Origin of the sequence: Muricaecibacterium torontonense, from assembly GCF_004793925.1 — a bacterium.
In the GTDB taxonomy this organism is placed as follows: Bacteria; Actinomycetota; Coriobacteriia; order Coriobacteriales; family Atopobiaceae; genus Leptogranulimonas; species Leptogranulimonas caecicola.
In genome coordinates this window covers 58,834-116,504 of the sequence record NZ_SRYE01000001.1, presented here as the reverse complement: position 1 = coordinate 116,504, position 57,671 = coordinate 58,834, and the positions used below count along the sequence as shown (strand labels likewise).

49 protein-coding genes, 1 tRNA gene and 1 riboswitch (1 of these 51 running past the window's edge) are annotated in these 57,671 nt (G+C 60.2%); of the genes, 33 read left to right on the top strand and 17 right to left on the bottom strand.

Annotated elements, in window-relative coordinates; translation table 11 throughout:
* Positions 1–166: 166 nt before the first annotated feature.
* From E5334_RS00535 to E5334_RS00505, 7 genes are all read left to right on the top strand, one after another.
* Positions 167–2,467, top strand: coding sequence for a formate C-acetyltransferase/glycerol dehydratase family glycyl radical enzyme (locus tag E5334_RS00535; RefSeq protein WP_136011668.1), 2,301 nt, complete (start codon positions 167–169; stop codon positions 2,465–2,467).
* Positions 2,457–3,419, top strand: coding sequence for a 4Fe-4S cluster-binding domain-containing protein (locus tag E5334_RS00530; RefSeq protein ID WP_275438856.1), 963 nt, complete (start codon positions 2,457–2,459; stop codon positions 3,417–3,419). The genes E5334_RS00535 and E5334_RS00530 overlap by 11 nt, the downstream gene beginning before the upstream one ends.
* 149 nt (positions 3,420–3,568) lie before the next feature.
* Positions 3,569–4,243 carry a fructose-6-phosphate aldolase gene (locus E5334_RS00525; protein WP_136011667.1) on the top strand — a complete coding sequence of 225 codons (675 nt, stop codon included), beginning with the start codon at positions 3,569–3,571 and terminating at the stop codon, positions 4,241–4,243.
* Positions 4,244–4,439: 196 nt separating this feature from the next.
* Positions 4,440–5,759, top strand: coding sequence for an MBG domain-containing protein (locus E5334_RS00520; RefSeq protein WP_136011666.1), 1,320 nt, complete (start codon positions 4,440–4,442; stop codon positions 5,757–5,759).
* Between the two features lie 24 nt (positions 5,760–5,783).
* Entirely contained in the window at positions 5,784–6,206 is a 423-nt protein-coding gene (locus tag E5334_RS00515) for a hypothetical protein (protein WP_136011665.1), read from the top strand.
* A gap of 715 nt (positions 6,207–6,921) precedes the next feature.
* Positions 6,922–7,587 carry a transaldolase family protein gene (locus tag E5334_RS00510; RefSeq protein WP_136011664.1) on the top strand — a complete coding sequence of 222 codons (666 nt, stop codon included), beginning with the start codon at positions 6,922–6,924 and terminating at the stop codon, positions 7,585–7,587.
* Between the two features lie 1,159 nt (positions 7,588–8,746).
* Positions 8,747–9,166 carry a hypothetical protein gene (locus tag E5334_RS00505; protein WP_136011663.1) on the top strand — a complete coding sequence of 140 codons (420 nt, stop codon included), beginning with the start codon at positions 8,747–8,749 and terminating at the stop codon, positions 9,164–9,166.
* A gap of 247 nt (positions 9,167–9,413) precedes the next feature.
* On the opposite strand, the gene E5334_RS00500 is transcribed toward E5334_RS00505, so the two are convergent.
* Positions 9,414–10,388 (bottom strand): homoserine O-succinyltransferase, encoded by a 975-nt coding sequence (locus E5334_RS00500; RefSeq protein ID WP_136011662.1) that lies wholly within the window; start codon positions 10,386–10,388, stop codon positions 9,414–9,416.
* A 290-nt stretch (positions 10,389–10,678) separates the two neighbouring features.
* Here E5334_RS00500 and E5334_RS00495 point away from each other — a divergent pair, with 290 nt between their 5' ends.
* From E5334_RS00495 to E5334_RS00475, 5 genes are all read left to right on the top strand, one after another.
* A complete protein-coding gene (locus E5334_RS00495) occupies positions 10,679–11,185 on the top strand; it encodes a hypothetical protein (protein ID WP_167604235.1) in 507 nt (168 codons plus the stop codon).
* A gap of 593 nt (positions 11,186–11,778) precedes the next feature.
* A complete protein-coding gene (locus tag E5334_RS00490) occupies positions 11,779–13,314 on the top strand; it encodes a DEAD/DEAH box helicase (protein WP_136011660.1) in 1,536 nt (511 codons plus the stop codon).
* 68 nt (positions 13,315–13,382) lie between these two features.
* On the top strand, positions 13,383–14,681 hold the full coding sequence (locus tag E5334_RS00485) for a class I SAM-dependent rRNA methyltransferase (RefSeq protein ID WP_136011659.1): 1,299 nt from the start codon (positions 13,383–13,385) through the stop codon (positions 14,679–14,681).
* A 439-nt stretch (positions 14,682–15,120) separates the two neighbouring features.
* Positions 15,121–15,337, top strand: a riboswitch (cobalamin riboswitch).
* Positions 15,338–15,480: 143 nt separating this feature from the next.
* Positions 15,481–17,622: a PQQ-binding-like beta-propeller repeat protein gene (locus tag E5334_RS00480; protein WP_136011658.1), complete on the top strand. Its 2,142-nt coding sequence runs from the start codon at positions 15,481–15,483 to the stop codon at positions 17,620–17,622.
* Positions 17,623–17,682: 60 nt separating this feature from the next.
* Complete coding sequence (locus E5334_RS00475; RefSeq protein WP_167604234.1) at positions 17,683–18,594, top strand: DUF4430 domain-containing protein; 912 nt, start codon at positions 17,683–17,685, stop codon at positions 18,592–18,594.
* A 43-nt stretch (positions 18,595–18,637) separates the two neighbouring features.
* Here the strand turns inward: E5334_RS00475 and tadA are convergent, their stop codons facing one another.
* Entirely contained in the window at positions 18,638–19,324 is a 687-nt protein-coding gene (gene tadA / locus E5334_RS00470; protein WP_338041721.1) for a tRNA adenosine(34) deaminase TadA, read from the bottom strand.
* 52 nt (positions 19,325–19,376) lie between these two features.
* Here tadA and E5334_RS00465 point away from each other — a divergent pair.
* Positions 19,377–19,466 (top strand) — tRNA-Ser (locus tag E5334_RS00465).
* A 156-nt stretch (positions 19,467–19,622) separates the two neighbouring features.
* The gene (locus E5334_RS00460; protein ID WP_136011656.1) at positions 19,623–20,183 is read left to right on the top strand and encodes a LemA family protein; all 561 of its coding nucleotides are present in this window, start codon (positions 19,623–19,625) and stop codon (positions 20,181–20,183) included.
* 474 nt (positions 20,184–20,657) lie between these two features.
* Here E5334_RS00460 and yfcE read toward each other — a convergent pair whose 3' ends face one another.
* Positions 20,658–21,185, bottom strand: coding sequence for a phosphodiesterase (yfcE, locus tag E5334_RS00455; RefSeq protein ID WP_136011655.1), 528 nt, complete (start codon positions 21,183–21,185; stop codon positions 20,658–20,660).
* A gap of 161 nt (positions 21,186–21,346) precedes the next feature.
* Positions 21,347–21,889 carry a hypothetical protein gene (locus tag E5334_RS00450; RefSeq protein WP_136011654.1) on the bottom strand — a complete coding sequence of 181 codons (543 nt, stop codon included), beginning with the start codon at positions 21,887–21,889 and terminating at the stop codon, positions 21,347–21,349.
* Between the two features lie 757 nt (positions 21,890–22,646).
* Between E5334_RS00450 and asnS the strand changes: the two genes are divergently transcribed.
* Both asnS and E5334_RS00440 read left to right on the top strand, forming a co-directional pair.
* Entirely contained in the window at positions 22,647–24,050 is a 1,404-nt protein-coding gene (gene asnS, locus E5334_RS00445; protein WP_136011653.1) for an asparagine--tRNA ligase, read from the top strand.
* A gap of 187 nt (positions 24,051–24,237) precedes the next feature.
* Complete coding sequence (locus E5334_RS00440; protein WP_136011652.1) at positions 24,238–24,897, top strand: hypothetical protein; 660 nt, start codon at positions 24,238–24,240, stop codon at positions 24,895–24,897.
* A gap of 91 nt (positions 24,898–24,988) precedes the next feature.
* Here the strand turns inward: E5334_RS00440 and E5334_RS00435 are convergent, their stop codons facing one another.
* On the bottom strand, positions 24,989–26,605 hold the full coding sequence (locus E5334_RS00435; protein ID WP_136011651.1) for an Ltp family lipoprotein: 1,617 nt from the start codon (positions 26,603–26,605) through the stop codon (positions 24,989–24,991).
* 385 nt (positions 26,606–26,990) lie between these two features.
* On the opposite strand from E5334_RS00435, the gene E5334_RS00430 reads away from it, so the two are divergent.
* The 3 genes from E5334_RS00430 (at position 26,991) to E5334_RS00420 (ending at position 31,769) form a co-directional block, all read left to right on the top strand.
* Positions 26,991–27,194: a nucleic acid-binding protein gene (locus E5334_RS00430; RefSeq protein WP_136011650.1), complete on the top strand. Its 204-nt coding sequence runs from the start codon at positions 26,991–26,993 to the stop codon at positions 27,192–27,194.
* Between the two features lie 856 nt (positions 27,195–28,050).
* The gene (locus E5334_RS00425) at positions 28,051–29,874 is read left to right on the top strand and encodes an NAD(P)-binding protein (RefSeq protein WP_136011649.1); all 1,824 of its coding nucleotides are present in this window, start codon (positions 28,051–28,053) and stop codon (positions 29,872–29,874) included.
* Positions 29,868–31,769: a [FeFe] hydrogenase, group A gene (locus E5334_RS00420; RefSeq protein WP_275438855.1), complete on the top strand. Its 1,902-nt coding sequence runs from the start codon at positions 29,868–29,870 to the stop codon at positions 31,767–31,769. Before E5334_RS00425 ends, E5334_RS00420 begins: the two co-directional genes overlap by 7 nt.
* A gap of 446 nt (positions 31,770–32,215) precedes the next feature.
* Here the strand turns inward: E5334_RS00420 and E5334_RS00415 are convergent, their stop codons facing one another.
* Together E5334_RS00415 and E5334_RS00410 are read right to left on the bottom strand one after the other, a co-directional pair.
* Positions 32,216–33,454 (bottom strand): serine/threonine protein kinase, encoded by a 1,239-nt coding sequence (locus E5334_RS00415; RefSeq protein ID WP_136011648.1) that lies wholly within the window; start codon positions 33,452–33,454, stop codon positions 32,216–32,218.
* 90 nt (positions 33,455–33,544) lie between these two features.
* Positions 33,545–33,982: an XRE family transcriptional regulator gene (locus E5334_RS00410; RefSeq protein ID WP_136011647.1), complete on the bottom strand. Its 438-nt coding sequence runs from the start codon at positions 33,980–33,982 to the stop codon at positions 33,545–33,547.
* 182 nt (positions 33,983–34,164) lie between these two features.
* On the opposite strand from E5334_RS00410, the gene E5334_RS00405 reads away from it, so the two are divergent.
* The 4 genes from E5334_RS00405 (at position 34,165) to E5334_RS00390 (ending at position 36,634) form a co-directional block, all read left to right on the top strand.
* Positions 34,165–34,470 (top strand): helix-turn-helix domain-containing protein, encoded by a 306-nt coding sequence (locus E5334_RS00405; protein WP_136011646.1) that lies wholly within the window; start codon positions 34,165–34,167, stop codon positions 34,468–34,470.
* Between the two features lie 11 nt (positions 34,471–34,481).
* The gene (locus tag E5334_RS00400; protein ID WP_136011645.1) at positions 34,482–35,045 is read left to right on the top strand and encodes an ImmA/IrrE family metallo-endopeptidase; all 564 of its coding nucleotides are present in this window, start codon (positions 34,482–34,484) and stop codon (positions 35,043–35,045) included.
* 180 nt (positions 35,046–35,225) lie between these two features.
* On the top strand, positions 35,226–35,933 hold the full coding sequence (locus E5334_RS00395; protein WP_136011644.1) for a DUF4417 domain-containing protein: 708 nt from the start codon (positions 35,226–35,228) through the stop codon (positions 35,931–35,933).
* A gap of 350 nt (positions 35,934–36,283) precedes the next feature.
* Positions 36,284–36,634 (top strand): hypothetical protein, encoded by a 351-nt coding sequence (locus tag E5334_RS00390; RefSeq protein WP_136011643.1) that lies wholly within the window; start codon positions 36,284–36,286, stop codon positions 36,632–36,634.
* A 127-nt stretch (positions 36,635–36,761) separates the two neighbouring features.
* Here E5334_RS00390 and E5334_RS00385 read toward each other — a convergent pair whose 3' ends face one another.
* Complete coding sequence (locus E5334_RS00385; protein WP_136011642.1) at positions 36,762–37,130, bottom strand: hypothetical protein; 369 nt, start codon at positions 37,128–37,130, stop codon at positions 36,762–36,764.
* A gap of 181 nt (positions 37,131–37,311) precedes the next feature.
* Positions 37,312–38,064, bottom strand: a complete 753-nt coding sequence (locus E5334_RS00380) for an EcsC family protein (protein WP_136011641.1) — start codon at positions 38,062–38,064, stop codon at positions 37,312–37,314.
* Positions 38,065–38,505: 441 nt separating this feature from the next.
* Here E5334_RS00380 and E5334_RS00375 point away from each other — a divergent pair, with 441 nt between their 5' ends.
* Together E5334_RS00375 and E5334_RS00370 are read left to right on the top strand one after the other, a co-directional pair.
* On the top strand, positions 38,506–39,018 hold the full coding sequence (locus E5334_RS00375) for a DUF5067 domain-containing protein (RefSeq protein WP_167604233.1): 513 nt from the start codon (positions 38,506–38,508) through the stop codon (positions 39,016–39,018).
* 410 nt (positions 39,019–39,428) lie between these two features.
* Positions 39,429–40,700 (top strand): O-acetylhomoserine aminocarboxypropyltransferase/cysteine synthase family protein, encoded by a 1,272-nt coding sequence (locus tag E5334_RS00370; protein ID WP_136011639.1) that lies wholly within the window; start codon positions 39,429–39,431, stop codon positions 40,698–40,700.
* A gap of 172 nt (positions 40,701–40,872) precedes the next feature.
* Here the strand turns inward: E5334_RS00370 and E5334_RS00365 are convergent, their stop codons facing one another.
* Complete coding sequence (locus tag E5334_RS00365) at positions 40,873–41,061, bottom strand: ATP-binding protein (RefSeq protein WP_136011638.1); 189 nt, start codon at positions 41,059–41,061, stop codon at positions 40,873–40,875.
* Between the two features lie 717 nt (positions 41,062–41,778).
* Here E5334_RS00365 and dnaK point away from each other — a divergent pair.
* From dnaK to E5334_RS00330, 7 genes are all read left to right on the top strand, one after another.
* Positions 41,779–43,671, top strand: a complete 1,893-nt coding sequence (gene dnaK / locus E5334_RS00360) for a molecular chaperone DnaK (RefSeq protein WP_136011637.1) — start codon at positions 41,779–41,781, stop codon at positions 43,669–43,671.
* 72 nt (positions 43,672–43,743) lie between these two features.
* A complete protein-coding gene (locus E5334_RS00355) occupies positions 43,744–44,403 on the top strand; it encodes a nucleotide exchange factor GrpE (protein ID WP_136011636.1) in 660 nt (219 codons plus the stop codon).
* Positions 44,404–44,553: 150 nt separating this feature from the next.
* Positions 44,554–45,513, top strand: a complete 960-nt coding sequence (locus E5334_RS00350) for a DnaJ C-terminal domain-containing protein (protein ID WP_136011635.1) — start codon at positions 44,554–44,556, stop codon at positions 45,511–45,513.
* A gap of 23 nt (positions 45,514–45,536) precedes the next feature.
* Entirely contained in the window at positions 45,537–45,971 is a 435-nt protein-coding gene (locus E5334_RS00345) for a heat shock protein transcriptional repressor HspR (protein WP_136011634.1), read from the top strand.
* A gap of 64 nt (positions 45,972–46,035) precedes the next feature.
* A complete protein-coding gene (gene clpB / locus E5334_RS00340; protein ID WP_136011633.1) occupies positions 46,036–48,699 on the top strand; it encodes an ATP-dependent chaperone ClpB in 2,664 nt (887 codons plus the stop codon).
* A gap of 322 nt (positions 48,700–49,021) precedes the next feature.
* Complete coding sequence (locus E5334_RS00335) at positions 49,022–50,896, top strand: PASTA domain-containing protein (protein ID WP_167604232.1); 1,875 nt, start codon at positions 49,022–49,024, stop codon at positions 50,894–50,896.
* Positions 50,897–50,898: 2 nt separating this feature from the next.
* On the top strand, positions 50,899–51,102 hold the full coding sequence (locus E5334_RS00330; protein ID WP_136011631.1) for a hypothetical protein: 204 nt from the start codon (positions 50,899–50,901) through the stop codon (positions 51,100–51,102).
* A gap of 64 nt (positions 51,103–51,166) precedes the next feature.
* On the opposite strand, the gene E5334_RS00325 is transcribed toward E5334_RS00330, so the two are convergent.
* A complete protein-coding gene (locus tag E5334_RS00325; protein WP_136011630.1) occupies positions 51,167–51,808 on the bottom strand; it encodes a hypothetical protein in 642 nt (213 codons plus the stop codon).
* A 196-nt stretch (positions 51,809–52,004) separates the two neighbouring features.
* On the bottom strand, positions 52,005–52,730 hold the full coding sequence (locus E5334_RS00320; RefSeq protein WP_136011629.1) for a GntR family transcriptional regulator: 726 nt from the start codon (positions 52,728–52,730) through the stop codon (positions 52,005–52,007).
* Between the two features lie 330 nt (positions 52,731–53,060).
* Here E5334_RS00320 and E5334_RS00315 point away from each other — a divergent pair, with 330 nt between their 5' ends.
* A complete protein-coding gene (locus E5334_RS00315; protein ID WP_136011628.1) occupies positions 53,061–53,660 on the top strand; it encodes a hypothetical protein in 600 nt (199 codons plus the stop codon).
* 44 nt (positions 53,661–53,704) lie between these two features.
* Here the strand turns inward: E5334_RS00315 and E5334_RS00310 are convergent, their stop codons facing one another.
* The 5 genes from E5334_RS00310 to E5334_RS00290 form a co-directional block, all read right to left on the bottom strand.
* Entirely contained in the window at positions 53,705–54,523 is an 819-nt protein-coding gene (locus tag E5334_RS00310) for a GntR family transcriptional regulator (protein WP_136011627.1), read from the bottom strand.
* 148 nt (positions 54,524–54,671) lie between these two features.
* Positions 54,672–55,337, bottom strand: a complete 666-nt coding sequence (locus tag E5334_RS00305; RefSeq protein WP_136011626.1) for a ribulose-phosphate 3-epimerase — start codon at positions 55,335–55,337, stop codon at positions 54,672–54,674.
* Between the two features lie 14 nt (positions 55,338–55,351).
* A complete protein-coding gene (locus E5334_RS00300; RefSeq protein WP_136011625.1) occupies positions 55,352–56,281 on the bottom strand; it encodes a type I phosphomannose isomerase catalytic subunit in 930 nt (309 codons plus the stop codon).
* 142 nt (positions 56,282–56,423) lie between these two features.
* On the bottom strand, positions 56,424–57,269 hold the full coding sequence (locus E5334_RS00295) for a PTS system mannose/fructose/sorbose family transporter subunit IID (RefSeq protein WP_265591851.1): 846 nt from the start codon (positions 57,267–57,269) through the stop codon (positions 56,424–56,426).
* Positions 57,270–57,289: 20 nt separating this feature from the next.
* Positions 57,290–57,671 carry the end of a PTS sugar transporter subunit IIC gene (locus E5334_RS00290; protein WP_136011624.1) on the bottom strand. It continues 443 nt past the right edge of the window, so the window shows 382 of its 825 coding nt (coding positions 444–825); its start codon lies beyond the right edge, outside the window; its stop codon occupies positions 57,290–57,292.

Below are 57,671 nucleotides of genomic sequence, written 5' to 3'. Positions count from 1 at the left end.
CTCGCCGCATCGGCATATTTCCGCACCGGACCCCCAGCGGTCCCGCCGCTTAGGCACCTCACAGGCTCACCGCGCCGGACCGCCATAGGTGTCCGCCGCGAGAGCGGCGCGCCCTGCGGCCCTGCTGCAAAACCCAAGGTACATCCCAACGCAACTCGGAGGCGCCATGCTCACCCCGCGCACGCAAGCCATCAAAGACAGCCTATTTGCCAAGCCTCGCGTCATCGACCTGGAGCGCGCCCTGCTCTATCAGGAGAGCTATGAGCAGACCCAGGGCGAGCCGGCCATTCTGTGCCGTGCAAAAGCGCTGGTGCATCTGCTGGAGAACCACGAGATCGTCATCGACGAGCACGACCTGTTCGCAGGCAACCGCACCCGCGAGCCCCGCGCCGGCGTGCTGTCGCCCGAGATGAGCCCCTACTGGATCCTGGACGAGCTGGATCAGCTCCCCGTGCGCCCGCAGGACCGCTTCGAGATGTCTGAAGCCGATAAAACCCTCTATCGCGACCAGGTCTATCCCTTCTGGGCCGGGCAGAGCTTGAACGATTGGTATCGCGCGCACTTGGACCCCCAGGTGGCAGAGGCGCAGACCACCAAGGTGTTCGCGGTGGCCCAAACCGACAAGGGCCAAGGCCATATCATCCCCAACTTCCCAGTGCTCATGGAGCGCGGTTGGGCGGCGCTGCTGGAGGATGCAAGGCAGCAGCTGGCATCCCAGCCTGACAACCTGTTCTACCAGGCAGCGGTCATCGTCCTTGAGGGCACCATCGCCTACATCCGCCGCTACGAGTCCATCTGTCGCGACAAAGCCCAAGACCCTGCCACCTCGCCGGAGCGCGCACAAGAGCTGCAAGAGATGGCCGATATTCTCGGTAACTTGGCGCAGCGTGCCCCCCAAGACTTCCGTGAGGGCCTCCAGCAGCTCTGGCTGGCCGAGCTGGTCTGCGAGCACGAGTCCAACGCAAGCTCCATCTCGCTGGGCCGGGTGGACCAGTACCTCTGGCCGCTCTATCAGGCCTCCAAAGCCGCGGGCACAAGCGACGAGACCATCCGCGAGTGGCTCCAGGACTTCTACCTCAAGTGCAACACCATCGTGTTCGCCCGTTCCACGGAGAGCGCCAAGTTCTTCGCCGGATTCCCCTCGGGCCTCAACATCGTGGTGGGCGGCGTGGACGCCATGGGCCAGGATGCCACCAACGAGCTCTCCAGCCTGCTGTTAGACGTGCAAAACGACACCCGCCTGCCCCAGCCCAACCTCTCGCTGCGCATGCATGCCCAAACGCCGGCGTCGCTGCTTCATGAGGCGGCCCAGGTCATCCGCCTGGGCGACGGCATGCCCCAGGTCTTCAACGACGAGGTCAACATCCTGTCCTTCGTGAACCGCGGCATCTCGCTGGAGGACGCCCGCGACTACGGCGTGGTGGGGTGCGTAGAACTCTCCATCCCTGGCGCCATGTACGGCCTGCACGACATCTCCATGTTCAATATGGTGCGCTGCCTGGAGATCGCCCTGCACGAGAACCCCCAGGGCTTCGCCACCTTCGACGAGCTCATCGACGCTACCGAGAAGGTCATCGACCGCTACGTGGGGCTCATGGTTCGCGGGTGCAACACCTGCGACGAGGCTCACGCCGCCACCTCTCCCACGCCGCTGCTCTCCTGCCTCATCAACGACTGCATGGAAAACGGGCAAGACCTCACTGCCGGCGGCGCGCGCTACAACCCCTCCGGCGTCCAGGGCGTGGGCACCGCCAACCTGGCAGACTCTTTGGAGGTCATCCGCCAGGCGGTCTTCGAGGAGCAGCTGCTCACCTTGCCCCAGCTCGTCGCCATGCTGGACCGCGACTGGACCGGCGAGGGCGACGAGGTCTGGCGCCAGCGCTTCATCAACCGCTATCCCAAGTACGGCAACGACGTGGACCAGGTAGACGAGCTGGGCGCCCGCCTGCTCTCCCACTACGGCCACGAGGTGGCCGGCTACACCAATCCCCGCGGCGGCCACTTCCAGCCGGGTTCCTACACCGTGAGCGCCCACATCCCGCTGGGCGAGGCCTGCGGCGCCACCCCCGACGGCCGCCATGCCCACGAGCAGCTGGCCGACGGCGGCCTTTCCCCCATGGTGGGCCGCGACACCAACGGCCCCACGGCAAGCCTGCGCTCGGTGTCCAAGCTGGACAACGCGCTGGATTCCAACGGGTCCCTGCTCAACGTCAAGTTCTCCCCGGCCACTCTAGCCGGCGAGGAGGGCCTGGCCAAGATGGCCGCCTACCTCAAGGCCTTCTCGCGCTACAAGATCCAGCACATCCAGTTCAACGTGGTTGACCGCGCCACCCTCCTGGACGCCCAGAAGCATCCCGAGAACCACAAAGACCTGGTGGTGCGCGTCGCCGGCTACTCCGCCATGTTCGTGGAGCTGGCCCGCGGCATCCAGGACGACATCATCAACCGGAGCGAGCATGTGCTCTAAGCCTGCGCCCGCAACCCCCGCCGCGCCCCGCAGCTCGCAGGCAGATCCCAACATTCCCCCAGCCCCCGCACCCTCTGTGCCCCAAGCTGCCGAGAAACCCGCCTGCCTCACTGCCCCCGTCACCAATGTGCAGCGCTACTCCCTGCACGACGGCGGCGGCATCCGCACCACGGTCTTTTTGAAGGGCTGCCCCTTCAAGTGCCCCTGGTGCTGCAACCCCGAGAACCTCTCGAGCACGCCCGAGGTCTCCTTCAAGGAGTCCCTCTGCATGGGATGCACCCCCAAAGCCCCAGGCGAAAGGCTCTGCTCCACCCCGCCCGATCTCTGTCCCACCGGCGCCAAGACGCTCTTGGGCGTGCCGCGCACACCGGAGGACATGGCTCAGGAGGTGCTGCGCGACGCCGTGCTCTTCGAGGAGTCCAACGGCGGCGTCACTGCCTCCGGCGGAGAGGCGCTGCTCTGGGCAGACTGGCTTGTCGCCTTCTTTGGCCGCATCAAAAAGGCGGCCATGAAGACGGCCCTGGAGACCACGCTGGCGGTCAAGGCGCCACGCCTCCAAGACCTCGCGAGCGTCTGCGACCTCTGGCTGGTGGACTTCAAGATCGCAGACCAACAGCGCTCCCTGGACCTCATTGGCGTCGATCCTCAGATCCGTGACGCCCAGCTCCAGGAGCTTTTGGCAAGCGGGGCGCGGGTGGTGGCGCGCATGCCCATCATCCCAAGGTTCACCGACGACCCCGCCAATGTGACCGCCAACCTGGACCGTATTCGCGAGCTGGGCATCGGCCGAGTGGACATCCTGCCCTTCCATCAGCTGGGCAGCGGCAAGTACGACGCCGTAGGGCGCTCCTATGGCCTGGGAGACCTGGCCGCCCTCACAGACGACCAGGTGGCCTGGATTGTGGAGGAAGCGTCTAAAAGTGGGCTCAACGCGACGCTCCACGGCGAATAAGCGCCTGTTACTGATATCCCTGATTCCCCTAAAACCCCGATCGCCAGAGCATGGCCCAGTGCCGCTAGACTGGATTCAAAGAGTTTTCAACCGGTGTACACGCGTGTTGCCGCAGAGGAGAGCGCGCATAAACAATGAAAGGATTTACCATGGAACTCATTCTGGACACCGCCGATCTCGAGGCTATCCGCGAGCTCAACGACCTCTACGCTGTCGACGGCGTGACCACCAACCCCACCATCATCACCAAGAGCGGTAAGTCCTTCGAGGAGATTCGCGACGGCCTGATGGAGATCCTCTCCCCCGAGCAGAAGCTCTTCATCCAGGTGGTAGCCACCGACTTCGGCGGTATCATGGCCGAGGCCCGCTACATCTGCTCCCTGCGCCCTGAGAACACCTACGTCAAGATCCCCGTCACCCGTGACGGCATGCGCGCCATCAAGGCCTGCAAGGCCGAGGGCATGGGCGTCCTGGCCACCGCCATCTACTCTGCCAGCCAGGGCTTCATGGCTGCCAAGAACGGCGCCGACTACCTGGCTCCCTACGTCAACCGCATGTGCAACCTGGGCGACGGCGTAGGCGAGGTCGTGCGTCTGCAGGCCATGCTCGAGCAGGCCAAGCTCCCCACCAAGATCCTGGCCGCTTCCTTCAAGAACGTGGAGCAGGTCAACGAGCTTCTGGAGAACGGCATCGAGGCCGTGACCATTCCCGTGGACGTGGCCTTCAACATGCTGGACATCCCCTCCACTCCCATGGCCGTGGATGACTTCACCCGCAACTGGGAGGCTGCCTACGGCCGCACCACTCTGCTGCCCGCCGAGTAACCCTTCCACCGGCCCTATTCGCAGCGCGCGGGCATAGCTCTGGCTTCCTTACCGAGAATAGCCCCGCCTAGGCGTGCGGCTTTCTCCTGCCGTCCTGAGCCGCTGTTAAATCGCAACTATATATAAGTTTGCGCAAGAGTCCCGACGCCCTATGGCGTGGGACTCTTTTTCATGCCCAAAGTCACGCTGCAAGTCGATGTCAGGCGCCGCTATAGCTGCTATATTCGCCGTCACCGGCGAGGTGGGCCCTGGCGTGGGTGGGCCGGTGGAGAACACCTACTCCATCAAGTGGGACGGCACTGCCAAAGAGACCAACTACACCGTCTCTGAGAATCTGGGCACCCTCCAGATCACTAGACGCCCAGTTGTCATAACCGCTAATGATGCAGGCAAGATCTATGGTGATCAGGACCCAGAGCTCACCGCTACCCCAGGTGCTGCCGAAGGTAATGAGAACTCTGGTCTTGTAGGCAACGAGACGGTCGAGTTTACAGTCTCTCGTGAGACTGGCGAGAATGCCGGTAGCTATGTAATTACGGCTTCCGGTGCAGAGAACCAGGGAAACTATGTGTTGACCTACGTGCCCGGCACCTTCACCATCGTCAACTCCGGCGACAACGTTATCACCGGCGTGAATCTGGCAGATGCTGACGGCACCACCAAGATGTACGACGGCACGGCCTCGACGATTACTGCCACTGCGGCAGTACCTGGCTCCACCTTCGAGTACTCCCTCGACGGAACTTCCTGGACCTCCGAGGCGCCCTCCTTCACCAATGCCGGTACTTATCCGGTATGGGTGCGTGCCAACGCGGCTAACTACGACACCACTCCTGCAGTGCGTGCCACGGTTACCATCACTCCGGCTCCTGTGACCATCACGGTTGCAAATGCGACCAAAGTGGCGGGACAGGCAGACCCCGTCTTCCTAGGCGCGGTATCCGGTCTCGTCAATGAGAGCGATCTAGGCATCGTGCGTTACTACCGCACCAACGATGCCGAGGCAGTAGGCACGTATCCCAACGTCCTCTCCGCTACCTTCACTGCTAACCCCAACTATGTGGTAAGCGTCCAGACCGGCACCTTCACCATCACGGCGCTTCCCGCACCGGTCTTCCCGGCTCCCACTACGCCTGCGACCTCAGGCATCACGCCTGCTGGCCCAGCAGCTCCCGCTGGTCCTGCCGCCCCTAGTGGCGGTCCCGCTGCTGTGGTAGCCATCGATGATGCCCCGACTCCGCTTGTGGAGACACTTGCGGCAGAGCCTGAGGAGACCACCATCGCCGATGACGCAGTGCCTATGGCTCCCGGCGTCCAAGAGGATGAGGCGGAGTGCTGGGTCCACATGGTGATGATCGCCGGCATCGTGCTCACCCTCATCTATGCTGCTGCAGTGGCTGTGCGTCGCATGAGCTTCACCAGCAAGCTCAAGAAGCGCGAGGATGACTTCACTGGTGAAGGCGCCGATGCCGAGGATTACCCTGAGACCTCCGGCATGACCCCCACCATCGGGTAATAGAGAAGGAGAAGGAATAGGCTCATGAAAAAGAGTAACATCGTTGTCCTCACTATCGCCGCAGTGGTGTCGGTGTTCCTGCTGGGACTCTGGTTCTTCCTGGGCTTCAACCAGATCGACTCGCCTCTCGACCTGGTGGTCTCTGTCATCTGGTGGGTTGCCATCGTTGTCTCGGTACTTGCCATCGGCAAGGTAGAGAGCAACCGTCGCGAGAAGATTCGCTCCGTCTATGTGGGCGACGGCCAGCTGTTCAACAGCGAGAGCGGCCTTGTGGCCGCTGCCCCTGGCATGTCTCTCATGGACAGTGTCCAGAACATCGTCGAGAACTTGGACTATGGCTTCGAGATGCAGGACTTCCCTGAGAAAAGCGAGTTCATCCCTCGCTTGCTGGTCCGTACTACTCAGTACAAGAGCCAAAAGCAAGAGGACTCACGCAAGACCAGGTGACCTGGGAGGGGGAGGTGCTCTTCCCCAACTCCTCCAGGGCACGCAAGTTCACCTCTCCAGAGGAGCTGCAGTCTTTGCTGAGCATCGTGTAGAGACTGCGGTACCTGCGCTCGCTGGCATTAACTAGACCCCCGTTGCTAGGGCGGCTCACGATTGTGCGTGAGCCGCCCTCTTTTAAAGGAGTACAATAGATCAAACAGTAAAGGAGCTATGAAGATGACCTAATAGCACCGTTAGACGGATCGCCCATAGGCGCGTTTGAGGCGCGTCTAGGTTTGTCATCTGGGTACCGCGGTTGACCTGCGATGGAGGAGCCATGAACTTCTCGGCACCGGTAAGAAACTTGCTATTGCTGTCCAGTGTGGCTCTTGCGATGGGTTTGCTTATTCAGGCTCCGTGGCCGTCTCCTCTGTTAGTTGTTTTGGGACTTGGTGCGTGGGTAGCGGCCATGGATGTGAGTGCGCGGAAGACGCCCATTGGGTCGGGGCGAATCCTCGCTCGGGTGATAGAGGGTATCGCGCTGGCGCTGCTGGTGGGATGGCTGGGGTTTATCGGTAGCCTATTGGGGTCTTGAGCTTGGCAGAGGCCAAAAACGGTAGCTTTTGGGCGGACATATATCGATAGAGGTACATAATAGGGGAGCATGTTGAAGAGAGGTGGGCGCGCTCGATCATCTGCGGGAGGATCGGCGTGCGCATGGGAAAGGGGAGCGGCTATGGAGCTGATTCTGGATACTGCAGACATTGATGAGATTAAGAAGCTGGGAGCGATGCTTTCGGTGGACGGCGTGACCACCAACCCCACCATCATCGCCCAGAGCGGCAAGACCTTTGACGAGGTGCGAGATTCGCTCTTTGCGCTGCTCGAGCCGGAGCAAAAGGTGTTCTTCCAGGTGATCTCCACCGACTACGAGGGCATCATGGAAGAGGCGCGCTATATCGCGTCGCTGCGCGAGGACAATATCTTTGCCAAGATCCCGGCCACCCATGAGGGGCTGCGCGCAGTGAAGGACTGCGTGGCCGAGGGGATTCATGTGCTGTGTACGGCCATTAGCTCGGCAAGCCAGGGCTTTATGGCCGCCAAGAACGGTGCCGATTACCTGGCGATCTATATTAACCGCATGTCCAATCAGGGCGACGGCATTGAGGAGACAGTGCTTTTGCAAACCATGTTGGACACCGCAGAGCTGTCCACCAAAGTCATGGGCGCATCCCTCAAAAACGCCTGGCAGATCAACCAGCTCATCGCCCACGGCATCGATGCCGTGACGCTGCCGGTGCCGCTGGTCTACTCGATGATCGACCAGCCGGGCACCATAGCCGCACGCGACGTGTTCAACGACAACTGGGAGCACGCCTTTGGCAGGCGCTCTCTGCGCTAGGGCTATTTGACCTTTGTGAGGATGCAGATACCACCTATCTCTAAGGCTGGGGAAGTCGTAACTTTAGAGGTAGGGGTATTATTTGTCTGGGAACCCCTAGATTTGATTTGTGTCTGCCTGAGGGGCATGGGCTTCTCGGCTGCTACGGGTTTTTCGGCCACTAGAGTGCGTGAGGCCTTGGTAAGATTTGTGCGAGCGGAGCTAGTTCGGCAGCTGATGGCTTACGTAGATGGTTTACGTAGAAGATTGTTGTAAGGCTGTGGTCGCTTCAGTGAGTGGGCGTTGGTGCTTCAGTGAGTAGAATTGCGCGCACTGAAGTTCGTTGAGTGCCAAAACTGCTCACTGAAAGCTGCATGACCGCTCACTGAGCACGCTAATCAGTAAAGCACGTGTCTAATTAGCAAAGCACGTGTCCATTGAAGGATTCACGGGCGCTCATTGGATCCGTGAATACAGATTCTCTCTCGCCTTCGGCGTTGGATGGGGCGAGGGTGTGTTTTAGACGCGTATTTAAGTCGTGCGTCTTGGGAAGAGCTGCGTTTCTTCCAGGCACTTCTTCGGGAAAGGAGGATCTATGATTCTTTGCGGTCTCTATGCTCGGCTCATCTATTTGTCGCGGGCTCCCCTCTCCCGCATTGCCGAAAGCGCTGAGTGTACGGAGCTTCTGCGTAACGCCAAAGCACCTTCCCGCGAGATATATCGCGTGCTCCACGATCGCGAGTTGACTGGATTGCGCAGTGCGTATCCACAGGCACCATCGGCAGTTCAGGCTCTTGTGGGGCGCCGAGAACATCGTCATGAGGTGAAAGGCGGATCCATGCGTCTCTGGTCTGCGGCACTTCCTGGTGGCACGATTTGTCGGGTGGAAGAGGGGCCCGGTGCCGGTCTGCATGTGGTTTCGCCTGAGCTTTACTTGCTCCTTCGAGCTGCAGAGCTATCCCGCTGGGAACTCGTGCTTCTTGCCATGGAGTTCTGGGGTCGTTTTGACTCGCGTGATGACCGAGAGAGCGGTGTCGAGGCCAGGCCTTATCCCCTTGCTTCCCAGAACTCTGTCGAGAGAGTAATGTTAGCTATAGAGGGTCGCGTCCCCGGTATGGCGTTGATGCGCTTCGCGCTTGCTCGAGGACTGCCGGGCTCTCGGTCTCCTCGAGAATCCGCCTTGGCGCTCTTTCTTTCACTTCCTCGCAAGCTTGGGGGACTGGGGCTCGATCCACCAGAACTGAACACCTCTGTGGGTCTTTCGGCTCGCGGGAAGCAGATCTTTGGAGCGCCACAGGCCATGCCGGACCTGCTCTTTCCTGCGTCGTCGATCGATGTTGAGTATGACTCTTCCGCTCATCATCTGGGTGCCGACGAAGTGCTTCATGACAAGTTGCGCCAGCTTGCATTGGAAGCCTCCGGGATCACGGTGATGCCGATCACCGGGCCGGTAGTAAGGGAATACGGTCAGCTAGTTGCGGCCGCCGATGCCATTGCAGCGGCGGTCAACGGTCGGGATCCTTCCCCGCTTTCGGAACGGCTGGAGGAGCGGCGTCGCGAGCTGTATCGGCAGCTGTTTCGCCTGCGCAGCCTATGGTGAGAGTTGGGCTGGCTTGGCGAACTGGCCCATTGGGTCGCTGGTGGCTGGTCGCTGGCGGCTTCAGCCTGTTGGGTCGCTGGTGGCTGGTCGCTGGCGGCTTCAGTGAGTGCGCTCATGCCCCTCAGTGAGCGGAATTCTGCTCACTGAAGCTCAGTGAGCACCTAATACGCTCACTGAAGGCACTTTGGCTGCTCACTGAGCAAGCTAATCATTGGAGTGCCGGTGGCCGAGGTAGGTTCCTTTGCAGCTAGAACTTGTTGGGGGTGCCGTCGGTGTCGGGGATTTGGGCGGCCAGCTGCGCTTTGACTTGCGGGATTTGTGCGGGGTCGTAGGGCGTCATCTGGTAGACGTAGTTGAGCCAGTTGCGCCAGAGGAGGTTGGCGTGGGCGCGCCAGGTGAAGAGGGGCTGGCGCTCGGGGTCGTCGTTGGGGAAGTAGTTTTCCGGCAGCTGGATGGGCAGGCCGGCTTTGAAGTCGCGCCAGTATTCGCCGGCCAGGGTGTCGCGACCGTACTCGAAGTGGCCCTGGACGTAGACCTCGAAGAAGTGACGTGTGGCCACCAGTGCGGGGCCGGAGGTGAAGCCGCGGGAGAGGACCTGGAGCGACGGGTCGGCCTCGATGGCGTTGGGGTCGCTCGCGGCGTGGCGCGAGTGGGGCATGTTGTGCACCTCGTCGAAGCCGTTGGTTAAGAAGTTGTACTCATCGCAAAGACGCTGAGGGAAGACGCCAAAGAGCTTGGACCCCAGCAGGCGCTTGGGGATGTGGTGCAGGTGATAGAGGCCCGCCATGGCCCCCCAGCAGAGATACATGGTGGAAAACACATGGGTTTGGGCCCAGTCCATGATGTCGCAGAGCTCGTCCCAGTAGTCCACCTCTTCGAAGGGCATCTGCTCCACCGGGGCGCCGGTGATCACCAACCCGTCGTAGTATTGATCGCGAAAACTTTCGAACGGTTCGTAGAATTTCACCAGATGGTCCCGGCTCACGTGGGTGGACTCGTGGCTGGAGACGCGCATGAAGTCCACGTCCACCTGCAGCGGGCTCTTGGAGATGAGGCGCAGGATCTGAGTCTCGGTCTCGATCTTGGTGGGCATGAGGTTGAGAATGACCACCCTCAGCGGACGGATGTCCTGCTTTGCTGCAGCCTCTTCTTCGAGGGCGAAGATGCGTTCTTGATGCAATATCTCCTTGGCGGGAAGGCCGTCGGCGACTTTGATGGGCATGGGGTGCGTCCTTGGCTTGGTTTTCTAAGACTTCGTATGTGCTTCATTTTAGCAATGAGAAGAAATGGATAGCTGTTGGATGCGCTGAGGAGCAGTGCAATTGATTGCAACATTAGTAGGATGCTATTGTATATCTATGAATGGTAATATATAACTATAATAGAATATGATATGCAAAAAATAAAAAGTAACGCTTACCAAATAAGATGATACGTTCAAAAGGTATTTAAGATAGTGTAGTGAATATGCGCAATAATATGAATTACTGAAATTAGCGGAGGAAGGAGGATTTGAACGGTGCTCTGTTGGAATACATCGAGAAAGGCGCAGATGATGAAGAAAATATAACACAGCATTTTAATACGATGCTATTCTTCGGCGTGCTGATTTTCTTCGTTGCTTTGGGCACTGCGGCTTGGGCAGCTCCTTCCTTTATCCCGGCCACCAACTCGCCAGCCAACGAGTTCACCGGAGGCTTTGCCCAACACAAGGGCCGTGTAACCCAGGCGGGCTACGGGCGCATCGTGCTGGAGGATCCTAATGTGCTTACCCGCCAGCAGCTTCCCGAGGGCGCCAAGGCATTCGAGGTCTTTCTGGTGGATGAGAACACCCAGATCACCGATGCGCGCGGAATCCCTGTTGCACTCGAAAGCCTTGAGCCTCTGAGTTGGGCATTAGTAGAGGTCGACTACTACGATGACCGCAACGATGAGCCCTACCCTGCAGCTACGCGCATCTGCGCCATAGATCTTCAGACCCATCTGGATGCAATGGAGCCTCCTCAGTTTCTGGAGTAATGGGCGTTTGGATGCTGATATTTTGTAGGGACAATGATCTTTTGAATCGAATGCGGCGGGCATGAGGGTTCGCTAGGGTATGGAAAAGTGGATTGAGAAGCCACTAGGGGCATGGATTTGGGCGAATCCATGCCCTACGGCTTTTATCTGGCAGGATTTCCAGATCCTACCGACGCTTCGTGCCAAACGAACATGATTATCATTTAGTGTATCGGTTGGCACGAGAGCCTAATTTCCGGCAGATCCATTTTTCCGTTGGCATGAGGGCTGCCTTTCCGGCAGCGTTTCTGACACAAGCGAGCAGAAACGAGCAGATCCAGTCCTAAATCTGCTCGTTCAGCACGTTTCGTTGCAGGATCTCTGCTCGCTAGCGGCCTCTCGTGCCGAGGCTAAAACCATCGCTTAGTGAGTCTTTCTGCCAAACGTGTTCTGTCTTTCAAAGCCAGTGGCTAGTCGATTCGAGTGTCAAAGTACGCCACCTGAAGCCAAAACGCTCTGCACAACCTGTGCGCATCAGCCAACCAAGGCTCCCACTGTGCATCGCGCCGCGTCATGGGGGATACTTGCACGTAGCCACAAAGAAAAGAGTTCCCATGACAGACACCCCACGCCCTGCGGCACATTCTCACTCCGTCCCGGTCGCACCCGTCTCGACCGCCCAAGCGGCATCTTCCCGCGCCGCATCCGCCACACATGAAGCCGCGACTCGCGGCACCCAGGCGCCCCAGCCCGCAGACCCCCAGCCTGCCGATACCGCATCCTTCGACCAGCTGGGCCTCACGCCTCAGCTGCTGGTCGCTGTGGACGCCCTGGGCTTCACGGCCCCCACGCCCGTCCAGGCCGACGCCATCCCCCAAGTCCTCGCCGGCCACGACGTGCTGGCCTCCGCCCAGACGGGCACCGGAAAGACCTGCGCTTTTGTGCTTCCTGTCCTCCAACGCCTCCAGGAGCTAGGGCTTAAAGGCGATGCCGAGAAACCCCTCCGCCGCACTCGCACCCCCAAGGGTGGCAAGGGATATACGCGGGGCGGCAAGGGTTCCAGCAAAGCGGCGGCCGCTAAGGCAGCTGGCGCAACTCCGGGCTCTGGCACCATCAAGCCGCCGGCGCTCATCGTCACTCCCACTCGCGAGCTGGCTCAGCAGATCGAGAAGGTCACCAGCGCGGTGTGCGACCACACCGGTCAGCGCACCGTGGTGGTGATGGGCGGCGCGCGCTTTGACGCCCAGCTCAAAGCGCTCTCTCGCGGATGCGAGCTGCTGGTGGCCACCCCTGGGCGCCTGCTGGATCTCATGGAGCGCAAGCTGATGTCGCTCTCCCAGGTGCGCATTTTGGTGCTCGACGAGGCCGACCGCATGCTCGACATGGGCTTTTGGCCCTCGGTCAAGCGCATCTTGGCAGCCACGCCGTCCAACAAGCAGACGTTGCTTTTCTCGGCAACGATTCCTCAATCCATGGAGTCCACCGTCGCGTCGCTGTTGCACGACCCGGCAGTGATCGAGATTGCGCGTGTAGGCGAGACGGCAAAGACCGTGGAAGAGGCCCTCATGCCGGTGGTGCAGGGGCAAAAGACAGAACTGTTGGAAGCCTTGGTAAAGCGCGACAACTATGAGCGTGTGCTGGTGTTTTGCCGCACCAAAGCCCGGGCCGACGCGGTGATGCAGTCACTGAAGGCTGCGGGCTTCTCGGTAGATGTGATGCATGCCGACCGGCCGCAAAAGGCCAGGCAACGGGCGCTGGAGAAGTTTCGGGCGGGAAAGATCCGGCTGCTGGTGGCCACCGACGTCATGAGTCGCGGCATCGATGTGTCGGGCATCGACGCGGTGGTGAACTACGACGTGCCCGCCGATCCGGAAGATTACGTGCATCGCATTGGGCGCACGGGCCGCGCCGGAGCCGCAGGTCATGCCTACACCTTTGTGGCGCCGGACGAGATCAGCCCGCTGCGCGAGATCGAGTACTTTATGCATAAACTGGTGCCCGTGCAGGATCTTGAGGGATTCTCCTATGCCGCCGGTCGCATCGTGCCCAACGACCGCCGAAGCACCCAAAAGCCCAAGCGCACCATGTTCTCCGGCTCGCGAGTCCGCGGCCGCGGCCCTGCCGGCGGGCGCTTTGGCCGCCACTCCTAGGGCGAGCGGCGGCAGGCCTGCCAAGAGGACCAAAATCAAACTAGCAACTATATCAGGAGAGGCACCTCATGAAGCAGCAGCGTCCCTATGCGCGCGCCATCGTCACCAAGAAAGCCGCCCGAGCGCTGGCTGCCGGCCACCCCTGGGTGTTTGCCGGCGAGGTGCTGGCCGTGGAGCCGGGACTGGACGGGTCGCCCGTGGAGAACGGATGCCTGGTTGACGTCCTTGAGAAGAATGGCACCTACCAGGGAACGGGGCTCTTATCGGCAGAATCGAAGATCCGAGTGCGCCTGATCTCGCGCAACGCCAACGACCGCTTCGACGGCGCCTTTTGGCACCGCAAGGCCGCCTGGGCCTGGGAGTACCGTAAGACGACCATGGGTCATCGCGCGCTTCCGGGCTGCGAGCCGGATACCTGCTGCTGCCGAGTGGTCTTCTCGGAAGCCGACGGCTTTCCCGGCCTGGTGGTCGACCGCTACGAGGACGTGCTGGTGAGCCAGGTGGGCACCGTGGGCATGGAGCGGCTGCGTCTGCAGGTATACGGTGCGCTGTTGGATGTGCTCCGCGCTGACGGCGCCGACATCCGCGCCATCTTCGAGCGCAACGACGGCAAGACTCGCAGACTGGAGGGCCTGCCCAGCTACCAGGGCTTTTGGGACGGCGGTGGCTGGGACGGCCAGGTGAGCGTGCCCGATTCGCCCCAGGTCGCCGCCCACGAGAACGGCATCGCCTACGCGCTGGATCTGGCCCATTCGCAAAAAACAGGCTTCTTCCTGGATCAAAAGTACAATCGCCGAGCCGTCCGCGACCTGGCCGCCGGCAAGCGCGTCCTGGACTGCTTCAGCCACGTGGGGCCCTTTGGCCTCAACGCTGCAGCAGGTGGCGCGGCCTTCACCAGGTGCGTCGACATCTCCCAGACGGCCTGCGACCTGGCCGCTGCCAATGCGCGTCTCAACGGGCTCGACGGTTCCATGGCGTTTACCTGCGCCAATGTGTTCGAGTACTTGGACGCCCTCCTTGCCGATAAGCGCTTCCTCAAAGACCAGGGTGGCCCCTTTGACCTCATTGTGCTGGATCCGCCGGCCTTCACCAAGAGCCGGAGTACGCGGGGAAGCGCGGCCCGAGGCTATCGGGAGATCAACAATCAAGCCATGCGCCTGCTGCCTCGGGGTGGCTACTTGGCCACCTGCAGCTGCTCCCATTTCATGGACGCTGAGCACCTCAAGGCCGCCATCGCCCAAGCCGCCCACGACGCCCATGTGCAGCTGCGGCAGGTGGAGGAGCGCCAGCAGGCCCCGGACCATCCCATTGTCTGGGGCATCCCCGAGACCCACTACCTGGACTTTTTCATCTTCCAGGTGGTGTAGGGGTGCCGGCTTGTGGCGGTGTGCTGCGAGCGGCATGCGGATTGCGGTGCCGAGGGCGCGGGTTTCTCGGCAGCCGGGGCGTGCGCATTGAGTGACAACTTGATGCGTGGCAGAAGCGCCTGTCATCCTAGCGTGCCTGGCAGAAAGAACTGCCAAACTGGGGCTACTGGCAGGAATTTGGGGCTGCGAGTCTGCCAATCTACCTTCTTTGTTCTCGGAGTTTAGCTGCGCCCAGCGCCACAAAGCACAGGTTGGCAGGACTTTACCTCTGGCCGCCTGCCATCCTAGCGTGCCTGGCAGAAAGAACTGCCAAACTGGGGCTACTGGCAGGGCTTCCATCTGATCAGTGTAGTGGGCGGAATGAGTTGGCTTAGAATCTGCGACCAACACACACAGATGTAAGCACCCAAAATGAGGTACCCTTGTGCCAACTGCATATCATCGCAACCCGAGGGCACGGTTCGAACAGCTGCTTGCTTAGTAGATTAATAAGGAACCCGGTTAGAGTCCGGGGCAGCCGCCACTACTGTGTTCGGGCAAAGGCGCGGGCGCATTCCCATTGGGCGCAAGCTCGAGAAGGGGTCCGCACTGGCGGTGCGTACCTGCGTAGGCCGCCACCCGTGAGTCAGGAGACTTGCCTGTCCTCGATAGGTTCGACCGTCCCGGGCGTGTGGGTCGTGGTGCCGGTGCTGTGATGCTTGGCTCCCGCTTTCGCGCCCGTTTTGTTGGCTCGATCCAGGGCCCTCATCCTTGCCGCCCATCTGCCTGAGAAGGTGAAGGCACAGGCAAGGAGTTACCGATGAAAACTACAACCAGTCCCCGTAGGCGCCCCGGTGCCAGCATGCGCATCGCGGCCTGGGCGCTTTCGGCGCTGTTGGTCTGGGGCCAGCTGCCCGTGGCGGCCGTCGCCCAAGCGGCCCAGCAGCCCGCCGCTTTCGCGCAGGAGGCGGCCGATGGGCAGACCGCCGATCCCGCTGGCCAGGTAACGCTCGCCCTGCGGGTCATCGGCCCCGAGGGCGTGCTTTGGCTCCCTCGCACCCGGGCCTCCTTCGCTCGCGGAACCACGCTGGAAGAGGCCGTCAAGCAGATGCTGGACGGCGCAGGCATCGGCTACGACGCCTCGCTGCTCACCCTCACCCGCGACGGCCAGAGCTATGGCTGGGACGGCAGCAACTATCGGCAGTTCTTTGTGGCCGATAAGTCCCTGGACGTTATGCCCGGCGACTATGAGCTCACCGAACCGGTCACCGATGCCGCTCTCTACTACTCGCCCTGGGGCGCCAGTCTGCCGACGGCCCCGGTGGAGTGCGATCCCGATGCCCCTCACCCGGATGTGGAGGCTTTCTGGCCCGCCTGGCGGGGCCCTGCTTCTACGGGCGCCATCGCCAGGGACGCCACTCCTACCGGGGCCGGCACTTTAGCCTGGTCGCTTCGCCTGCGAGAGGCCGATGACTGGGCTACCAACGTCTCGGATCCGGTGTTTGTGGGCGGCTCGCTCTGGGTGGCCGCGGGTTCCCAGCTCCTGTACGTCGATCCTGCTTCTGGTACGGTCGCGGCTCGCCTGCCTCTGGCCGCCCCCATCGACTCCACCTGCCGGATCACTTACGCCCAAGGCCTCCTTTTGGTACCGCTTTCCGGAGGTCGGCTCCAGGCGATCTCGGCCAGCGCCCACAAGACCCTCTGGGTCACCGACGCCCTGCCTGCCGACGGCACCGTTCCCCAGCAGTCGCTCTCCAGCCTCACGGTGGCAGAGGATGCGGTCTATTGGGCCACCTGCACTCCCGACGGCGTGGGCGGCTCCACAGGCGGCTACCTCTGCGCGGCCAACCTGGCCACCGGAGCCTTGCTCTCCGGCTACCCCCGGGCCAATCCCCGCGGCGCCGGCGTCTACTGGAGCGGCCCTGTGCAGGTGACTGGCCGCTCCGGCCTTATGGCCTGCGGTGACGATGTCGGAACCCTGGAGATCTACGACGCTGCCACAGGTACTCCCAAAGGCTCCCTCAACTTGGGCGCCCCGGTACGCACGACCCCCGTGTCCCTGGGCGACGGCACCCTCGCAGTGGTTACCTCCAACGGCGTGGCCCATCGCATCTCCGTTGCGCAAGACGGCACCCCTACCCAGGCCGCCGCGTGCTCCTTTGCCACATCTTCCACCAGCACGCCGGCTTTGGCGGGCGACACGCTGGTGGTGGGCGGTGCGGTCGCCGACGCCACCGGGTACCATGGACGCCTTGCGCTCATCGACGTCGCGAGCTTCTCGGTAACCCGCACCGTGGACGCCACTGCTGCCGGGCCCCTTCCCGGAGCCGTCCAGGGCGCGCCGCTGGTCAGCGAGACTGCCAACGGCACCTGGGCTTACTTCACCTGCAACGCGCTGCCCGGAGCGCTCTGCGGCTACAAGCTGGGCGACGAGCAGGCGGCCCAAATCTACCTGCCTGCCCCCGCTGACCAGCAGTATTGCCTGGCCAGCGTCATCCCTGGCCCCGACGGCGCGCTCTATTACTCCAACGACTCCGGGCTGCTCTTCAAGATCCTTGCCGATAAAACCGTCCCTCAGCAGCCGGACGGCTCCCAGGGTCCCGGCGCCTCCCAGAAGCCCGATGGTTCGCAGGGGGCTGGCGGCTCTGGGCAGCCTGGCGGAACGTCGCAGCCTGACAGCTCGGCGGCGCGTCCTGCTTCTGGCTCGACGGCAGCTGCGACGACTGCCAAGGGCGTCGGGGATGCGGGCGCTCGGAACAGCGCAAAGGCAGCTGGCGCTGACGCCGGTGCCGATGCTGCGACTGCCGAGGTTGTCGATGCGGAAGCCCTCCTTGCCGACGGCGCTGCCGCTGCGAATGCCCCGCTGCCCTGGTGGCCCATCGCGACTATGGCGCTAGGCGCCGCGGCGCTGGTGGCGTTGGCGATGTGGAACCTGGTCGCTTCCAAGAGAAAGGCCTCTTAAATGAGTGAAAAGCCTAGGGGTGGCTCCCAAAGGGGTCATCTAAGCCATGGGTCTGCCAACATGTCCGCCAAAGCTAGCGAGGAATCCCAAGGTATGGAGGGTGCGGAGAAGCCCCAAACCGTCGATGCTGCCACGAGCGTCCGGCGCACCCGCGACAGCGCCGTGGCTCGCGCCAATACGGCTTCCGGCGCCGCGACGCCAAAGGATCCCGCACCGGGCGCTCATGCTGCGACCCGCCGGCACCGTATTACTGCCTTCCTCGCGGTGCTGGCGATTGCGGCGGCGGGGTTCTCGGTCTGGTCGATGGGGGAGTATGTGGCAGGCCGCGACCCGCTGGCGATCTTTGCGGTTGCCCAGGAGACAGCGGCGCCTTCCTGGGATGATGCAGCTTCTGATGTTGCTGGAGCTTCCGGCGACGGTGCGGCGACAGAGCCTGTCGATGTCTCGGGAGACGCTGCGGCTGCGGGATCTGACACGGCTGAAGCGCCGGCTGCCTCGGTGGAGGACGTCTCTGCCGGGCAGGCCGGCGGCTCTGGCGACTCAGAGCCGCCGGCTTCTGGGGGTACGTCCTCCTTGGCATCCGGCAGCGCCGGCGCGGGCGCGGCTGTCGGCGGGTCCTCTGGTGGATCCAGTGGTGCTGCGGGAAGTGCGGGCTCTGGCGGCAGCTCCGGCTCATCCCAGCCTGGCGACGCCTCCACCATCGCGGTCACCCAGGTAGTGGATGGTGCGTCGCAGCGGGTCACGGTGGCGGCGGGATCCTCGGTCTACGACGTGCTGGCGGCTTCTGGCGTTCCCTTTAGCGCCAGCGGCGGGGCTTTTGGCGCCTACGTCACCGCCATCAACGGGCAGGCGGCAGGGCCCAATACGGGCTGGACCTACACGGTCAACGGGGCCCAGCCCAACGTGAGCTGCAGCTCCTATGAGGTCTCGATCGGCGACGCCATAGTGTGGGAGTTCGTGACGGTGGGCTAGGGCGGCGAGGGTTGCCAGCTACATAGTTTGGCCGCCCCACCGCTTATCCGTGGGTGTGTGCTCCGGCGTCTCCGCCGCTCGCGCGCTTGGCGGCCTTGCGCTCCTGGCGGCGGCGTCGGAAAAAGTCGCGCAGGAGGCGGGCGCTTTTCTCGGCAAGGACGCCTGAGGTCACTGTGAACTCATGGTTGAGGCGCGGGTCGCAGCTCACGTCGTAGAGGGTGCCCAGTGCGCCGCCCTTGGGGTCGGGGGCGCCAAATACACAGCGATCGATGCGACTGTTGACCATGAGGCCGGCGCACATCAGGCAGGGCTCCAGTGTCACATAGACAGTGCAACCGCTGAGCCGCCAACGATCTAGGGCGCGCGAAGCTTCTAGCAGGGCGGAAAATTCGGCGTGGGCAGAAGGATCGCGATCGGTCTCGCGTCTATTGTGCGCTGACGCCACCACCTGCCCGTCGCATACCACCACGGCGCCGATAGGCACCTCGCCCATCTGTGCCGCCGCCTGGGCTTGGGCGATGGCCAGCTCCATGAAGCGCTCGTCGTCGGCGCGCTGGGGATCCGCCGCCGCGTGCGAGCCGCCGGCGGGTTGGGCGGGGAGTTGGGGGCCTGCGGCGGGCTGCAAGGCGCCCGCGGCCTTAGGTCCGCCTGCGGGCTGCGATGCGCAGGCGCCCGGGGCGCTCAGAGAGCTTGAAATGTTTTCGGTGTCGGGGAGATGTGGTTGGGTCACGGCGCTCCTTGATAAAAACGAGCCATGTTTTGGGGTAGGATAACAATCCTGAGGGGAGATGGCAGAGCGGCCGAATGCGGCGGTCTTGAAAACCGTTGGGCGCTTGCGCGTCCCGAGGGTTCGAATCCCTCTCTCCCCGCCAGTTGTGTCCTCGTCTGCTGCGGTGTCCCAAGGATGCCGCAGCAGCTTTATTGGCCGAGGCGTTTCTCGGCAAAGAGGGCGCGTTGCACCTGGGTTCTCGTGCCCTGTGCCGCGTCTTCGTGCCGTGCGCCCAGGCCAGCGCTCCCAAGGAGGGAACATGGGTCCGTTTGGTATCGCTTTGATCTTTATTGTAATTGCCGTGGTGGTTGTGGTGGCCTGCATCATGCTTTACAACGGCATTGTGCAAAAGCGCAACCGCGTGGATAACGCCTGGCAAAACATCGACGCCAACCTGCAGCGCCGCAACGACCTCATCCCCAACCTGGTGGAGACCGTCAAGGGCTACACCTCCCATGAGTCCAGCACGCTCCAGGCCGTCACCGAGGCCCGCGCCGCCGTCTCTGCAGCTCAAACCCCGCAGCAAACCATGGAAGCCTCCGATCAGCTCTCCGGCGCCCTCCGCCAGCTGTTCGCCGTGGCCGAGGCCTATCCCGACCTCAAGGCTTCCGCCAACTTCGAGGAGCTTCAGCAGCAGCTCGCCGACACCGAGAACCGCATCGTCTACGCCCGCCAGTCCTACAACGACTGCGTCTATATCTACAACAACGCCATCCAGACCTTCCCCGGCAACCTGCTGGCCGGCATGGGCAACTTTAGTGCCATGGACGGCTTCGAGGCTTCAAACGACGCCCGCACTGCCCCTAAGGTGAAGTTCTAGCCCATCTCGCCGCGTCGCCACCTCGCGCGTATCACGATCTCGCTGCGCCTCGCAACTCTGCCACGCCGCACGGCACTCTTGCCGAGAAACCCGCCGGCCTCCCCGCGTCTTGCGACGCGGGGAGGCCGGCTTTTTGGTGAGCTGGGGTATGAGGGGTGGCTCGCAGCTGCGGGGCGTTGGGTTTCTCGGCAGCCCCTTGGCCACACCCCTTGGCGCGAAGCCCGATTCCACACCCCTTGGCGCGAAGCCCGATTTCGCTTGAACTGTCTTGGCTCGCCATTTGGACGCAATGTCCGGAGCCATCCAGCTTCACTACGTGAATTCACGTAGTGAACGGCTCCTGCAACCTGGGGTTTTATTATTTGCTACGTGAATTCACGGAGCAAACGGCCGATTTTGGCCCCAAAATCCACGTAGTGAATTTTGGGATGGGCGCTGCGGCTCGGGCGCCATGCCAACGGGCGTCGCGTCTCGCTACTCGCTCTCCTCCAGCAGCTCGAAGCGGAACTGACCGTCCTCGTAGATGCCATAGGAGTGGGAGCCGTCCTTGGGGATGGAGACGCTGCCGGGGTTGAAGAGGGTGATGCCCTCGGGGGTCTCGGCCAGCTGCTTGACGTGGGTGTGGCCGTAGAGGAAGGCGGAGCCGGGGGCGAGAGGCGGAAGCAAGTCGGGGTTCCACAGGTGCCCGTGGGTGAGCCAGAGGGTGCGGCCGGACTCGTCGACGAGCTGGGAATAGTCGCCCATGCAGGGAAAATCCAGCACCATTTGGTCCACCTCGGCCTCGCAGTTGCCGCGCACGCAGGTGATGGAAGAAGCCAGCCCGTTGAGCATGGGGATGACCTGCTTGGGAGCATAGCCGCGAGGCAGGTCGTTGCGGGGGCCGTGGTAGAGGAGATCGCCCAGGAGGATGATCTTGTCGGGCTGTTGGGCGTCGACAGCCTCCATAAGGCGCTCGCACCAATAGGCAGATCCATGGATGTCGCTAGCAATGAGATACTTCATAAGAAAAGCCACCCTTCCCGAGGACCTTTGGCCTGGCGGCAAGACCGCGCGTGTAGCAGCGAGTCTGCTCGTGTAGTGGCGAGTCTGCGCGCCAGGGCCTGTGCTTTTGAAAGGTAGCTTACTGGTTTTAGCGATGATATGCCGGGCGAATCGCCCGATGCTTACTCCTGGTAGTCGCTGGGATCCGAGATATCGGCCTCCTCCACCTTGGCTTCCTGGGCCCTTTTGGCAGCGGCTTCGTCGGCCTGATCGGCCATACGCGCCATCTCTTGGTTGGGGGCGTCTTCTGTAGCGGCGGCCACTTTGTCTTCAACGGCCTGGTCTTCCAGCTTCTCCTGGAACTTCACATAGCGGCGCATGCGCAGCCAGCCGGCGAAAGAAAGGAGGCAAGGAACGATCAGGAAACCCCAGTAGCCAGGGAAGAACACGATGGCCAGCAAGTAGGCCACGCCGGCGACCAAATCCCAGCCAGCGCGCTTTTGGGCCAATGCCAGCGCCGAGAACACGATGCCCACAGCCAGTGCCAAGAAATGCGGGGTCAAAAGCCCCAGCGCCATGCCTACCAGGGCGTCGCCGGTGGCAGCCAGCCCTCCCCAGTAGACGATGCAGTAGATGGCATAGACTGCGGCGCACGCCAGCGCGATGATGGTAAGCAGCCAGCGATAGCACATATCATTGATGCGAGCGCGTTTTTTGTTGTCCATAGTGGGTCCCTTCCTCACGAAGCTGAGCAAAAGCCACAGGCGGTAGGTATCAGCTGGCATCCGTGCCCAATCCGGCTACCTACGGGCTTCGCCCATCGACGAGTTTTCCCATACCCAATTCTCATACCCATAAAGATCTTGGGGAGGAAGGGTGGCGTTTCTGGCCAGGGCTGTCATACGAGTGGCTTATTGCGGACTGTCACTCCCAGCGAGCGTGAAGGGAGATGACGCACCCCGGTACGCCCGGTGCCGTTATCATGGCGAGGCGCTCATGGGGGGAGTACCGACAGCGCGACTGTGCTCGCTGAAAGCGACTCCCAGGTTGAGGGCTCGGTCCCTCAGGAAAGATGCTACATTAGTAACATTAAAACGCATCTAATAAAGCAAATGACTACTTACTCTGCAAAATAATGAAGCTAAAGTAGATAGTTTTCAGAGGGATAAATATCCTTCTCAGGGCAGCAAAACACCCTTTTCAGAGAGGCAAGCACCCTTCAATCTCCCGGCCAACCCCTTGATCTCTCGGATGCGTTGCCTTGGTAACTCCTCCATCGCCCGGGTGCCTCTAGTCTCCTGTCGTCCATCGCACCGGCATCCTTCATGCCGTGAACACCCGCACAACTCCGCAAGCGCCTACAATAAACGCCGAGAAGCCCTTACCGCCGCTACCTGAATGCGTGTCTTGGGCGCCAGGCTCGTCCAGCTGCCCAGCAGGCGCACGCCTGGCATGCCCGCAACCAGAAAGGTGTTCCTAACCATGAAGAGAACCACGATCGCCCAGCTCAATGCCAACCCTGCTGCGTTCGCAGACAAAGACGTGGTGGTGTGCGGATGGACGCGCTCGGTGCGCGATATGAAGAACTTTGGCTTCGTGACTCTCAACGACGGCAGCTGTTTCGCCGACCTCCAGGTGGTCATGAACGTGGGCGAGGTGGACAACTACGCCCAGGTGGCAGCGTTGGGCACAGGATCGGCGGTGTGCGTGCACGGCGTCGTCGCGCTCACTCCGGAGCGTCCGCAGCCCTTCGAACTTAAGGCCGCCAAGATCGTCATTCTGGGCGAGAGCGCCCCCGACTACCCCATGCAAAAGAAGCGCGCCACCCGCGAGTTCTTGCGCACGCAGCAGCATTTGCGCAGCCGCACCAACCTGTTCCGCGCGGTGTTCCGCGTGCGGTCGGTGGCGGCCTTCGCCATCCATCAGTTCTTCCAGGAGCGGGGCTTCGTCTATGTGACTACGCCCATCATCACCGCCTCAGATGCCGAGGGCGCCGGCGAGATGTTCCGCGTCACCACCCTGGACGTGGACAACCCGCCCCGCACCCCTGACGGCGCAGTGGATTGGAGCCAGGACTTCTTTGGCAAGGCCACCAACCTCACGGTGTCCGGCCAGCTCCAAGCCGAGAACTTCGCCATGAGCTTTGGCGACGTCTACACCTTTGGGCCCACCTTCCGCGCCGAGAACTCCAACACCCGCCGCCACGCCGCCGAGTTCTGGATGATCGAGCCCGAGATGGCCTTCTGCGACCTGGAGGGCGACATGGACGTGGCTGAGGCCATGCTCAAGCACGTCATCCGCCGCGTCATGGACGCCTGTCCCGACGAGATGGCCATGTTCAACAAGTTCGTGGACAAGGGCCTTGCCGAGCGCCTGGAGCACGTGGCCAGCTCCGACTTTGCCAGGTGTACCTACACCCAGGCCATCGAGATCCTTACGGCCGCGCAAGCCGCCGGCCACAAGTTCGAGTATCCGGTCTCCTGGGGCATCGACCTTCAAACCGAGCACGAGCGTTTCCTTACCGAGAAACACTTCCAACGCCCGGTGTTCGTCACCGATTATCCCCGCGAGATCAAGGCCTTCTACATGCGCGCCAACGACGATGGCAAGACCGTTGCCGCCGTGGACTGCCTGGTGCCGGGCATCGGCGAGATCATCGGTGGCTCCCAGCGCGAGGAGCGCCTGGACCTGCTGGAGGCCCGCATCCACGAGCTGGGCATGGACCCCGAGCAGTACAAGTTCTACCTGGACCTGCGCCGCTATGGCACCTGCGAGCACGCCGGCTTTGGCCTAGGCTTCGAGCGCCTGGTGATGTATCTCACCGGCATCGACAACATCCGCGACGTGCTGCCCCATCCCCGCACCGTGGGCAACGCCGACTTCTAAGCTCAAGGGGCATATTGCAACTTTTGCATACACGGAAGCCACTCGAAGCGCCTCTATTCGTTCTTGGCAGGATGACCGGGCTTCTCGGCATCTTGGGCGCGTCAGCCGCCGACCCAACCATTAGGAGTCTCTGAATCACTCGAGGCGGCACGGGAAGATACTTCGAAACCAACGAGAGGATCTTTTCGTGCTGCCTTTTTTGCTGCTGGTCGTAGGCGTGCTCTACGTGATAAGCGAGTCCTTTGCCTTCAAGCCCATGTCGCGGCTGGCGCAGGTGGGCATCCCTACCTATTCCATGGTCATGGCGCTGGTGACGCTAGCGCGCGATCCGGCGCAGCTGCCTTGGCTGGCTGTCGTGGCGCCGGTAGGGGTACTTATCGGTTGGCTGCAGACCACCCATGTGCAGGTGCGCGTGACGGGCGGTACCGACAAACACCACCGCCACATCGTGGAAGTGCGCCGCGGCTGGACCTACGCGCTGGGGTGGGCGCTGGTGTTTGCGGCGGGCATCGGCTTTCACGGGGTGCTGCAAGGTGCCATGCCCTGGGATGAGATCCTGGAAGATCTAGCTAAAGACGTGGAGCGGGATCTGTTCACGATACTGCTGTTTACCTCGGGCTTGAACTGGTATGTCTACGCGCTCTCGGGAACTGCGGGATACACCTACGCGCTTGTCCTGCGGCTCACCAACATCCATGTGGCCGAGGCGCTCCATGAGGCGCCCCGCCGTGTGCACGGAACGCTGCGCGTCGCGTACAGCCCCGTGCAGCGTCTGGTGGATTGGAGCTGGCGGCGTAGGGGAGAGGCACTGGACAGCGATGCCGAGACCCCTGCGGAAGAGCAGTGAGATGAGAAATGAAAAACAGGGATAGCTTAGGGGGCTATCCCTGTTTAAAACAATGAAATGCTAAAGCCTGGGCCTAGAGTGCGTTATAAGCCTACAGTCCCATTTTGTCTGCACCATAAGTAGCTTGCTCTGGAGTGAAACCCTCGTAGATCAACTGATCGATGAGGCCACCGCGAGAGAAGGACATGAAGCTAAGGTAGGACTTGGCTTGCTTCACAGCCTGCTCGTTCCAATCGGCGCCGCAGTTGTCCGCAGCATAAACCGCTTCCTCATGGCTGTACTTTTCATATTCGAGTTGCTTGATAAGTCCGGTGTAAGAGAACGGCATAGTCTTGAGATAGGAAAGTGCGGTACCCAACGCGTTCTTTTCTCCCTTGGTGGGAATGCGTTTGAATACAGGGTCTACAGTGAGGTTGGAAGTGACGTTCGCAGTAGATACACTCCAGCCCTCAAAGGTATAGCCATCTTTTGTGGGATTGCCTTTAACTGAGGCAGACTGCCCATTATCAACCTCAACAGTTGCAAAAACGCCGCCGTTGCCATCAGTGAAGGTAACGGTCCATACAGGTTCATAAACAGGCTTGATGGTGAGATTGCTCTTTACGTTGGTAAGAGAAGTGTCCCATTTTATGAACTTATAATGATCCATAGCAGGAGGCTCAGGTGCTGTTGCTGCGCCACCTTCCTTGACCCATTCCTTCTTGATCTCGTTGCCATTCCCATCAAGGAATACAACTTCATAAGCAGTCGTGTACTTCGCGGTTATCTTGGTGTCACCTGTGATATTTGTGATGTAGTCACCGTCGACTTTTGCTGGTTTGACGGGTTCCCAACGGTCAAACGCCTTGCCTTCAACTTCGGGCGCTTCGGGCACTTTTACAGAGGCGCCCTGCCCAAGATCCCAAACTATCTTCTTCTCAACGGTTTTGCCTTCAGCCTCAAAAGTTGCCGTGTGGGTAGGTGCATCGATTGAAAGGGAGTCAACCATGTTTTGGATAGTTGCTTTAAGCCCTGGAGAAAGCGAGTCGGGTGTATAGAACACAATGGTTGAGAAAATATCCCCAAACACTGTTCCATAAGCCACGTAGGAACCCTGATCGGAGGATCCACTGGCAGTAACGCAGTCTTGGGATCCCAGTTTGACGCTAGCCCATTTTGTTGTATCAGACGCATTGATCTTCACGCCTGGAAGAAGGTAGGCGCCTTGAAGCTCTTCGACGCCTTCAGCAAATGCAGACTTGTAATCTGAGCTAGAAGTTAATGCAGGGGTGGCTCCCTCGTAGGGCACAGTTCCTGCGACAATCTTAATATTTGAAGAAGTAGTATCGAGGCGCATAGTGGAGAGCCCGCTACCACTGTTTCTAGTTGACCATGAGTCGGGATGCTCAACTTTGTAGCCAAACATGTTGCTTGAAGCATCCAAGCTCTTGGGAGCCACGCAGCTCACAACAGAAAAAATAATGATTAAGGCAATGAGTATTGCTGCGCCAATGAGTATCGGTTTGCGATGTTTACCTAAGGGTTTAGTAAGTTTGGCAACATTTTTAGTCAGTATATCTTTGAGAGAGCTGGAGGCATAGCCGTTGCTAGTGCTGTGTCCCGCGGTAGAAGAGTCTTCTTGCTGGAGTGTTCGAACAGCCTGATCGTCATCGATAACCTGGATGTTTTTCTCGGCTTCCGAGCCTGTGCCATCTGGAGGAGTGGCCATCGCAGGCTCATTATTTGTAGGAGCTGAGGCTTCGTTAGTCTCTTGATTCTCATCAAAAACTTCTGAGACATGATTGTTTGCAGGTTCATATCCGATTTGAGTAGGGGTTTGCTCAGTTGCAATGGGTGCAGGCTCGTCTTGCGTTGAAGAGCTTGCTGTATCTTCGTTGATAATTCCTAGGCTTGCTTCATTTGTCGGGGGGGGGTCTCTTTAGGATCATTGATGAGATCGCTCATGGAAATCCTTTCAAATTGCAGAGAACTGTAATTATCAAAAGATAATAGTTCAGAGTGATTAAAGCAATGAGAGTAGAGACTGAAAAATAGTCTGTTCGTCCTTTAATATGTAGTTCACTTTATGGGTCTTAAAGCCAAAAGGAGATCTCATGCGCAAGTGTCTTAGGTGCGGCAGCGAGATGAAAGAGGGCTGCGCCATCAAGGTGGAAGGCGCAGGCTACGGCATCGTGCTTTCCGACGACGCCACGAAGCTTTTTAGCGGCCGCATAGGAAAGCCCAACGTGGCCATCTGCCCCAAGTGCGGAGAGGTGTCCATCTACCTGGAGGACGTGGACAAGCTCAAAGAGCCCTAGGCTCCGGTCATCGCGCCAGGCCAGAGGGCGCTCAGGCTCTCGCCGCAGGGCGCTTCACGGAGGCGACTCGTTATAAGAAGGTCGGTGCGCCACTGAGGGGCGGTTCGTTATAAGAAGGTCGCCGCGCCGCTGAGGGGCCATTCGTTATAAGAGGGTTCTCAGCACTGGGGTTTTGCAAAACCCCAGTGCAGTTACCCCCACTAATAACGAGAATCGGACTTAAAAGGCGCTCCAAGCCGCAAAAACCATGCAGTGAAGGCTCTTATAACGAGAACCCCGCTGCACGCCCCCGCTGCACGCCCACGGTTGCCGAGAAAAGCTGCCGTCGGGGCCCGTCATATCGATCTCAGTGAACAGTTTTACTGGCTTTTACCTGGGCCATCGCAAACATATCGCAACCTATCGATATGGCACTATCCCTAAATACGCCTTATTCCTAAATATGCGCCCTACCCAGAATGTGTGCACTCTCCTATAAATCCGTTCCTCGCCCCTTGCCTGTGCGTGCGCCTCGGATTCCAGCGCCCCACACCCGTACATCGCTATGGGTCGATGCAAAGTGGCGCCCGGGGACTCGCTGACAGAGTCGCTAGGTTATAATTGCGCGTAACTGAAATGTTAGTAACTTCAGTAGCTGCCAGAGCGACAGGGGTCGGGAGAGCTTCTGTCCAGAGCACCTGAGGGCTTGCCGCGCTGGTGAGGGCCAGTCCCTGGCAGCACGAACCTGCGGGTTTGCCGCAGCGTTGCGGATGAGCGGCTCGGGGCATGGGACAGCCTGTCAGAGTGCGGGCCACCCTGCACTGTGGCGAGCCCGCTGTGGCGAGCCAAGAGCGAGGAAGGAAGAGGAAGGAGAGGTATGGCGCGTTTGCATGTGATGGAGCGAAGCGCTGCGCAAGCGGTCATGGACGGCTTGCACAAGGCCCTGGAAGGGCGCTTGTCGGTGAGCTCGCTGGCGCCTTGCCCAGTGGAGTTCACGGCAGCCTATATCGCCATGTGTGCCACCCAAAGCTGCGGCAAGTGCACCCCCTGCCGCGTGGGGCTCAATGCGCTCCACGATCTTTTTGACGACGTGTTGGAGAACCGCGCAACCCCTGAGACCTTGGAGCTTATCGAGAGGACAGCGCGCAACATCTACCTTTCGGCCGACTGCGCCATCGGCTACGAGGCCGGCTCCATGGCGCTTACGGCAGTGCAGGGCTTCAGGGATGATTTCGAGAGTCATATCCATAACCACGCCTGCGGCTTCAAGCAGTCCGAGCTGGTGCCCTGCGTCTCCGGCTGCCCAGCCGGCGTGGACATCCCCGGCTACATCAGCCTGGTGGAGGCCGGCCGCAACACCGACGCCGTACGCCTCATCCGCAAGGACAACCCACTGCCGTTGGTCTGCGGTTACGTGTGCGAGCACCCCTGCGAGATGTACTGCCGCCGCGGCATGGTGGACGATCCCATGAACATACGCGGCCTCAAGCGCTTCGCGGTGGATCACATGGAGGAAGACTATCGCCCCCACATGGCCCCCTCCACGGGCAAGCGCGTGGCGGTGGTAGGTGGCGGGCCTGCGGGTTTGTCGGCAGCCTATTACCTGGCCCTCATGGGCCACGACGTCACCGTCTTCGAGGCCCGCAAGCACCTGGGCGGCATGCTGCGCTACGGCATCCCCAACTATCGGCTACCGCGCCGCCTGCTGGACCAGGAGATCCAGTGGATCCTAGACTGCGGCATCCACGTGGAGCTTGAGTGCCCCATCGAAGACCTGCGCCCGTTGCGCGACGGCTTCGATGCGGTCTACCTGGCCATCGGCGCCCACGGCGACAATCGGCTGGGACTTCCGGGCGAGGACTCGGCTGGCGTCATCAGTGCGGTGGAGATGCTGCGTGCGGTGGGCGACGGCAACGCCCCGGACTTCACCGGAAAGCGCGTGGCGGTCATAGGCGGCGGGAACGTGGCCATGGATGTGGCGCGTTCGGCGGTGAGGTGCGCAGCCGAGAAGGTCACCATCCTCTACCGGCGCCGTGTGGCCGACATGACGGCACAAGACGAAGAGATCGCCGGCGCCCAGGCAGAGGGCTGCGAGCTTCTGGAGCTCCATGCCCCGGTGCGCATCCAGGCAGACGAGCGCGGCCATGTGACCGGCGTGGTGGTGCAGCCGCAGATCATCGGCGGGCCCAAGCGGGGCCGTCCGGCGCCCCGAGCCGCCGATGCCGGCGAGAAGCTGGTGGAATGCGACGTGGTGGCCGTGGCTATTGGTCAGGCTATCGAGAGCGACGTCTTCGAGAGGCAGGGCATCCCCTGCAAGTGGGGCCGCATTCAGGCGGCCGAGGACGGCTCCATCGCCGGCTTCGACGGGGTCTTCTCGGGCGGCGACTGCCAGAGCGGCCCGGCCACGGTGATCCGCGCGGTGAACGCCGGCAAGGTGGCCGCGGGCAACATCGACAATTACCTGGGCTTCAACCACGTTATCGGCGTGGACATCGACCTGCCGCCGGTGCAGTTCAAGGGTAAGACCAGCTGTGCCCGCTGCGAGATGACCGAGCGCGAGGCGGCCGACCGCATCTGTGACTTCGACCTGGTAGAGCGCGGGCTCACTGCCGAGGAGGCCCATCAAGAGGCTTCCCGCTGCCTGCGCTGCGACCACTTTGGCTTTGGCGCGTTCCGCGGAGGGAGGATCGACCAATGGTAGAGATCATGCTTGAAGAGTTAATCCCCGAGCCCCTGGGCGACGGCGCCAGCGATCCTGCGGCATCCGCTAATCCCGCCGTGCCCGCGGCGCCCGCCGAGACCCAGCTGGTCACCGTGACGGTGGACGACAAGACTGTGCAGGTACCCGCCGGATCCACCATCTTAGATGCTTGTACCGCCGCCGGGGTGCGCGTCCCCACCCTGTGCTTCCTTAAAGATATCAACGAGATCGGCGCCTGCCGCGTATGCCTGGTCGAGGTAGAGGGCATCGAGCAGCTGGTGGCCTCCTGCAATAACGTGGCACTGGACGGCATGGTGGTGCGCGCCAACAGCCCCCGAGTGCGCGAGGCCCGCAAAGCCAACCTGGAGTTCTTGCTCTCCCGTCACAACTCCACCTGCACGAGCTGCGTGCGCTCGGGCAACTGCCAGCTTCAGGCACTCTCCAACCAGTTTGGCATCTCGGAGCTGCCCTATGCCGTCGAGCTCACCCACACCCCCTGGAACCAGGACTTTCCCCTTATCCGCGATGCCGATAAGTGCGTCCACTGCCTGCGCTGCATTCAAATCTGCGATCACGTGCAAAATACCGGCGTCTGGGACCTGGCCAATCGCAGCAGCCATACCTGCGTAGGCGTGGCCGGGGGTGCTCCCATCGAGGCCACCGACTGCACCCTCTGCGGTCAGTGCGTCACCCATTGCCCCACCGGCGCCCTCACCGCCCGCGACGATACCGACAAGGTCTTCGACGCCATCGCCGACCCCCACACTACCGTGGTGGTCCAGGTAGCCCCTGCAGTGCGCGCTGCCTGGGGTGAGAGCCTGGGCCTTTCCCACGAGGAGGCCACCATCCAGCGCATGGCCGCGGCCCTCAAGGCCCTGGGCGTCGATTACGTCTTTGATACCAGCTGGTCCGCCGACCTCACCATCATGGAGGAGGGCAGCGAGCTTCTGGCCAAGCTGGCCGCAGCCGCTGCGGCGACCGGCGACCCAGCAGCTTCTGCTGACCTCGCGGCTCCCGGCGCCGGCGACGCCCCGCGCTTCCCCATGTTCACCAGTTGCTGCCCTGGCTGGGTGCGCTACGCCAAGGCCCACCACCCCGAGCTGGTAGACCAGCTCTCCTCCGCCAAATCCCCCGGCCAGATGTTTGGCGCCATCACCAAGAGCTGGTTCGCCGAGACCCAAGGCATCGACCCCCACTCCATCTTCTGCGTGGAGGTCATGCCCTGCCTGGCCAAGAAAGCCGAGGTAGCCTACGCCCCCATGAACGACGCCTGCGGCGACCCCGACGTGGACGTCTCCCTCACCACCCGCGAGATGGACCGCATGTTCCGCGCGGCCTGCCTGGATGTGGCCTCTCTCGAGGAGTTCCCGCTGGACGATCCTTTGGGCACCTTCACCGGCGCCGGCGTCATCTTCGGCGCCACCGGCGGCGTCATGGAGGCCGCCCTGCGCACCGCCCATGCCATCGTCACCGGCGAGGACGCCCCCGCCGACGCCTTCTCCGCCGTCCGCGGCATGGATGGCTGGAAAGAGGCGACCTTCGACATGGGAGGGACGCCTTTATCGGTAGCCGTGGTCTCTGGCCTTTCCAATGCCGATAAACTCATCCAATCCATCCAGGCAGGTGAATCCAGCTATCACTTTGTGGAAGTGATGGCGTGCCCCGGAGGCTGTGTGGGCGGCGGTGGTCAGCCCATTCATGACGGGTGTGAGCTGGCTGCCGAGCGCGGCGACGTGCTCTGGGAGCTGGACCGGGCGATGCCGCTGCGCAAGTCCCACGAGAACCCGGTGATCCAGCAGATCTACGCCGAGTACCTGGGCGAACCGCTGTCCCACAGGGCTCATGAGTTGCTGCACACCGATCACCACGCCTGGAAGATGCCCCACGAGGCGTAGTTGGTAGTGCCTACAGGGCTCGGGATGTGCACCGGAGTGCGGGCTGTGCATCAACGGAAGCATTCGAAGGGGGTCGTGCATCTGGCGATTCACGACCCCCTTCTCAAAAGCTTCCTCAGGATGCACACCCGGCCCATGCGTCGCATTATCCAAGCTCGCAGTGTTGTCTGTCCTGCTGATGCGCGGTCTGACGCGGATGGCATAGCGCTGCGGGGCTGCGGTTGGCGCAGGCGCTCTCGCGCGCTCTGCTGTGCTGGGAGCGTTCTGGTGGCTAGCAGTCGGCGCTGCTGGCAGTCGCGCTACTGCTGTCAGTTGTGGTGCGCTTGGCCGCAGTCATACTGTTGTCAGCCTTACTTTGTCGCCCTTTAGCAGGCGGTCTTGCTGGCTTTTGCCGGTGAGGCCGCTTTTTTGGTGGTGCAGAGGGGGAGGGAGAGGCCTGTTAGATGCTATCTCGTGGTGGCAAACATCGCCTGCGAGATGCCCACTAGGGCTACGGCGATGAAGAAAAGAGCTACTAGCAGGCCGATCCAGGTGAGGAATGGATGTTTGGCGGTGGCGAATCGGCGCTGTTTAAGCAGGTACCAGCGGGTGATTAAGCCGGGAGCAAGTCCGATGAGCAGGCCGATGGAGACGGCCTGGAACTTCCAGACGGCAGCAGGAATGGTGATGTTGGCTGGAGTGTTAAACAAGCCGGTGGCCATGATGGCACAGAAGACGGCTCCCATCACTGTGGCGATGGTGGCTAGTCGCTGTCGCCAGGCGGGAAGATCAGCTCTGGAAGAGTAGGGTGCAGCAGCCTGCGTCGGGACAGCCTGCGGTGCAGAAGCAGTGGGTGCGGGCTGGGGCGTTGGTACATCCTGTGAGGTGGTGGCGACGGACTCCGTGGGAATAGCGAGTTGCGAGGGCGCGGGTTTCTCGGCAAGGGAGAGAGAATCGAGGGCTTGCTGGAGCTCGTGGGCGAAGGCTTCGCCGGTGGCGGGGCGGTCGGCGGGGGAGAGGGAGCAGGCGCGTTCGATGACGCGGCGCAAGGTCGCGGGCACCACGGCGGGGTCATCCAGGGCTTCCTCGTAGATGGGCGAGGCAGGGGAGATGCCGGTGAGCAGGTAGCCGGTGAGCTTGCCTAAGGCGTAGACGTCGGTGCGGGGGCTGGTTTCGGCAAAGCCGTACTGTTCGGGGGCGGCAAATCCCTGAGTGCCCAGTAAGACGGTGTCATGGCGTTTGGCGGTGGGGCTTTGGAGGCGGGCGATGCCGGCATCAATAATGCAGGCGCCTGCAGGGCCGGCGATGATGTTTGAGGGGGAGAGGTCTCGGTGGATGATGCCCAACGAGTGGAGCTGGGCCGCGCCTTGGGCCACCTGGTTTACTAGTGAGACGGTCTGCGCGGGGTCAAGGGCGCCTTGAGCCTCAACTAGCTGCTCGAGGGTGGGGCCGGAGACGTAATCCATAAGGACGGAGAGGCCCCAGGACTCCTGACTCACTTGCCACACCTTTATCAAACCGGGATGTTCCGTGCGCGCGAGAGCCTGCCAAACCTCCAGGTTGGCGATCTGGGTGGGAATAAGTTTATGTACAAAGATGCGGTCGCGGCCGTCGCTTACCAGCAGGGTGGCGTCGTGCTCGGAGCGGCGGGTAAGCTCCTTGAGCGGTGTCAGCGGCGGGGTGAGACTCATGGGAGAAGTGTTCATGGGAGGGCGGCTCTTATCGGCAAGGATAGATGCATGGAGCGCGGCGTGCGTTTGATGTTGCGCTGGCGAGCGGCGGGCGTGTAGCGCACGCTAGCGGCTGGAGGAGAGGGTGGGAAGGCCTCTGCGGTAGAGCTCCTCGTCGGTGCGCTGGCAGGAATAGCCGTGCTGAATGCACCAAATAATGATGGCGTCCCGAGGATTCTGCGGCGCCAGCCGACCTTGATTGGCCAGCGTGAGCAGCCGCTGCGTTTGCGTGAGCGTGCAGCCCAGAGCCCGAGCCAGCAGCAGCGCATTGTTGCGCGTCACCCGCCGAGTGCCCTGAAACACCTGGTAGCCAAAGGTGGCGTTGAGGCCCGCTTCCCTAATCACCTCCGGCCGCGTGAGGGGCTGGGCAGCCAGAAGGGTGTTGAGGTAGTCGGCCAAAGTGGCAGGCGCTTTCTTTCCTGATGCCTCAAGCTTGGCCAGGTACCCGTCTAGCGAGCAGGCTTCCTCCAGCTGAACCATGAGATTCTCGGTAGTGTGCGCCATAGGCCTCCTTGCACCTAGCTCTCTTAACCATTGAGATGCTATCACCATGACAGTGGGTAATGACACCAGAGAAGGCAAGAGTTGTCTTAGCGAAGCTGAAGTCTTGCCAAACAAAAATTAAGAGATATAATTACCAATAACTGGCAATTAATGCCGGTAAGAGGAAACAGAGGAGAGCGGGCATGGCACAATTATTTTCAGCGAGGCTGAAAGCTCTACTAAAAGAAAGGGGCTTGTCTCAGAAAGAACTGGCAGTTATGACGGGGCTAACACCTCCAGCAATAAGTAGGTACATAACAGGAGAGCGTATGCCACGAGCAATTGTGATAGCGAAAATTGCGAAAGCATTAGGCGTTCATCCTGACGATCTTACTGGAACGAACCATGAGCAAGCGGTCAATGAAGCAGTACAGCTTCTAGCTAGAAATGCAAATAGCCTGTCAGATAGTCAAAAAGAGCAGCTGATTAAAATGCTAATAAGAAGATAAGGGATACTAGTTTGATTACACGCCCACGTCAAATAGAAATAGAGAATGCTGTTGTTGGTCTTCTAAAAGATTTTGGGATCACACAGTATCCTATGGGAATCAATGTAATTGCTGAGGCTCTCGGGATTCAGATGGTTCCGTATTCTTCTCTATCGTTTGCGGAGAGGCAACTTGCATTTGCATCGTCTGATGATGCATTCACTATGCGAACAAATGATTTTACAAGTGCTCAAGTACTTTTTGATGACACTAACGGAGCCTACTACTACCGCTCTCGCTTTTCATGTGCTCACGAAGTGGGTCATATATATCTAGAGCATACAGAGGGCTTGTTGAACTGCGAAAGTGAAGCAAATTATTTTGCAGGGTATCTCCTAGCACCCCATCCTCTGGTACTTAGACGAAAGCCGGGGCAGTCAATAAAAGATCTTTTTGGAATTAGCGGTGACTGTGCTCAAGTCGCTTTTGAACAAGCACAAAGGCGCGAGCGAGAGGGAGGATGTTGGCGCCCTCACGAATACTGGCTTATAAAAAATGTCGAGTGGAAGGGAGGTGGTGCCTATGGGCGTATTTAGAAAAAGGTAGCCAATCCTGTTGGCGCAGGATTGGCTACGGGTTGGGACCCATTTGAGCCCCTGTGTGTTTAATAAGCATAGAGCAAAACAACTGTGCTTGTGCTCGGATGGTGCGTCCCAACAAATTACCTCTTATTTGTAAATTGCCACGTCACTTATGTGACAGGTAGGAGGTTTTATATGGGACATATTTATCAGGGGGTACTTCCAGGAGTACCCGTCGGAAACAAAAAACAGAGAGGTTTCTCTCGCGACGTTATGCATTTATATATGACCAAGGGGGTTACCTTCGATCCCCTATATGAAATGCCTATCATGAAGCTAGAGAATAAGGTTCCAGAGAAGGTCATCTCATTCTCAGCGGCAATGAGAAAAAAGAATATTGATTCTACTGCCTACGTTAGTTTTTATGAAAATGACGACCAAATAGAACGATTTTGGAATAATCCCTGGGCTTATCTAAGTAAGTTAAGTAAATATGCGGGATTTATTGCTACGGATTTTAGTACAGGACCTTCTATTTGCGATCCCGTGCGACGTCATAATGTTTATCGCAATCAGCTTACAGGAGCTTGGCTTCAAAGTCTTGGATATCATGTACTTTGTAATGTGAGATGCCCATCTTATGGTTGTGATTATTTCTTATCAGGTGTTCCAAGAAAGAGTTTAGTTGCCGTAGGGACGATCGGTTGCGTAAAGAATATCTTTGACCGAAATCGGTTTGAAGGTGGACTAATCCGGCTCGTGAATGAAGTGCATCCTCTTGGGATAGTTGTGGTTGGTACGGATTCCTATGGCGTATTTGACTACGCAAGAGAGTGTGGAATACCCCTTTACTTCTTTGACGGTCAAACTGAACGCTATTTTGGCGGTGAGGTTCATGTGTGAGAAGGGGGGTGGCCTTGGTGGCGATTTTAAGGAATCTAAAGGTTACGCATTGCCGTCGGGCGCTGCTCAGCTCTCACATATGTTCAGAGACGAACCTGGACATCTTCCCGATACACCGGCAAATCGCCAGCTGATAGTAGAGCTCGTCAATGACGAGAATAACCGGTTGGGTATCGATCACAGAGGCCTCGTGTGGTATGCAAAAAATGATATAGATGGAAGTCAACTTTGGGCCTCTATATATAAAGGGATAGTACAAAATTGTGGAAGAAATGATCCGCCTCGACCTTGGGATGATGAGACAGGATTAAGTAAGAATATCAATAATATATTTAAGAGGAGGAAGTAGTATGCATACGAGCGCGCATCAAGTTTTTGTTGCAATGTATCAAGCATTAGACGCTGCTTATGACGCGAGCAAATCAAAAAAAGTATTTGCATTTTGTGCGGATGCCAATCCTTATATCTGGAAGGGAAAAACATCCGCTGATCCTGCAGTATTTAATACTTTTAGTAAACAATATGAAAGTAGGTTTAAAAATAAGGAGACTGATCCTAGTAACACACTTGCGTTTGTACGCTCCTATCTTGCTGAACAGAATTCTGAATATGCTTGGGAAGAAGGCGATCTTGTAAAAGAATTTGATTCAGTGGTTACACCAGAGTTGTGGGTTGAGGCTATTACTAGTTCCGATAGTTAATTATTTGCATATTAGACCTAAGGTCCCTAGGCATAATCTTGCCTAGGGACCTTAGGTCTATTTATTAAAAGAATCCAAGTTTATTCCAGTTCATTTTTATGCGGATATTTCGCTGTCCCCTGCCCGCTTAGGCCTGCGTCCCCGAATCTACCGAGCTCTTCTTGCCCATCTGCGCGAACGCCACGAAGCAAAGAATCATTTCCACCACCACGAACATGAAGTACATGAACATCATCACGATGGCCACCGCGTAAAGAATGCCTGCGGTTAGTGCGGCCCAACGCTTGTTAAGCCCCCAGCCGATCCAGTTAAAAATTACCGCCAGCCCTGTGAGCGCCGCGTGCGGCATGATCATCATCATTGCAATGGCCGTACCCGCGTCGGCCGCCGAATTCCCCATGCTCACCGGCGCCGCCGCTATATAACTCACCAGGTAGATCAGGTAGGCGCTGCCGAGAAGAGCCGCCACCAACAGCAGCACGTTCCGCTTTTTCATGAGAACTTCCCTTCGTCGGAACATCAAAAACCCTAGTAACCTATCACCAGCCATAAGGGTTTTCATTAGCTGGCAGCTAATGGGGGGCTGACCTGAAATGATCTTCAAGGAATAGAAGAAATATAAAAATGAAACGATTAACTATTAGATAATACACTATTATCTAATAAAACAATATAAACTACTCAGTTATAATTTCTACTTCTACTACATCATAATCAGAATCGTCTTCTGAAGTTGATGAGGTGTAATCCGAGTTTTTGTCTGCTAGGAACATTTTAATAGAATAATTTGCAATAATATTTGTGGACACCACATCAAGGCCGCCGCCTACCAGGCCACCAGCTAGAGGGACCATTTTACCTAAATTAATTATGCCCTTCTCGCCAAACTTCGTTAGGAATCTAAAGCCGATCCTTTGGTTGATCTTTACTAGTGCTGCCCCAGGAATCTTTTTGATTGCTGCTTCGAGCGATTTCTGACTAAACTTAATTGCACCCATCATGACGAGATCGGCCATAGTAGTGCCGGTAAGACACATGTAGACCATTGTTTGTACCTGGTCAGACCTAATGTCATAACCGCCCATTTTTGCAATGCAAGCGATCATGCGCATTTGAATGTAAACGACGCTACTAATGTTTGCAGGAATAGCAACAGGAAGGGTAATGAAGCCGCCAAGACTGCTGAGAAAACCTGAAGTGCCGCATTTCATGATCTGCCATTTTGTAAGGGACTTTGCGGCTTCTTCAGTCGAGGGGTATTTATTAATATAGTCGTTGACCATTTCATCAACCGAACGACTTACTTTTGGAATGCCATTAAGAGCTTTCTTATAGATGGAGTCAAGAATTTTACCAGCAGTCTCCTGATCGATGGGTACCTCAAAGCCCTGGCTCTGAGCAGACTCTTCTTTAGTCGCCTTTTTGGGCATGACAGTTCCCTTCTTAGCAGTGCAAACATATTCGTACATCTTACCTATTGACCCAGGGTTATTTACTTAGATATATAGCTTTTGTTCAGTTATCGCTAGATTTGTGATCACATAAAAATAACGAGCATGGGTACATTGATATAGGTATCAATTTATGAAAAATCTGTCGTCCTGATATGCGCTTCGATAAGGACGTACTGATTACGTCATTACAGCGTGCAGATGCATTAGGTATTAGTTAAATAGCATAATTCAGCTACGAGCCACTTATGGGTGTTTGAAAAACTGTCCTCCTCTCGCCTCACGCCTCCCTGCATTAGCTCCCAGCTAATGCGACTCACCTCAGCGCTCCCTAGAATGCAAGGAGTCTGAAACTTCCCCAAAAGTGATGGGATGACCTCGTCAAACGCCGCGGATCGACCCATCAGTAAGGAGCATCTCATGACTCTTGCAACAAAACTGGGCGCGGTGGCCTGCGCTTCTCTGCTCGTTCTCTCGCTGGGCGCCTGCGGAAGCAGCTCAAACTCTGATTCCAACAGCGCCGACACTAGCAGCGACGCCTCCCAAGAGCAGCAGGCCCAGCAGGCCGAACCCGCCCAAGACTCCCCCTACCAGGTGTCCATCGACAACGCTCAGGTGGTCAAGGCCTACGACGACGCCAACGCCATCTGCCTCACCTTCACCTTCACCAACAACTCCGATGAGGCCCAGGCCTTCGGCACCGCCACCAGCGTCACCGTCTACCAAGACGGCGTGGAGCAGGAAATCGCCATGCCTGCCGAAAGCCCCGCCAACTACGGCAACTCCATGAGCAAAGTAAAGCCCGGAGCATCCATCACTGTCGATAACGTCTACGCTCTGGCCAACACCACGTCCCCCGTGGAAGTGGAGGTCACCGAGCTCTTCGATCTCGACCAAACCGTCCTTGCCGAGAAAACCTTCAACCTTTCCTAGGAATCTCTCCCTCGTCCCTAGGATCCCATTAGCTTGCAGCCCCGCTGGTCCTCCCGCCAGCGGGGCTGTTTTTCTCGGCAGCAGTGTTATGTGGGCGATAACGGTAAGAATGGACGTCCCCTATGGACGCGTGCCATCTGTGGATACCTGCCTATTGGCCTCCGCCTACTAAGTACTTTTTTGCGCGAAATATGGCAGTCTACCGACTATTTGTACTTAGTAGACAGCAAAAGCCCAGGTCGTTAGATTCGCCTACTATGCACATCTACTTAGTAGGCGGCGAAGCCGGAATCCAAGGCTGTTGTCGTTGGGTAACCATGGGGTCCGGAGGAGCAATCTGCGTCCCTTGAGGTGGTAGGGTGAAAGTCTGCTGATAATCTCCCGCCGCCCTGCCCTAAAGGAGGCAACCCATGGACGTCCACACCCAGTGCATTCACGCGGGCTACCACGCATCCAACGGCCAGCCGCGCACGCTGCCCATCGCGCTGTCCACCACCTTCCCCTACGATTCCTGCGAGGAGGTGGCAGCGCTCTTCGACCTGTCGGAGAACGGCTTTTTCTACTCGCGCATCGGCAATCCCACCTGCGACGTCACCGAGCAAAAGATCGCTGCTCTCGAAGGCGGAGTGGGCGCCATGCTCACCAGCTCCGGGCAGGCGGCCAACCTCATCGCGGTCCTCAATCTGGCCCAAGCCGGCGATTCCATCGTGGCCTCCAGCGCCATTTACGGCGGCACGGTGAATCTTTTCTCGGTCACGCTCAAGCGCTTTGGCATCGAGACCGTCTATGTGAGCCCCCGCGCCACCAAAGAGGAGATCCTGGCCGCCATCCAGTCCAACACCAAGGCGGTCTTCGGCGAGACGGTGGCAAACCCGGCGCTCGACGTGTTAGACATCGAGACCTTCGCCGCCGCAGCCCACGAGGCAGGTGTGCCCCTCATCGTGGACAACACCTTTCCCACGCCGGTGCTCTGCCGCCCCTTCGAGTGGGGCGCCGACATCGTGACCCACTCCACCACCAAATACATCGACGGCCATGCCATGACGGTGGGTGGCGTCATCGTGGACTCCGGAAAATTCAATTGGGCCGCATCTGGGCGCTTCCCCGAATTCTGCGAGCCCGACGAGTCCTACCACGGCGTCGTCTACACCCGCGACTTTGGCGATGCCGCCTACATCGTCAAGGCCCGCGTGCAGCTCATGCGCGACCTGGGCTGCTATCCGCCAGCCACCAACGCCTTCATCCTCAACGAGACCCTGGAGACCCTGCCCCTCCGCATGGCCCAGCACGGCGCCAATGCGCTGGCGGTGGCCCAGTGGCTCCAGGCTTGTCCTGAGGTGGCCTCGGTCAACTACCCCGGCCTTCCCTCCAGCCCCGATCGCGACCTTGCCGAGAAGTACCTTCCCAACGGCTGCTGCGGCGTCATTTCCTTTGTGATCAAAGGCGGTCGTGACCGTGCGGCGGCCTTCCTGGACGCTCTCAAGCTGGCCCGCATCGAGGTCCATGTGGCCGACTCCCAAACCTGCGTCCTGCATCCCGCCAGCTCCACCCATCGCCAGCTCACCGACGAGCAGCTGGCTGCCGCCGGGGTCGAGCCCGGTTTGGTGCGCCTCTCCTGCGGCCTCGAGTCTGCCGACGACATCATCGCCGACCTCGCCCAGGCCCTGGACTCCCTGGCCTAACCGCGCTCGGCTGCCTGGTCGCCCCCGCCTACATTTCCTTGTCTGGTCGTGCCTCGTGGCAGCAAGCCACGCGCTTTATAGCGCCACCTCCAGCGTTGTGTGCGCAAAGAAAAGGCCTTCGGCGCCCAAGAGGGCGGCCGAAGGCCTTGTGCGTGAGATGGAAGAAGAGGAACTAGTCCTCGACGATCTCGGTGATGGCGCCGGTGGGGCAGTTGTCGAGGCACTGACCGCAAGCGATGCAGTTCTCCTCGTTAGCCACTACCGCGGACTCGTCGCCGAGCTCCAGGGTGTCAGTGGGGCATACGTCAACGCACACGCCGCAGCAGATGCACTCATCGGCATCGATAACAGGATGGGCCATGATGTCTCCATTCGTAGAGGGACGCCCCGCGCGGGGGCGCGAAGCTTCGTTGTTTGTGAATATACCAATCCTCTCCAAGAATGCAAGAACAACTTCTGGACTTTTTTGCAATCCCCTTGAGGTCTCTAATGCAGCCCCACTAGCTGGGCAAACTGGCAAAATACCCCTAGTTTAATGGGGTTAACATTTTTGGCTTAACGCGTACGGGAACGGGCTTTGCACAATGTTGCAATCATAGGCTGGAATGCGGCATGACAGCGGCTGGTCGCGTCGCAGGCATGGGCTCCATGCGCAGCCGAGAGGGCGGTAGCAAGACCCCCTATTACACAATTCTCAAATCAACAGAGGCTCTCAGAGGAGTCGTGAAATTCACCCAGAACGGGTGAATTCAAGGGGGTGGCGCGTGGGTTTCTGGACAAGGAGAGGTCTTTTAAAATACCCCATTTATCCTGGGGAGATAGGGATGGCGTGGAGGGTTTGCATCGGGCAGAGGCTATGTGTTTGCGCCAGGACACATCGGTGATAAGGAAACCGAGGCGTACGAGCTTCCCCGACGCTAAGTTGTGGAGGTTTAGGAAATCTATAGCGAACACACTTAGATAATGTGTAGTATGTTCACCAAAGGATATAAGCCTCACCGTGCGGAGGGCTCGCCACCATGGTTCGCCACCGCAGCAGTAACTCCGCCATGAGGCAGTTATGAAAGGAAGACCAGGTATGGCAAACAAGATTTTGGGCATCGATCTGGGCACTACAAACTCCGCCATGGCGGTGCTTGAGGGCGGCGAGCCCACCATCATCGTGAACGCAGAGGGCGACCGCACTACGCCTTCCGTCGTTTCATTCCAACCTGACGGCGAGCGCCTTGTGGGCAAGGCTGCCAAGAACCGCGCCGTCACCAACCCGCAAAACACCGTGTTCTCGGTCAAGCGTTTCATGGGCCGCAAGTATGACGAGGTGGCCAGTGAGCTCAAGACGGTTCCTTATACCGTCAAGCCCGGCAAGGACGGCCGCGTGGTCATCTCCATCGAGGGCGAGGACTACACCCCTGAGCAGATCAGCGCCATGATTCTGGCCAAGATGAAGGCAGACGCAGAGAAGTACCTGGGCGAGACCATCACCGAGGCCGTCATCACCGTTCCTGCTTACTTCAACGACGCCCAGCGTCAGGCCACCAAGGACGCTGGCAAGATCGCTGGCCTCGAGGTCAAGCGTATCGTGAACGAGCCCACCGCAGCAGCCCTGGCCTATGGCCTCGAGAAGGCTGACGGCGATCAGAAGATCCTGGTCTTCGACCTGGGCGGCGGCACCTTCGACGTCTCTCTGCTGGAGCTGGCAGACGGCGTGACCGAGGTTTTGGCCACCAACGGCGACAACCACCTGGGCGGCGACGACTGGGACCAGCGCATCATCGACTGGGCCGCTGACAAGTTCCAGAAGGAGGAGGGTGTCGACCTGCGCTCCGATCCTATGGCGCTGCAGCGCCTCAAGGAGGCTGCCGAGAACGCCAAGAAGGAGCTCTCCAGCGCCCAGCAGGCTACCATCAACCTGCCCTTCATCACCTCGGTGAACAACACCCCCAAGCACCTGGACTACACCCTGTCCCGCTCTGAGTTCGAGCGCCTCACCCGCGACCTTCTGGATCGCTGCAAGGAGCCTGTAACCAAGGCCCTGAAGGACGCTGGCCTGAACATCTCTGAGATCGACGAGGTCATCCTGGTAGGCGGCTCCACTCGTATGCCCGCCGTGCAGGAGCTGGTGCAAAAGATCACCGGCAAGAAGCCCAACATGTCCGTGAACCCTGACGAGGTCGTGGCAGACGGCGCAGCCGTTCAGGGCGGCGTCCTCACTGGCGACGTCGACGGCATCCTGCTTCTGGACGTCACCCCGCTGTCTCTGGGCGTGGAGACCATGGGCGGCATCATGACCAAGATGATCGACCGCAACACCACCATCCCCACTTCCAAGACAGAGATCTACTCCACCGCTGCAGACAACCAGACCTCGGTAGAGATCAACGTGCTTCAGGGCGAGCGCGAGTTCGCAGCTGACAACAAGAGCCTGGGCCGCTTCCAGCTCACCGGCATCCCCGCGGCCCGTCGTGGCACTCCTAAGATCGAGGTCACCTTCGACATCGACGCCAACGGCATCGTGAAGGTCTCCGCTAAGGATCTGGGCACCGGCAAGGAGCAGCAGATCACCATCTCCGGCTCCACCGCCCTGTCTGACGAAGAAGTGGACCGCATGGTCAAAGACGCCGAGGCCAACGCTGAGGAAGACAAGAAGCGCAAGGGCGACATCGAGGTGCGCAACCAGGTAGACTCCCTGGCTTACTCCACCGAGGAGACCCTGAAGGACCTGGGCGACAAGGTGCCTGCCGACATGAAGTCTGAGGCAGAGGCTGCCGTGGAGGACGCCAAGAAGGCTCTGGAGGGCCAGGACATGGACGCCATCCAGGCCGCTGGCGACAAGCTCCAGGAAGTGGGCCACAAGCTCGCTGAGGTGGTCTACTCCAGCGCCCAAGACGGCGCCGCTCAGACCGGCTCCGCAGACGACGACGTAGTCGACGCAGACTACGAGGTCGTGGATGACGACGACTCCAACAACTAATCTACGAGCGTGAACTCAAGGTGTCCGGAGCGCTCCAACGTTCCGGACACGCCTTATGAAGGAGGCGAAATCATGGACGATACCCAAGAAGAGCTCGATCCTCAGATGGTCGAGGCTGCCATTCGCGCCGGCGAGCAAGCCGCGCAAGAAGACTTCGCCCGTGATGCCGAGCGCGCTCGTTCTGAACGCGACGAGCTGGCTGCTTCTTTGGCCAAGGCAGAAGAAGAAGCCGAGAAGGCCCGCACTGAGGCGGCGGATGCTGCCGCTCGCCTGGCTCGCCTGCAGGCCGATTGGGACAACTACCGCAAGCGCACGGCCCAAGAGCGTGTGGCCGAGCGCGAGCGTGCGACAGAGAAGCTGGTAGAGGCGCTGCTGCCCGCCATCGACGATCTGGAGCGCGCAGTGGAACATGCGCAAGGCATCGAGGACAGCCAGATTCAAGAGATGGCCGCCGGCGTCGCCAACGTGCACACCAAGATCTTGGGTGTGCTGGAGCGCGAGGGCGTCGAGGTCATCGACCGCCCCGGTGAGGCGTTTGATCCTCTCCGCGAGCAAGCAGTAGGTCAGGTGCAAGACGCTGAGGCCTACAACGACTCGGTGGCACAGGTGCTGCGCCGTGGTTATACCATGGGTGGCAAGGTCATCCGCCCTGCCATGGTCTCTGTGACCGTGGGCGGTCCCAAGCGTCCGGCTCCTGAGGATGCAGATCAGGCACCTGAGGCTTCCAACTAGGAACGCTTCGCCACGTTGGGCTTCTGCTCCTAGCGGGTATGAGCCTTCATGAACTGGCAGTGGGAAACCTGCGCGCCCTGGGCCTCATGTCACGGCCTGGGGCGCGCGTTTCTCTGTACAAATAACCCCATGAAAGGGGGTGTGGCCGCGATGCCTAAAAAGAACTTCTATGACGTCTTGGGCGTCTCTCGCGACGCGAGTCAAGACGAGATTAAGAAGAGCTTTCGCAAGCTGGCCCAAAAGTATCACCCCGACGCCGGCGGCGATGAGGACAAGTTCAAAGAGATCTCCGAGGCCTATGAGACCTTGTCGGATCCTGCCAAGCGCAAAGAGTACGACCAGGTGCTGATGTTTGGCGGCATCCCTGGCGCAGACTTTGGCGGCGACGGTGGTCGCGGAAGAGCCTACACCTATAGCTCGGCCGATGGCTTTGACTTCTCAGACATCTTCAGCGGCTTTGGCGGCGGTGCCGCCTCTGACGGCGCCGGCTTTGACTTCTCGTCCATCTTCGGCGGAGGCCAGCCGCGCTCTCAAAAGGGCGGCGACCTCACCATGTCCATCGATGTGACTTTCGATGAGGCGCTGGAGGGAGCTCAACGCAAGGTGACCTACCGTGTGCCTTCCACTGGCGAGGAGCAAACCCTCACCGTCAAGATTCCTGCAGGCGCTGTCAACGGCGGCAAGCTGCGCTACCGCAAGCGCGGCGAGTACGGCCGCAACGGCGGCGAGCGCGGCGATCTGGTAATCACCACCCGCGTCGAGGAGCATCCGCTCTTCAAGCGCGACGGGGCCGATGTGCGCATGGACGTCCCCATCTCCATTTACGAGGCGGCGCTCGGCGCCACCATCGAGATTCCCACGCCCGAGGGCAAAGTAGTGCGCCTCAAGGTGCCCAAGGGCACCCAAGACGGCAAGACCTTCCGCTTCAAGGACCTGGGCGCCCCCAACGTCAAGAAGAAGGGCGCCAAGGGCGCGCTTTACGTCACCGTCAAGGTAGAAGTGCCCACGCGCCTTACCAAGGAAGAGCGTGCCGGCCTCGAGCAGGCTATGGAAAACGATCATCACGATTGGCGCCGCGACATCGAGCGCTTGGTTAAAAAGAACAGCTAACAGATAGCTGAGAGGAGGATGCCATGGACAGTCCAGAGGTTGGACGTGCCAACCGCACTAAACCTCTCTACATGATCTCTGTGGCGGCAGAGCTCTGCGGCATGCATCCGCAGACCCTCCGCGTCTACGAGCAAAAAGGCCTGGTGAACCCCGGTCGCTCTCGGGGAAACACCCGTCTCTACAGCCAGGCAGACATCGAGCGGCTTCATCTTATCGGTCGCTTGACCGACGAGGGCATCAACCTCGCCGGCGTAGTGCGGATTTTGGACATGAGCGAGCGCGCAGAAGAGCGCGACGCAGAGATCGACGAGCTGCGCGCAAGGATACGTGAGCTGGAGAATCAGGTCCACGAATACCGCACCCGCGTGCGCATCACCGCTCTTGCCCCCTATGACGGCAAGAGTCCCGAAGCGGTGTTGCGCGGTTTTCTTCAAGGAAACACGACTGACCAACCATAAAACCCCGCATCGAGGGGCATAGACCTCTATCGATGCTGTCTCTTTGCAAGAATGGAGGTACTCCATGAACGTTAACAAGCTTGCCGTTACGGCAGCCGAGGCCCTGCAAACCGCATTGGGCATTGCCACCGACGTAGATGCGAGCGCCTGTGAACCTGTCCACTTACTCAAGGCCCTCTTGGCCTCGGGCGAGCGCAACCTGGACTCGATCATCGAGAAGGTGGGGGCCGACCCTCGCGCTGTGGAGCATCAGGCAGATGATGCCATCGCCAAGCAACCCAAGATCTCTGGCGACTCCCTGTCACAGATGGGCCTTTCTCGGGAGTTGGTCAAGGTCTTTGACGCTGCCGAGAAGCTCGCCACCAAGATGGGTGACTCCTACGTCACTACCGAGCATCTGCTGATCGCCCTGTCGGAAGAAAAGTCTGACGCCGGTTCGATCCTGCGCGGCGACGGCCTTACCGCCAAGCGCATTCAGGAGGTCTACGAGAACCTGCGCGGCGACGAGCACGTGACCAGCGCCGACGCCAAGCCAGAGTTCGAGGCTCTGGAGCGCTACGGCCGCAACGTGTGCGAGCTGGCACGCATGGGCAAGCTGGACCCGGTCATCGGCCGCGTGGAGGAGATCCGCCGCACCATTCAGGTGCTCTCCCGTCGCACCAAGAACAACCCGGTGCTCATCGGCGAGCCTGGCGTAGGCAAGACCGCCATCGTGGAGGGCCTGGCCGAGCGCATCGTGGCCGGCGACGTGCCCTCGACTTTGAAGGACAAGGACATCGTCGAGCTGGACATGAGCGCCCTGGTAGCGGGCGCCAAGTACCGCGGCGAGTTCGAAGAGCGCCTGAAGAGCGTGGTCAAAGAGGTGCAAAAGTCCAACGGCCAGGTGATCCTCTTCATCGACGAGCTCCACACCATCGTGGGCGCCGGCGGCGGCGAGGGCTCCATGGACGCCGGCAACATCTTGAAGCCGGCGCTGGCCCGCGGCGAGTTGCGTGCCATCGGCGCCACCACGCTGGACGAGTACCGCAAGTACATCGAGAAGGACGCCGCCCTGGCCCGCCGCTTCCAAACCGTCATGGTGAGCGAGCCCACGGTGGAAGACACCATCTCCATCCTGCGCGGCCTCAAGGAGAAGTACGAGATGCACCACGGCGTGCGCATCACCGACGCCGCCCTAGTCTCTGCTGCAGACCTCTCCAACCGCTACATCTCCGACCGCTTCCTGCCCGATAAGGCCATCGACCTGGTGGACGAGGCTGCCAGCCGCCTGCGCATGGAGCTGGACTCCATGCCCGCCGAGATCGACGCCATGGATCGCCAGATGACCCAGATGCAAATCGAGGAGCAGGCCCTCATGAAAGAGGAGGACGCTGCTTCCAAGGACCGTCTGGAGCAGCTGCGCCGCGAGATGGCCCTCATGCGCGAGAAGCTGGACGGCGTGAAGGCCTCCTGGCAAAACGAGAAGAGCGCCATCGACCGCGTCCAAGACCTCAAGCGCCAAATCGACGAGGCCAAGAACGAGGAAGAGCGCGCCACCCGTTCAGGCGATTTGGCCCGCGCCTCTGAGATTCGCTATGCCACCATTCCCGACCTCCAGCGCCAGTACGACGAGGCCGAGAAGCTCCTCATGGACAAAGAGGACGACGGCATGCTCAAGGAGGAGGTCACCACCGGTGAGATCGCCGACGTGGTCTCCAGCTGGACCGGCGTCCCTGTGACCAAAATGATGCAGGGCGAGATGGACAAACTCAAGAACCTGGAAGAGGAGCTTCACAAGCGCGTCATCGGCCAAGAGGACGCCGTGCGGGCCGTCGCCTCTGCCGTGCGCCGCAGCCGCGCGGGCCTCGCAGACCCCGACCGTCCTCTGGGCAGCTTCTTCTTCCTTGGCCCCACCGGCGTAGGCAAGACCGAGCTGGCCAAGGCCCTGGCAGAGTATCTGTTCGACGACGAGCGTGCCCTTATCCGCATCGACATGTCCGAGTACATGGAGAAGTTCTCCGTCCAGCGCCTCATCGGCGCCCCTCCAGGATATGTGGGCTATGACGAGGGCGGCCAGCTCACCGAGGCCGTGCGCCGCCATCCTTACAGCGTCATCTTGCTGGACGAGATGGAGAAGGCTCACCCGGACGTCTTCAACATCTTGCTCCAGGTGCTCGACGACGGCCGCCTCACCGACGGCCAGGGGCGCATCGTGTCCTTCAAGAACACTATCATCATCATGACCTCCAACGTGGGTTCCCAGTTCATCGCCTCCGCCCAGGCCATCGCGAACCCCGAGGAAGTCACCGAGCAGGTCAACGAGGCTCTGCGCGCTACCTTCAAGCCGGAGTTCTTGAACCGCATCGACGACGTGGTGGTCTTCCACGCCCTCATGCTGGACGACATCGAGAAGATCGTGGACATCCAGCTCAAGGGAGTGCGCGAGCGCCTGCGCCGCCAGCGCCTGAAGCTGCAGCTCACCCCTGCCGCCGTGCAGGCTCTGGCTCTGGAAGGCCTGGATCCCGTCTACGGCGCCCGCCCCTTGAAGCGCCTCATCCAGCGCCAGGTGGTGGACAACGTGGCTTCTCTCATTCTGGACGGCCGCGTGCGCGAGGGCGACACCGTCGAGGTGGATGTGGACGACAAGCAGGGCTTCTACGCTCGCCTCGTCGGCGCCAGCCTTAAGGAGACCCAGGAAGACTACGAAGAGGTCGAGCCCATCGAGCCCGACGACGTCCAAGAGGACTAGCGCTTCCCGCCGGCCCTCCTCGCGATCAAAATCGCGCAGGAAAGGCGGCAAGGGCTTCTCGGCAGCTTAAAAATGCCGAGAAACACACCCATAGGCACCCTGTTCTCCTCACGGAGGACGGGGTGCTTTTTTTGGGATGAGACTAACGATGATGAGTTGGTAGTTCGTGCGGTAGAGTGCGGGCATAGGCGCGAGGTCTATCGTTCGAAGTGCGAGGGATAGCCTCTCCATATCTCAAAAAGCCGTTGCGGGTAGAATTGCGTCGTAGATGTATCCGGGGTGTCGCTCAAGCGACGTGGCCCCTCCACTCCAAGGAGACTGCATGCGCTGCGAAGGCTGCGGCACCGAGCTACCTGACAATGCAAAGTTTTGCCACCAGTGCGGACGTCCCGTGGCGGGCGCTTCCCTGCAGGATGCGACGTCAAACGTCGATATGAATGACGCTCACGATGTAGCGAATGTAGCAAATAATTCCAAGGGCACCCTAGACAATACCCCAGTCTCCGATGTTGCAAATGTAGTAATTAATTCCAAGGATGTCCCAGCTGACGCCCTTGGCGCTCCAGCTGGATCTTCAACTTCCGATGCTCAGAACTCCCCGGACGCTCCGGCGGAAGAAGCCGCAGAGGCTCCCCAAGGCGCCCAGCCGCAAGAAGACTTGGCAGCCACCTCGTCGCTCAAAGAGGTGGAGGCTACTCAGGTGCGTCCAGGGAGCCCTCAGGTAGAAGTAGGCGACACGGTGCCTGTGCCCACGCCGGTTGACGCCACCAAAGAGGCCGTGCGCTTGGACCTCACCGACGAAGACCTTGTGGATTCCCTGGTCACCGACCCTTCCCGCCCCGGATCTACCGGCCGCATGCGCGTCTATGCGGCGCCGGATCCCATCGCAGAAGAGCAGGCTGCCGAGAAAAACCACCGCCTGGGCCTCATCACCGCCGCCGTCCTGTTTGTGGCGGCGCTGGCGATGCTCGCGGCCTTTGTCACCTGGCGCATGGAGATCTGGGGCGGCAAGACGCTGCCCGACACCGTGGGCATGGATCAGGCCGCGGCCACTTCCTTGCTGGAAGGGGAGGGCTTCTCGGTAGCCACCACAGAAGTGGTGAGCGACAACGCTGTGGGCAAAGTGGTGTCCCAGGAGCCGGCGGGCTCCAGGCGCGTGGATCCCGGCAGCGTGGTGGCGCTGGGCATCGGCGTGGAGCGGTCGGTGCCCGAGGTAGAGGGCATGGCCCTGGAAGACGCCAAGGAGGCGCTGCACGACCGCTCCATAGATCACGTGCGCGTGGAATATGAGAATTCTGACAATGAAAAAGGCACAGTCATCGCGGTGACGCCTTCGGCCGGGTCGGTAGTGGCGGCCGACGAGATGGTGACCCTGGTGGTGGCCCAGCCCTATACGGTGCCTGACGTGGTGGGCCTCAGCGAGGACGATGCCAAGGAGGCTGTCGAGCGCGCCGGCCTCACCTATGAGACGGTGATGGTGGCCAGCGACCAGGATCCGGGCACGGTGGTCTCGGCAGACCCTGCGGTCGGGTCTGAGCTCAAAGCCAACTCCAAGGTGACGCTCACGGTGTCGTCGCCCTATCCGGCCAGCCCCTACGCGGCGTTGGAGTACCTCCACTGCGCGCCCAAGGACCTCTCCACCTACCTGCGCCAACAGGGCTATAGCCTGCTCTACGGCGCAACCCGCGACGACGTGGTTGCCGCCACCTGGGCCGGCTCTGCCGCAAGCCCGCAGGTGGTCATTGGGCCCAATCCCTTTGCCGAGTACCGCGGCTTCCAGTTCTGGGCCACCGACGGCTTGGCCGCCGGCGCTCAAATCCAGGGCGTGCGCCTGACCTTTGACCAAGACTCCGCTCCCGACGCCGCAGGCGCCCTCAAGGTGGACCAAGCCACGGTCAACAGCCTCATGGAGGCCTGCGGGCTGAAGACCTCCTCGGGCACCACCACCACAGCTACGCCACAGACGCTGGCGCCCAAAGCCTCCCAGGCCCCAGAATTCATCGCCAAGGCCGGCACCCAGGGTTCCGACACCTGGGCCATTGTGGTCTGGCGCGCCAACGATCAAGTCCTGGCCGCCGTCTGCGTCGCACCCACCCAAACGCTGGAGACAAACCTCTCGGCTGCCGGCATCAGCCTGGACGCCTACGAGGGCTCCATGGCCAACCTGGCCGCCACCCAACTGCTCATAAAGGGGTAACCGTGACGACTCCTCATGTTTCTGCTACCGAGAAACCCGCGCCTTCCCCTAAGAAACCGGCGGCCAGCAGCGGCGCTTCTCGGCAAGAAAAAGTCTCTGCCAGCGAGTTTTGCCGGGCAGAGACAGAAGATGACGACGGCTACGATCCTTGGAGCGACCGCCCGCCTGCGCGCGAGTCTCTCTGGGAAGAGGATCCCTGGCGCTAGGAGCCTGCCGCTTCTTGGATGCGGTGCCGCGTAGGTGGGCCCGCAGGTGAGCGCAGCGCTGACACTAACGAAGTACCAGCCAGAGGATGAGGGCCACTAAGAGCGTTGCGGCCATCAGCACGGCCAGGATGGCGGCCGTGCGGGCGCGCTGTTGCTTCTGGCTGGCGAAAAGGTCGCGTCGTCCTTTGGGAACCTCCAGGTATTGGCCGTATTTGAGCTCTTTTTTGAAGCGTTGCTCGTCTGCCCGGCTGCGGCGGTAGCCACTGCCTGAGAAGGCGGAGCCGCGGCGGGTGGTGTAGCCGCTCTCATGGGAGTAGTCGATGGAAGACTCAAAGTCGTCCTCGTCCATGCGGTTGATGGCGGCTTGGGTGCGATGGGGCACCGGCTCGCGCACATAGGCCCCTCGGGGGTTGGAAGGCTCCCGATAGCTGGAGCTGTACCCGCTATGGGGAGCGGCGTTTTGCGGGCGGGGTTGCCCGGTAGTGGGCGGGGCCGCAGGGGAGCGATGGTGGGCGTCCCCCTCAAAACTGGGGTCGTAAGCCGCAGGGTCGTTTTGAGGCAATGGGGCCGAGACGGTCTCTGGAGCACCCGCGAAGGGAGGCTCGGCCAGGCCTTCCACCAGATCGCGCCCTAGGTCTTCTGGCACGCGATGGGTGGGAACCGAATCATGCTGTAAAAGATCGTCATCGCGCTCGTGCGCTGCCATGGCTGCCTCCAGAGATTGCACGCCTTTGCACAAAAGCCGCAAGGGTCGTCATCGATCTATTTTAGGAGATGCTTCCCCGCCTGCCGAGGTCAAGCCAGCTTCTGCGAGCGAAAGGCAATAAATGCCCAGAGATCTTGAGGGACTGTAAGCAGTAGGCGCTTTTGCTTCCGGGTTAAGGGCCGTGGCTCTAAAGCCTTCAGCGCATAAGCCCTTCGCCCAGCACTCTGGTGGTGATGTGGAAGGAGTTGCCTTCGCTCAAAAAGACGGCCTCAGAGTAGTCCAAGGCGACTCCCTGCTCGTCGTAGACCATGGTGGTCACCTTGAAGAGTGGCTCCTCGGGCTGTACGTCCAACAGGGCGCAGAGGCTGGTGGTGGCCCGCAGGATCTCGATGGTGCGGTCTGCTTCCAGGGCCGGGCGACCCATCTCGTCGAAGGTGGAGTAGAGCGAGTGGACGGTGAGATCCACCGAAGCAAGCTCTGGGAAATACTCGCAGGGAGTGCAGTTGGTGAGAAAGACGAAGGGCTTTCCGTCGGCATAGCGCAGACGGACGGTGCGGTAGACCGGCGCACCGGGGGCGATGCCCAGGCGGCGGGCCTCCAGGTCGCTGGCGCCTACCGTGCAAAACCTGATGATCTTGGTCTCCGGGAAGCTGGTGTTGGCGCCGCGCTCCTCATAATAGCTGCGCAGCGTGGTGGCGTAGCCCTGGGGCACGCGCCTGCGGGCCACCACATAGCCGCCTGCCGCCGCTTCCAAGAATCCCTCGCGAGCCAAAAGCTCCACGGCGCGCTTGACCGTGGGCGCGCTCACCCCGTAGGTCTCCGCCAAATCCGATTGGGAGGGAATGAGCTCTCCCACGGCATAGCCGCCGTTTTCGATAAGACCTCTAAGGTCGTCCTTGATCATGAGATAGGCAGAACCCATAGTCGCTCTTTTCCAATTGGGGACCCAATGCCAACGAGGGTCGAGCTTACAAGAACCAAACCGCCAATATAGACATAACTTACAAGAAGCTGCGTAGGCCTGCGAGGGGGCAATAGGGGATAGGGGTACTTCACGGTAAGTTACCTCGCGTGTCCCGACTATAGTAAGAGAGTCTACAGGTCGTCGAACCTCCCATGCCCTTCTTTTGCTAGGTGTAACACTTACATAAACAGAACGTACGGATTAAAATCCTGACAAATGGAGAAGCCTCCTCGCCACCCTTCCCAGAGTAGCGCATCTGCCCGTTCTAGATAACGATTGAGAGCGTCCATGAACCCCTTCATCTGGATCCTTCTGGCCTGCGTCGCAGGACTTCTTATAGCCCACCAGGTAGCCATGCGCGTCATTGCCGCACGGGCCCAGCGGCGCATGGATGCAGACGGGCCCGAGGCCTTGCTCGACTATCTAGACGGTCGGTGGCCCAACAGGCTGATGCCGGCCTACAACCTCAACTACATGAGGTTCGCCGCCTATAGGCGGCTGGGCGACGCCCGCCATGCCGATAAGACCTTCAGCACGCTGCTCGCCCAGTCTTCTGCGGGTCGTCAACGCGTCGATCTCCTGGTGAAGGGCTTCGAGTATTACCTGGCTCGAAAAGACGAGACCCAAGTGCGCAGCCTGCTAGAGCGGATGGCAGAGACGGCAAACACCCAAGCCCTTGCCAAAGAGCTCCAAGCGGTGGCAGACATCGTGCTTGATGGCAGCACTGCCTATATCGACCAGATGAAGCGCCAGATGGAGGGCGCAGACCTCCCCACACGCCTGCGTCTGCTGCGCCTTCTGGCTCTCCAATACGACAGCCAAGGCGACGCGGAGGCGGCCAAAGCGGCTCGCGAGGAAGCTGCGCGCCTCTCTCGAGTCATGGCCTAGGGCCAAGGGGCTGCAGCGACCTCTTAAGGCGCCTGGCGGCAAGGTTAGCTTTGCTCGGCAGCTGCAGGGTCTATAGGGTCGATCATGTCTGAGGGCAGCACCAGGTCTGAGGGCTCCTCTGCGCCCACCGTGAACTCGAAGCTGTTGTTGCGGCCTCGGTATGTGGAAATAGAGTATTCCACCATGCGGTTGTCTTGGGCCCTGCCAAAGGTTTGGAAGTGGAAGAGCGGGTCGCCAATGGGCAGGTCGAGCAGCGTGGCCGAGGAAGCGTCGGCCTTCATGACCTCCAGGCGCCGGGTGATGGTGCGCACCGGCCGACCAAGGTCGCTCATGCGCTGGTAGAGGCCTACTTGGGAAAAATCGGCGTTCAAAAAACCAGGGTAGAGCTCGGAGGGCAGATAGTGCTCCATGAACACATGGGGTATCTCGTCCACATAGCGCAAGCGCACCAGCTTTATCACCGGATCGCCGGCAGCCAGCTCCAATGCGCGGGCGATGCCCTCGGAGGCCTCTTCGATCTTAGCCAGGATGGGCATGGTGCGCACGCTGTGGCCTGCCCGGCGCAACTCCTCCTCAAAGCTTTGCAACCCTGAATCTGCCTGGTAGCCACCCGGCTTTTTGGGGTCTGCGTCTGGACTGGTGGGTTTGGTGACGATGGTGCCCCGTCGACGCCGCCGTTCCAGGTAGCCTTCGTCCACCAAGATTTGCAACGCCTGGCGCATGGTGGGGCGGCTTACGCCGTATTGTTTGGCAAGGTCCGTCTCTGAGGGGATAAGGTCGCCCTCAGAGTAGGTGCCGTCGCTGATCTTGGCAAAAAGATCATCTTTGATGTTGCGGTAAAGCGTCCCCATAGTGGTGTTCACAGCCGGCCTGCGATTCTAAGACGACTGCCCGCCTCCTTTTCATGCCTCTTGGGTATCGTGGCCCTTAAGAGGGATGTCTTAGGATGAAATATCCCTGCTCTTAAGAACTATAGAGGATTGAAAGAAGTGACGGACAGTCGAGAGCGGACTATGCCAGAGAAGGCTCACAGTCGAGCCTTCGTATGCGAGCCATCAGCTCGCGATAGGGCCCAGGTTTTCCAAAAAGGGCGCTGGTGCCAAGGACTGCGCCGTCGGCCCCTAAAGCGCAGACCTCTTGGATCGCAGCAGGAGAGCATGCGCCGTCGACGATGATCTTGAAGCCGTAGTCGTCTTTGAGTTGGGCAAACTGCGCGATCTTGGGTTTGACGTAGTCAAGGAAGCTCTGGCCGGAAAACCCAGGGTTCACCGTCATGATGAGCACGTAGTCCACCAAAGGCAGACACCACTGCACCGTCTCCAAGGCCAGGCCGGGGTTCACGGCGATGCCTGGATGGGCCCCCAGCCGCGCGATCTTGGCCAGGGTGGAGTTGATGGTCTTATCGGTCTCAGGATGCACGTAGACGATGGAGGCGCCGGCCTCGATGTAGTGCACGCAGGCCTCGGCGGCGTTGGTGGCCATGAGGTGCACGTCGCAGGGCACGCTGGAGCGTGAGCATACGGCGCGGACGTCGCCTAGGCCCATGGAAGAGGTATCCACGTAGTGGCCGTCGATGACATCGAGATGCAGTAGGTCGGCGCCGGCGGCGCAGAGGGCGTCCACCTCGTCTGCCAGGTGCAAGAAGTCGGCGCACATGAGGGAGGGGCAAAGCAGCATGGCGGGTCTCCTCTCTAAGCGGTGGTCATCATACAGGTGAGCTGGCCTGTGAAAGTCGCGGCGCAGCCTTTGGGAACCAAGAAGTGGTCGCCCACCTTCACGGGCCTGCCGTTGACCTGGCCGGACCCGCGTACGACGCTCACGAGCTCATAGGCGTCTTCGCAAAGGGTGAAGGAGCCCTCGTCCACCACCAGCTTCTCGATCTTGAAAGAGGGGCAGTCGATGTAGCAGGTGCGCTCCCAGCCATCCTTGGCCTCCACTGCGTCGGTGTGGCGGGAGGCGTTGAGATCCGGCCCGTACTCCACTGACTCCAGCGCCTCCTCCAGCTGAAGGGGGCGCCTGTTGCCTTGGGCATCGGTGCGGTCGTAGTCGTAGAAGCGATAGGTCACATTGGTGGCCTGCTGCACCTCGTAGACGATGACGTTTTTGCCGCAGGCGTGCAGGGTCCCTGCCGGCACGTAGACAAAGTCGTCCTTTCGCACGCAGAGGCGGCGCAAAAGCTCATCCCACTGGCCGCTCTCGATACGGTGCCGCATGTCGCGCTCGTCTGCGGCGTTGTGGCCAAAGACGATAGAGGACCCGGGCTGGGCTTCCAGGAAATACCAGGCCTCGTTTTTGCCATAGGGAAACCCCTTGGCGCGCGCGACGCTGTCTGTGGGGTGCACCTGGATGGAAAGGTCCTGCTCGGGGCAGAGCATGGAGACGATGAGAGGGAAGGGGCGATCGGTGTCCCCAAACCATTCCGGATGCTCTTTCCACAGCTCGCCTAAGGTGGCTCCCTGGTAAGGGCCATCTGAAACGGCCGTGGAGCCGTCAGGTTGGTCGGCGAAGGCCCAGGCTTGGCCCACCTGGTCGCTGGGCCATTCGTAGCCGTAGTAATCCTTGATGGCGGTGCCTCCCCAGACGGTGTCGTGGGGGATCGGGGTGAAAAAGAGGGGGTCCATGGAAACTCCTAGGGGCGCAGGGAGACAAAAAGGCGCCGGCAGCATTGGAGGTTGGCTGCCGGCGCAAAGGTTGGGGAGGGTCGTTCGGGGTACGGCCCTAAAGGTAGCTGGCCGGACGCTGCGCGATCAGTGCGCGCGGGGCTTAGAGGAACCCGATGACGCAGCAGATGATGACAGCTACAACGAGGACCAGAAGGACCTTCATGGCGCTCCACTGCTTCTTGTTGAGCATCCACCAGGTCACCAGGGTGACGATGAGGGCCAACAGGCAAGGGAAGACGCCGTCCAGGGTGTCCTGGAGGGGGCCCATCTCGGTGCCATAGGGGATCTGGACGATGGTGGAGACCGCCACCATCGAGGCTGCCAGCGTGCCTACCACGATGATGCCCAGCACGTTGATGGCGTCCATGATGCGCATGGAGGTCTCGCCCACCAGGGTGTCGATGGAGCTCAAGCCCAGCTTGTAGCCATAGCGGAACAAGCCGTAGGAGATGGCCAGGCCGCAGATGAGCCAGGTGACGATGTAGAAGATCGGGCCGGCCACAGAGCCGTTGGCTGCCAGGCTCATGCCGATGGAGAGCAGGGTGGGGACGAAGATGCCCTGGATGATGGAGTCGCCGATGCCTGCCAGCGGTCCCATGAGGGCGGTCTTCACCGAGGTGGGCATCTCCTCAGGGATGGGATCGCCCAAAGCGATGCCCTCCTCCATGGACGCCACGATGCCGTTGATGATGGTGCCCACCTGAGGCTCGGTGTTGTAGAACTGGGAGTGGCGGAGCAGCAGGCGCTTCTTGCCCTCGGGATCGTCTTTGTAGAACTTGTCGGCGAAATCGCAGTAGGACCAGGCAAAGCCGTGGGACTCCAGTTTCTCGTAGGAGCTGGAGGAGAACCAACCTACCTGCCAGCGGTACCAAAGCATGTTGAGATCATGCTTGTTCATGCCGATCTTGCCATCTTCGCGCTTGATTACGGGTTCGTTATTAGACATTGTCTCTCTCCTCTCTCAGCTTAAAAAAGGTCGGGGTCTTCGTAGATCGCGTTCTCGCTGCTGGTGGCAGCAGGAGCGGCGGCAGCGGCCTTGCCGGTGGCTAGGAAGTAGATGTAGGCCACGGTGGCGGCGATGAAGACCACGGGGATGGTGCCCAGGCCTGCGAAGGCGAAGAGGGCGAAGCCAAGGAAGAAGAAGACCAGCTGGATCTTCTCTTTCACCACGATGTTCATGAGCATGCCGATGCCCAGTGCGGGAAGGATGCCGCCCAGCACGCTAATGGTGTGGGTGACGATCTCAGGCGCGTTGTTGGCGATGTCGTTCACGACGCCCTCACCGGCGATGATGGCCACAAAGACGGGGACGAAGCGCAGCAAGAAGGTGCAGATCTGGGGGATGACC

Coding starts and splice junctions, on each gene's coding strand:
- E5334_RS00535 (WP_136011668.1), top strand. CDS start 167: ATGCTCACCCCGCGCACGCAAGCCATCAAAGACAGCCTATTTGCCAAG.
- E5334_RS00530 (WP_275438856.1), top strand. CDS start 2,457: ATGTGCTCTAAGCCTGCGCCCGCAACCCCCGCCGCGCCCCGCAGCTCG.
- E5334_RS00525 (WP_136011667.1), top strand. CDS start 3,569: ATGGAACTCATTCTGGACACCGCCGATCTCGAGGCTATCCGCGAGCTC.
- E5334_RS00520 (WP_136011666.1), top strand. CDS start 4,440: ATGTCAGGCGCCGCTATAGCTGCTATATTCGCCGTCACCGGCGAGGTG.
- E5334_RS00515 (WP_136011665.1), top strand. CDS start 5,784: ATGAAAAAGAGTAACATCGTTGTCCTCACTATCGCCGCAGTGGTGTCG.
- E5334_RS00510 (WP_136011664.1), top strand. CDS start 6,922: ATGGAGCTGATTCTGGATACTGCAGACATTGATGAGATTAAGAAGCTG.
- E5334_RS00500 (WP_136011662.1), bottom strand. CDS start 10,388: ATGCCCATCAAAGTCGCCGACGGCCTTCCCGCCAAGGAGATATTGCAT.
- E5334_RS00490 (WP_136011660.1), top strand. CDS start 11,779: ATGACAGACACCCCACGCCCTGCGGCACATTCTCACTCCGTCCCGGTC.
- E5334_RS00485 (WP_136011659.1), top strand. CDS start 13,383: ATGAAGCAGCAGCGTCCCTATGCGCGCGCCATCGTCACCAAGAAAGCC.
- E5334_RS00480 (WP_136011658.1), top strand. CDS start 15,481: ATGAAAACTACAACCAGTCCCCGTAGGCGCCCCGGTGCCAGCATGCGC.
- E5334_RS00475 (WP_167604234.1), top strand. CDS start 17,683: ATGTCCGCCAAAGCTAGCGAGGAATCCCAAGGTATGGAGGGTGCGGAG.
- E5334_RS00460 (WP_136011656.1), top strand. CDS start 19,623: ATGGGTCCGTTTGGTATCGCTTTGATCTTTATTGTAATTGCCGTGGTG.
- yfcE (WP_136011655.1), bottom strand. CDS start 21,185: ATGAAGTATCTCATTGCTAGCGACATCCATGGATCTGCCTATTGGTGC.
- E5334_RS00450 (WP_136011654.1), bottom strand. CDS start 21,889: ATGGACAACAAAAAACGCGCTCGCATCAATGATATGTGCTATCGCTGG.
- asnS (WP_136011653.1), top strand. CDS start 22,647: ATGAAGAGAACCACGATCGCCCAGCTCAATGCCAACCCTGCTGCGTTC.
- E5334_RS00435 (WP_136011651.1), bottom strand. CDS start 26,605: ATGGCCACTCCTCCAGATGGCACAGGCTCGGAAGCCGAGAAAAACATC.
- E5334_RS00430 (WP_136011650.1), top strand. CDS start 26,991: ATGCGCAAGTGTCTTAGGTGCGGCAGCGAGATGAAAGAGGGCTGCGCC.
- E5334_RS00425 (WP_136011649.1), top strand. CDS start 28,051: ATGGCGCGTTTGCATGTGATGGAGCGAAGCGCTGCGCAAGCGGTCATG.
- E5334_RS00420 (WP_275438855.1), top strand. CDS start 29,868: ATGGTAGAGATCATGCTTGAAGAGTTAATCCCCGAGCCCCTGGGCGAC.
- E5334_RS00415 (WP_136011648.1), bottom strand. CDS start 33,454: ATGAACACTTCTCCCATGAGTCTCACCCCGCCGCTGACACCGCTCAAG.
- E5334_RS00410 (WP_136011647.1), bottom strand. CDS start 33,982: ATGGCGCACACTACCGAGAATCTCATGGTTCAGCTGGAGGAAGCCTGC.
- E5334_RS00405 (WP_136011646.1), top strand. CDS start 34,165: ATGGCACAATTATTTTCAGCGAGGCTGAAAGCTCTACTAAAAGAAAGG.
- E5334_RS00395 (WP_136011644.1), top strand. CDS start 35,226: ATGGGACATATTTATCAGGGGGTACTTCCAGGAGTACCCGTCGGAAAC.
- E5334_RS00390 (WP_136011643.1), top strand. CDS start 36,284: ATGCATACGAGCGCGCATCAAGTTTTTGTTGCAATGTATCAAGCATTA.
- E5334_RS00385 (WP_136011642.1), bottom strand. CDS start 37,130: ATGAAAAAGCGGAACGTGCTGCTGTTGGTGGCGGCTCTTCTCGGCAGC.
- E5334_RS00380 (WP_136011641.1), bottom strand. CDS start 38,064: ATGCCCAAAAAGGCGACTAAAGAAGAGTCTGCTCAGAGCCAGGGCTTT.
- E5334_RS00375 (WP_167604233.1), top strand. CDS start 38,506: ATGACTCTTGCAACAAAACTGGGCGCGGTGGCCTGCGCTTCTCTGCTC.
- E5334_RS00370 (WP_136011639.1), top strand. CDS start 39,429: ATGGACGTCCACACCCAGTGCATTCACGCGGGCTACCACGCATCCAAC.
- E5334_RS00365 (WP_136011638.1), bottom strand. CDS start 41,061: ATGGCCCATCCTGTTATCGATGCCGATGAGTGCATCTGCTGCGGCGTG.
- dnaK (WP_136011637.1), top strand. CDS start 41,779: ATGGCAAACAAGATTTTGGGCATCGATCTGGGCACTACAAACTCCGCC.
- E5334_RS00355 (WP_136011636.1), top strand. CDS start 43,744: ATGGACGATACCCAAGAAGAGCTCGATCCTCAGATGGTCGAGGCTGCC.
- E5334_RS00350 (WP_136011635.1), top strand. CDS start 44,554: ATGCCTAAAAAGAACTTCTATGACGTCTTGGGCGTCTCTCGCGACGCG.
- E5334_RS00345 (WP_136011634.1), top strand. CDS start 45,537: ATGGACAGTCCAGAGGTTGGACGTGCCAACCGCACTAAACCTCTCTAC.
- clpB (WP_136011633.1), top strand. CDS start 46,036: ATGAACGTTAACAAGCTTGCCGTTACGGCAGCCGAGGCCCTGCAAACC.
- E5334_RS00335 (WP_167604232.1), top strand. CDS start 49,022: ATGCGCTGCGAAGGCTGCGGCACCGAGCTACCTGACAATGCAAAGTTT.
- E5334_RS00325 (WP_136011630.1), bottom strand. CDS start 51,808: ATGGCAGCGCACGAGCGCGATGACGATCTTTTACAGCATGATTCGGTT.
- E5334_RS00320 (WP_136011629.1), bottom strand. CDS start 52,730: ATGGGTTCTGCCTATCTCATGATCAAGGACGACCTTAGAGGTCTTATC.
- E5334_RS00315 (WP_136011628.1), top strand. CDS start 53,061: ATGAACCCCTTCATCTGGATCCTTCTGGCCTGCGTCGCAGGACTTCTT.
- E5334_RS00305 (WP_136011626.1), bottom strand. CDS start 55,337: ATGCTGCTTTGCCCCTCCCTCATGTGCGCCGACTTCTTGCACCTGGCA.
- E5334_RS00300 (WP_136011625.1), bottom strand. CDS start 56,281: ATGGACCCCCTCTTTTTCACCCCGATCCCCCACGACACCGTCTGGGGA.
- E5334_RS00295 (WP_265591851.1), bottom strand. CDS start 57,269: ATGTCTAATAACGAACCCGTAATCAAGCGCGAAGATGGCAAGATCGGC.